This window comes from Streptomyces sp. NPDC090032 (genome assembly GCF_044748025.1).
Taxonomy (GTDB): Bacteria; Actinomycetota; Actinomycetes; order Streptomycetales; family Streptomycetaceae; genus Streptomyces.
In genome coordinates this window covers 559706-615781 of the sequence record NZ_JBIVFF010000003.1, presented here as the reverse complement: position 1 = coordinate 615781, position 56076 = coordinate 559706, and the positions used below count along the sequence as shown (strand labels likewise).

The 56076-nt window shown below is 71.0% G+C and carries 54 protein-coding genes and 1 riboswitch (1 of these 55 running past the window's edge); of the genes, 37 read left to right on the top strand and 17 right to left on the bottom strand.

Annotated features, from left to right (window positions below; all coding sequences use genetic code 11):
* The 6 genes from ACIPWY_RS09855 to ACIPWY_RS09830 form a co-directional block, all read left to right on the top strand.
* A protein-coding gene (locus ACIPWY_RS09855) for a type IIA DNA topoisomerase subunit B (protein WP_393700406.1) crosses the window boundary here: on the top strand, nt 1–1086 show its 3' portion. 1050 nt of this gene lie to the left of the window's left edge; only the last 1086 of its 2136 coding nucleotides appear in the window; its start codon lies beyond the left edge, outside the window; the stop codon is at nt 1084–1086.
* A 192-nt stretch (nt 1087–1278) separates the two neighbouring features.
* Entirely contained in the window at nt 1279–1803 is a 525-nt protein-coding gene (locus ACIPWY_RS09850; protein WP_362906982.1) for a DUF1453 domain-containing protein, read from the top strand.
* Nucleotides 1800–2954: a sensor histidine kinase gene (locus ACIPWY_RS09845; RefSeq protein WP_393700404.1), complete on the top strand. Its 1155-nt coding sequence runs from the start codon at nt 1800–1802 to the stop codon at nt 2952–2954. The genes ACIPWY_RS09850 and ACIPWY_RS09845 overlap by 4 nt, the downstream gene beginning before the upstream one ends.
* 164 nt (nt 2955–3118) lie before the next feature.
* Entirely contained in the window at nt 3119–3730 is a 612-nt protein-coding gene (locus ACIPWY_RS09840; RefSeq protein WP_362907051.1) for a response regulator transcription factor, read from the top strand.
* Nucleotides 3731–3825: 95 nt separating this feature from the next.
* The gene (locus ACIPWY_RS09835) at nt 3826–4323 is read left to right on the top strand and encodes a DUF485 domain-containing protein (protein WP_227297786.1); all 498 of its coding nucleotides are present in this window, start codon (nt 3826–3828) and stop codon (nt 4321–4323) included.
* Nucleotides 4320–5912 (top strand): cation acetate symporter, encoded by a 1593-nt coding sequence (locus ACIPWY_RS09830; RefSeq protein WP_393700401.1) that lies wholly within the window; start codon nt 4320–4322, stop codon nt 5910–5912. Before ACIPWY_RS09835 ends, ACIPWY_RS09830 begins: the two co-directional genes overlap by 4 nt.
* 102 nt (nt 5913–6014) lie before the next feature.
* Here the strand turns inward: ACIPWY_RS09830 and ACIPWY_RS09825 are convergent, their stop codons facing one another.
* Nucleotides 6015–6707: a response regulator gene (locus tag ACIPWY_RS09825; protein ID WP_362906976.1), complete on the bottom strand. Its 693-nt coding sequence runs from the start codon at nt 6705–6707 to the stop codon at nt 6015–6017.
* A gap of 160 nt (nt 6708–6867) precedes the next feature.
* Between ACIPWY_RS09825 and ACIPWY_RS09820 the strand changes: the two genes are divergently transcribed.
* The 3 genes from ACIPWY_RS09820 to ACIPWY_RS09810 all read left to right on the top strand — a co-directional run bounded on the left by ACIPWY_RS09820 (nt 6868) and on the right by ACIPWY_RS09810 (nt 9686).
* Complete coding sequence (locus ACIPWY_RS09820) at nt 6868–7683, top strand: ABC transporter ATP-binding protein (RefSeq protein WP_362906974.1); 816 nt, start codon at nt 6868–6870, stop codon at nt 7681–7683.
* Complete coding sequence (locus ACIPWY_RS09815) at nt 7673–8536, top strand: ABC transporter permease (protein ID WP_401532633.1); 864 nt, start codon at nt 7673–7675, stop codon at nt 8534–8536. Before ACIPWY_RS09820 ends, ACIPWY_RS09815 begins: the two co-directional genes overlap by 11 nt.
* Nucleotides 8537–8627: 91 nt before the next feature.
* Nucleotides 8628–9686 (top strand): ABC transporter substrate-binding protein, encoded by a 1059-nt coding sequence (locus tag ACIPWY_RS09810; RefSeq protein ID WP_351986464.1) that lies wholly within the window; start codon nt 8628–8630, stop codon nt 9684–9686.
* Nucleotides 9687–9710: 24 nt separating this feature from the next.
* Here ACIPWY_RS09810 and ACIPWY_RS09805 read toward each other — a convergent pair whose 3' ends face one another.
* From ACIPWY_RS09805 to ACIPWY_RS09790, 4 genes are all read right to left on the bottom strand, one after another.
* Nucleotides 9711–10391, bottom strand: coding sequence for a response regulator (locus ACIPWY_RS09805; protein ID WP_362906970.1), 681 nt, complete (start codon nt 10389–10391; stop codon nt 9711–9713).
* A complete protein-coding gene (locus ACIPWY_RS09800) occupies nt 10388–12085 on the bottom strand; it encodes an ATP-binding protein (RefSeq protein WP_401532630.1) in 1698 nt (565 codons plus the stop codon). The genes ACIPWY_RS09805 and ACIPWY_RS09800 overlap by 4 nt, the downstream gene beginning before the upstream one ends.
* Before the next feature lie 132 nt (nt 12086–12217).
* The gene (locus ACIPWY_RS09795) at nt 12218–13171 is read right to left on the bottom strand and encodes a sucrase ferredoxin (protein ID WP_401532628.1); all 954 of its coding nucleotides are present in this window, start codon (nt 13169–13171) and stop codon (nt 12218–12220) included.
* Between the two features lie 16 nt (nt 13172–13187).
* The gene (locus tag ACIPWY_RS09790; protein WP_362906964.1) at nt 13188–14468 is read right to left on the bottom strand and encodes a citrate synthase; all 1281 of its coding nucleotides are present in this window, start codon (nt 14466–14468) and stop codon (nt 13188–13190) included.
* A 96-nt stretch (nt 14469–14564) separates the two neighbouring features.
* Between ACIPWY_RS09790 and ACIPWY_RS09785 the strand changes: the two genes are divergently transcribed.
* The gene (locus ACIPWY_RS09785) at nt 14565–15731 is read left to right on the top strand and encodes a citrate synthase/methylcitrate synthase (protein WP_393700393.1); all 1167 of its coding nucleotides are present in this window, start codon (nt 14565–14567) and stop codon (nt 15729–15731) included.
* 51 nt (nt 15732–15782) lie between these two features.
* Here the strand turns inward: ACIPWY_RS09785 and ACIPWY_RS09780 are convergent, their stop codons facing one another.
* Together ACIPWY_RS09780 and ACIPWY_RS09775 are read right to left on the bottom strand one after the other, a co-directional pair.
* Nucleotides 15783–16019, bottom strand: a complete 237-nt coding sequence (locus tag ACIPWY_RS09780) for a hypothetical protein (RefSeq protein WP_362906960.1) — start codon at nt 16017–16019, stop codon at nt 15783–15785.
* A gap of 155 nt (nt 16020–16174) precedes the next feature.
* Nucleotides 16175–16729 (bottom strand): DUF6082 family protein, encoded by a 555-nt coding sequence (locus ACIPWY_RS09775; RefSeq protein ID WP_362906958.1) that lies wholly within the window; start codon nt 16727–16729, stop codon nt 16175–16177.
* Between the two features lie 332 nt (nt 16730–17061).
* Between ACIPWY_RS09775 and ACIPWY_RS09770 the strand changes: the two genes are divergently transcribed.
* Nucleotides 17062–18165, top strand: a complete 1104-nt coding sequence (locus tag ACIPWY_RS09770; RefSeq protein ID WP_362906956.1) for a GTP-binding protein — start codon at nt 17062–17064, stop codon at nt 18163–18165.
* On the opposite strand, the gene ACIPWY_RS09765 is transcribed toward ACIPWY_RS09770, so the two are convergent.
* Complete coding sequence (locus tag ACIPWY_RS09765; protein WP_383893493.1) at nt 18162–20618, bottom strand: DNA topoisomerase (ATP-hydrolyzing) subunit A; 2457 nt, start codon at nt 20616–20618, stop codon at nt 18162–18164. The two genes, ACIPWY_RS09770 and ACIPWY_RS09765, sit on opposite strands and share 4 nt — an antisense overlap.
* Before the next feature lie 250 nt (nt 20619–20868).
* Between ACIPWY_RS09765 and ACIPWY_RS09760 the strand changes: the two genes are divergently transcribed.
* The 4 genes from ACIPWY_RS09760 (at nt 20869) to ACIPWY_RS09745 (ending at nt 25725) form a co-directional block, all read left to right on the top strand.
* Complete coding sequence (locus ACIPWY_RS09760) at nt 20869–22257, top strand: pitrilysin family protein (RefSeq protein WP_362906952.1); 1389 nt, start codon at nt 20869–20871, stop codon at nt 22255–22257.
* A complete protein-coding gene (locus ACIPWY_RS09755) occupies nt 22254–23639 on the top strand; it encodes a pitrilysin family protein (RefSeq protein WP_362906950.1) in 1386 nt (461 codons plus the stop codon). Before ACIPWY_RS09760 ends, ACIPWY_RS09755 begins: the two co-directional genes overlap by 4 nt.
* Nucleotides 23640–23835: 196 nt before the next feature.
* Nucleotides 23836–23992, top strand: a riboswitch (cyclic di-AMP (ydaO/yuaA leader).
* Between the two features lie 12 nt (nt 23993–24004).
* The gene (locus ACIPWY_RS09750) at nt 24005–24793 is read left to right on the top strand and encodes a M23 family metallopeptidase (RefSeq protein ID WP_362906948.1); all 789 of its coding nucleotides are present in this window, start codon (nt 24005–24007) and stop codon (nt 24791–24793) included.
* Between the two features lie 245 nt (nt 24794–25038).
* The gene (locus ACIPWY_RS09745) at nt 25039–25725 is read left to right on the top strand and encodes a GntR family transcriptional regulator (protein WP_393700388.1); all 687 of its coding nucleotides are present in this window, start codon (nt 25039–25041) and stop codon (nt 25723–25725) included.
* A 193-nt stretch (nt 25726–25918) separates the two neighbouring features.
* On the opposite strand, the gene ACIPWY_RS09740 is transcribed toward ACIPWY_RS09745, so the two are convergent.
* Entirely contained in the window at nt 25919–26200 is a 282-nt protein-coding gene (locus ACIPWY_RS09740; protein ID WP_362906944.1) for an HPr family phosphocarrier protein, read from the bottom strand.
* A 221-nt stretch (nt 26201–26421) separates the two neighbouring features.
* Between ACIPWY_RS09740 and ACIPWY_RS09735 the strand changes: the two genes are divergently transcribed.
* The 11 genes from ACIPWY_RS09735 to ACIPWY_RS09685 all read left to right on the top strand — a co-directional run bounded on the left by ACIPWY_RS09735 (nt 26422) and on the right by ACIPWY_RS09685 (nt 37865).
* On the top strand, nt 26422–29244 hold the full coding sequence (locus tag ACIPWY_RS09735; protein WP_362906942.1) for a GNAT family N-acetyltransferase: 2823 nt from the start codon (nt 26422–26424) through the stop codon (nt 29242–29244).
* Between the two features lie 94 nt (nt 29245–29338).
* The gene (locus tag ACIPWY_RS09730; protein ID WP_362906941.1) at nt 29339–29926 is read left to right on the top strand and encodes a DUF5998 family protein; all 588 of its coding nucleotides are present in this window, start codon (nt 29339–29341) and stop codon (nt 29924–29926) included.
* Nucleotides 29926–31122, top strand: coding sequence for a nucleotide pyrophosphatase/phosphodiesterase family protein (locus tag ACIPWY_RS09725; protein ID WP_362906939.1), 1197 nt, complete (start codon nt 29926–29928; stop codon nt 31120–31122). The genes ACIPWY_RS09730 and ACIPWY_RS09725 overlap by 1 nt, the downstream gene beginning before the upstream one ends.
* 37 nt (nt 31123–31159) lie before the next feature.
* Nucleotides 31160–31810, top strand: coding sequence for a thymidine kinase (locus ACIPWY_RS09720; protein WP_362906937.1), 651 nt, complete (start codon nt 31160–31162; stop codon nt 31808–31810).
* Between the two features lie 139 nt (nt 31811–31949).
* The gene (locus tag ACIPWY_RS09715; protein ID WP_393700382.1) at nt 31950–32219 is read left to right on the top strand and encodes a hypothetical protein; all 270 of its coding nucleotides are present in this window, start codon (nt 31950–31952) and stop codon (nt 32217–32219) included.
* Nucleotides 32220–32513: 294 nt separating this feature from the next.
* A complete protein-coding gene (locus ACIPWY_RS09710; protein ID WP_362906933.1) occupies nt 32514–33659 on the top strand; it encodes an ABC transporter substrate-binding protein in 1146 nt (381 codons plus the stop codon).
* A gap of 8 nt (nt 33660–33667) precedes the next feature.
* Nucleotides 33668–34555, top strand: a complete 888-nt coding sequence (locus ACIPWY_RS09705) for an ABC transporter permease subunit (protein ID WP_362906931.1) — start codon at nt 33668–33670, stop codon at nt 34553–34555.
* Complete coding sequence (locus ACIPWY_RS09700) at nt 34543–35367, top strand: ABC transporter permease (protein WP_393700379.1); 825 nt, start codon at nt 34543–34545, stop codon at nt 35365–35367. The genes ACIPWY_RS09705 and ACIPWY_RS09700 overlap by 13 nt, the downstream gene beginning before the upstream one ends.
* The gene (locus ACIPWY_RS09695; protein WP_393700377.1) at nt 35364–36434 is read left to right on the top strand and encodes an ABC transporter ATP-binding protein; all 1071 of its coding nucleotides are present in this window, start codon (nt 35364–35366) and stop codon (nt 36432–36434) included. The genes ACIPWY_RS09700 and ACIPWY_RS09695 overlap by 4 nt, the downstream gene beginning before the upstream one ends.
* The gene (locus ACIPWY_RS09690; protein WP_362906925.1) at nt 36431–37084 is read left to right on the top strand and encodes an HAD family phosphatase; all 654 of its coding nucleotides are present in this window, start codon (nt 36431–36433) and stop codon (nt 37082–37084) included. The genes ACIPWY_RS09695 and ACIPWY_RS09690 overlap by 4 nt, the downstream gene beginning before the upstream one ends.
* Before the next feature lie 25 nt (nt 37085–37109).
* A complete protein-coding gene (locus ACIPWY_RS09685; protein WP_362906923.1) occupies nt 37110–37865 on the top strand; it encodes a GntR family transcriptional regulator in 756 nt (251 codons plus the stop codon).
* Nucleotides 37866–37928: 63 nt separating this feature from the next.
* On the opposite strand, the gene ACIPWY_RS09680 is transcribed toward ACIPWY_RS09685, so the two are convergent.
* From ACIPWY_RS09680 to ACIPWY_RS09670, 3 genes are all read right to left on the bottom strand, one after another.
* Nucleotides 37929–38504: a phosphonate degradation HD-domain oxygenase gene (locus ACIPWY_RS09680; RefSeq protein ID WP_401532618.1), complete on the bottom strand. Its 576-nt coding sequence runs from the start codon at nt 38502–38504 to the stop codon at nt 37929–37931.
* The gene (locus ACIPWY_RS09675; RefSeq protein WP_401532616.1) at nt 38501–39592 is read right to left on the bottom strand and encodes a TauD/TfdA family dioxygenase; all 1092 of its coding nucleotides are present in this window, start codon (nt 39590–39592) and stop codon (nt 38501–38503) included. Before ACIPWY_RS09675 ends, ACIPWY_RS09680 begins: the two co-directional genes overlap by 4 nt.
* 196 nt (nt 39593–39788) lie before the next feature.
* Entirely contained in the window at nt 39789–40574 is a 786-nt protein-coding gene (locus tag ACIPWY_RS09670) for a VOC family protein (RefSeq protein WP_362906916.1), read from the bottom strand.
* Between the two features lie 251 nt (nt 40575–40825).
* Between ACIPWY_RS09670 and ACIPWY_RS09665 the strand changes: the two genes are divergently transcribed.
* Nucleotides 40826–41680: a sulfurtransferase gene (locus ACIPWY_RS09665; protein ID WP_401532613.1), complete on the top strand. Its 855-nt coding sequence runs from the start codon at nt 40826–40828 to the stop codon at nt 41678–41680.
* A gap of 266 nt (nt 41681–41946) precedes the next feature.
* Here ACIPWY_RS09665 and sepH read toward each other — a convergent pair whose 3' ends face one another.
* Nucleotides 41947–43017 (bottom strand): septation protein SepH, encoded by a 1071-nt coding sequence (gene sepH / locus ACIPWY_RS09660; protein WP_362906912.1) that lies wholly within the window; start codon nt 43015–43017, stop codon nt 41947–41949.
* Between the two features lie 462 nt (nt 43018–43479).
* Between sepH and ACIPWY_RS09655 the strand changes: the two genes are divergently transcribed.
* Complete coding sequence (locus tag ACIPWY_RS09655; RefSeq protein ID WP_401532611.1) at nt 43480–44754, top strand: hypothetical protein; 1275 nt, start codon at nt 43480–43482, stop codon at nt 44752–44754.
* Between the two features lie 6 nt (nt 44755–44760).
* Here ACIPWY_RS09655 and ACIPWY_RS09650 read toward each other — a convergent pair whose 3' ends face one another.
* Complete coding sequence (locus ACIPWY_RS09650) at nt 44761–46113, bottom strand: D-arabinono-1,4-lactone oxidase (protein WP_401532609.1); 1353 nt, start codon at nt 46111–46113, stop codon at nt 44761–44763.
* Nucleotides 46040–47311: an MFS transporter gene (locus ACIPWY_RS09645; RefSeq protein ID WP_362906907.1), complete on the bottom strand. Its 1272-nt coding sequence runs from the start codon at nt 47309–47311 to the stop codon at nt 46040–46042. Before ACIPWY_RS09645 ends, ACIPWY_RS09650 begins: the two co-directional genes overlap by 74 nt.
* Nucleotides 47312–47417: 106 nt before the next feature.
* On the opposite strand from ACIPWY_RS09645, the gene ACIPWY_RS09640 reads away from it, so the two are divergent.
* On the top strand, nt 47418–48554 hold the full coding sequence (locus tag ACIPWY_RS09640; RefSeq protein ID WP_393700364.1) for a ferrochelatase: 1137 nt from the start codon (nt 47418–47420) through the stop codon (nt 48552–48554).
* Nucleotides 48555–48563: 9 nt separating this feature from the next.
* A complete protein-coding gene (locus ACIPWY_RS09635) occupies nt 48564–49361 on the top strand; it encodes an inositol monophosphatase family protein (RefSeq protein ID WP_362906903.1) in 798 nt (265 codons plus the stop codon).
* A gap of 100 nt (nt 49362–49461) precedes the next feature.
* Here the strand turns inward: ACIPWY_RS09635 and ACIPWY_RS09630 are convergent, their stop codons facing one another.
* The gene (locus ACIPWY_RS09630; protein ID WP_362906901.1) at nt 49462–49635 is read right to left on the bottom strand and encodes a hypothetical protein; all 174 of its coding nucleotides are present in this window, start codon (nt 49633–49635) and stop codon (nt 49462–49464) included.
* Nucleotides 49636–49958: 323 nt separating this feature from the next.
* Between ACIPWY_RS09630 and ACIPWY_RS09625 the strand changes: the two genes are divergently transcribed.
* The 4 genes from ACIPWY_RS09625 (at nt 49959) to ACIPWY_RS09610 (ending at nt 53600) form a co-directional block, all read left to right on the top strand.
* Complete coding sequence (locus ACIPWY_RS09625; RefSeq protein ID WP_401532679.1) at nt 49959–50612, top strand: response regulator transcription factor; 654 nt, start codon at nt 49959–49961, stop codon at nt 50610–50612.
* 6 nt (nt 50613–50618) lie between these two features.
* Nucleotides 50619–51863: a HAMP domain-containing sensor histidine kinase gene (locus ACIPWY_RS09620; protein WP_362906899.1), complete on the top strand. Its 1245-nt coding sequence runs from the start codon at nt 50619–50621 to the stop codon at nt 51861–51863.
* A gap of 461 nt (nt 51864–52324) precedes the next feature.
* Complete coding sequence (locus tag ACIPWY_RS09615) at nt 52325–52621, top strand: DUF4193 domain-containing protein (protein ID WP_030357326.1); 297 nt, start codon at nt 52325–52327, stop codon at nt 52619–52621.
* 13 nt (nt 52622–52634) lie between these two features.
* Nucleotides 52635–53600 (top strand): hypothetical protein, encoded by a 966-nt coding sequence (locus ACIPWY_RS09610; protein WP_362906897.1) that lies wholly within the window; start codon nt 52635–52637, stop codon nt 53598–53600.
* Between the two features lie 6 nt (nt 53601–53606).
* Here the strand turns inward: ACIPWY_RS09610 and ACIPWY_RS09605 are convergent, their stop codons facing one another.
* A complete protein-coding gene (locus tag ACIPWY_RS09605; RefSeq protein WP_362906896.1) occupies nt 53607–54053 on the bottom strand; it encodes a DUF3093 domain-containing protein in 447 nt (148 codons plus the stop codon).
* A 58-nt stretch (nt 54054–54111) separates the two neighbouring features.
* On the opposite strand from ACIPWY_RS09605, the gene ACIPWY_RS09600 reads away from it, so the two are divergent.
* The 3 genes from ACIPWY_RS09600 to ACIPWY_RS09590 are packed head-to-tail and all read left to right on the top strand — an operon-like array spanning nt 54112 to nt 55989.
* A complete protein-coding gene (locus ACIPWY_RS09600; protein WP_362906894.1) occupies nt 54112–54696 on the top strand; it encodes a PaaI family thioesterase in 585 nt (194 codons plus the stop codon).
* Complete coding sequence (gene dut, locus ACIPWY_RS09595) at nt 54693–55220, top strand: dUTP diphosphatase (protein WP_362906892.1); 528 nt, start codon at nt 54693–54695, stop codon at nt 55218–55220. Before ACIPWY_RS09600 ends, dut begins: the two co-directional genes overlap by 4 nt.
* A 1-nt stretch (nt 55221) precedes the next feature.
* Nucleotides 55222–55989 (top strand): DUF3710 domain-containing protein, encoded by a 768-nt coding sequence (locus ACIPWY_RS09590; protein WP_362906890.1) that lies wholly within the window; start codon nt 55222–55224, stop codon nt 55987–55989.
* The last annotated feature ends 87 nt before the right edge of the window (nt 55990–56076 follow it).

Sequence of the window (56076 nt, the reverse complement as noted above, 5' to 3'; positions counted from 1 at the left end):
CTCACCAAGACGATGAACGAGGTCCTGCGCTCCCAGAAGCTGCTGCGCGTCGCCGAGGACGACGTCGTCAAGGACGACGCCCTGGAGGGCCTGACGGCCGTCGTCACGGTGCGTCTCGCCGAGCCGCAGTTCGAGGGCCAGACCAAGGAGGTGCTCGGCACCTCGGCGGCCAACAGGATCGTCGCGAACGTCCTGGCCAAGGAACTCAAGGCGTTCCTGACCTCCACCAAGCGCGACGCGAAGGCCCAGGCCCGCGCCGTCATGGAGAAGGCCGTCGCCGCTGCCCGTACGCGGATCGCGGCCCGCCAGCACAAGGACGCGCAGCGCAGGAAGACGGCCCTCGAGTCCTCGTCACTGCCGGCCAAGCTCGCCGACTGCCGCAGCGACGACGTGGGCCGCAGCGAGCTCTTCATCGTCGAGGGGGACTCCGCGCTCGGCACCGCCAAGCTGGCCCGGAACTCCGAGTTCCAGGCGCTCCTGCCGATCCGCGGCAAGATCCTCAACGTTCAGAAGTCGTCCGTGTCGGACATGCTGAAGAACGCCGAGTGCGGCGCGATCATCCAGGTCATAGGAGCCGGGTCCGGGCGGACCTTCGACATCGACGCCGCTCGCTACGGGAAGATCATCCTGCTCGTCGACGCCGACGTCGACGGCGCGCACATCCGTACCCTGCTCCTGACCCTCTTCCAGCGCTACATGCGGCCGATGATCGAGGCCGGCCGCGTGTTCGCCGCGGTGCCGCCACTGCACCGCATCGAGCTCGTCCAGCCGAAGAAGGGCCAGGACAAGTACGTCTACACGTACTCGGACCGCGAGCTGCGCGAGACGCTCCTCGAGTACCAGCGCAAGGGCGTGCGCTACAAGGACTCGATCCAGCGTTACAAGGGCCTCGGTGAGATGGACGCCGATCAGCTGGCGGAGACCACCATGGACCCCCGCCACCGCACGCTGCGCCGGATCAACATCGGCGAGCTGGACGCCGCGGAGCAGGTCTTCGATCTGCTCATGGGCACGGACGTGGCGCCGCGCAAGGAGTTCATCAGCAGCTCGGCCGCGACGCTCGACCGCTCGCGCATCGACGCCTAGGGGCGACCCGGACGCCGGCTCCACCCGTGGGTGGAGCCGGCTGATCCACCCATGATCCACCCCAGCTCCGATCCCGTGAACCGGCCTTTTCCGTAACTTCGAAGACGTTGCTCGACGCCGCTGCCCGGCGTCGTCCGGCGAAGTTCTCGAACTGCTCGAAATCCTCGAAGTCACGGAAAATCGGAGGCCGCCATGTCCGGGCTCACCAATGTCCTGGTGATCATCGCCGTCGTCGTGCTGGTGGTCGTCCGTCAGTTCAAGGCGCAGCAGATCACCACGGACAAGCGCTTCTGGGTCGTGCCCGCCGTGCTCGTCTTCATGGCCTTGCGCAAGCCGGACCTCCTCGACTCCCACCACCAGACCCTCTCGGCCTCGCTCATAGGCGTTGAGCTGCTCGTCGGTCTCGCCCTCGGCGCCGGCTGGGCCTGGACCACCAGGATCTGGACCGCGCAGGACGGCACCGTGTGGAGCAAGAGCACCAAGGCCAGCGGCGCCGTCTGGGTCGTCGGGATCGCCGTACGGGCCGGTCTCTACGCCGCCGGCGCGGCCTTCGGTATCAAGCAGGGCAGCGCCGCGCTCATGCTCGCCCTCGCGGCCACACTGCTCGTCCGCTCCGGAGTCCTGATCTGGCGTGCGCAGTCCCTGCGGCCTGCACCCCAGGGGGCCGGGGCGTACGGTGACGGCGTGCCCGTGCCGTCGTGGAAGGACCGTGTGTGACGCCCGGAGCCTGGACCAGCTGGCCCTCGAGGGAGGCGCTCTCCCGCGAAGGGCTCACACGGGCGCGGCGGGTCCTGGCCCGCGTCGTGCGAGGGGTCACGCTCACGGCTCTCGTGTGGACCGCGGCAGCGGAGCGTGGCGTGCACGGCTGGGCCGTCGCCCTGGCGCCGGTCGTGCTCATCGCCTGCGGCGCCGCGGCCTGGGGGTTCTTCCGGACCACGCTGGAACACCTGCTGTGGCCCTCCGTGGGATTGCTGGCCCTCCTGCTGGGCGCCGCATTCGGGGCGGAGCAGGCGGGATTCAGAGGGCCGGCGCTCGTCCTCTGGTGCGGCTGCGCAATCACCGCCCTTGAGCGGCTGCCTCTGGTCGCGGCCATTCCTCTCACGGCCGGTGCGCTCACGGGGTTCGCGATCCTGAACCACGACGCATGGTTCACCACGGCGGTCACCACCATCGGGCTCTGCCTTGCGGGATACGTCCTGCGTCTCGACGCGGAGGCAAGAGGAAGCGCCCACCGGCTGCTCCGCCAGGAGCGGGCCGCGCGGGCCGCGGAGGCGGAATCCGCCGCACTGGCCGAGCGGGCCCGGATCGCGCGGGAGATCCATGACGTCCTGGCGCACAGCCTCTCCGCCCAGCTCGTCCACCTCGAAGCGGCCCGCCTGCTCATCGAGCGGGGCGCGGACCTCGACCAGATCCACGAGCGGGTGGTAGCCGCCAGGGCCATGGCACGCGACGGGCTCACCGAGACGCGCCAGGCACTCTCGGCGCTGCGCGGCGAGATGACGCCGCTGGAGGACTTCCTGCGCGAACTCGTCGCCACGGACGGCGCGACGGTCTCGGTGGAGGGTGTGCGGCGCCCGCTGTCCGTCGAGGCGTCACAGACCGTACGCAGGGTCGCCCAGGAGGCCCTGACGAACGTCCGCAAGCACGCGCCCGGCGCGAAGGCCCAGGTGAGACTGGAGTACGGCAGCGCCGAAGTGACCCTCGAGGTAAGGGATTCGGGCTCGTCCGCGCCGTCCGGGGAGCTCACTGTCAGTGGCTCCGGCTACGGTCTGTTGGGGATGAGAGAGCGTGCGGAGCTGCTCGGCGGCACGCTCGTGGCAGGGCCGTGCGAGGAGGGTTTCACAGTGAAGCTGAAGGTACCCACATGAGCGGGACGGACCCGGGGGCGGGCGGGGCGGATCGCGTTGCGGACGCGGCAGGTTCGCAGGCAGGCGCGGCGGATGCGGCGGGTTCGCAGAGAGGTGGTGCGGAGCGCAGGGACGCCCGAGTGGTGGTTGCCGATGACCAGACGGTCGTGCGTGAGGGCATCGTGATGCTGCTCGGGCTGCTGCCCGGCATCGAAGTCGTCGGAGCGGCCGGTGACGGCGACGAGGCCGTCGCGCTCGTCGCCCAACTCGCCCCGGACGTCGTCCTCATGGACTTGCGCATGCCGCGCTGTGACGGGGTGGAGGCGACGCGGCGCATCCGGTCGGAGTATCCCGGGACCCAGGTCGTCATCCTCACCACGTACGCGGACGACGAGTCGCTGTTCCCCGCTCTCAAGGCCGGAGCCCGCGGCTATCTGACCAAGGACGCGGGCGGCGACGAGATCGTGCGGGCCGTGGAGGACGTGCTCTCCGGTGACGCGGGGCTGTCACCGAAGATCCAGCGCCGGCTCCTGGAGCGTCTTTCGGAGCCCGCACCGGCCCCCGCGCCCGTGGAGCCGCCCGACGGAATCACCGCGCGTGAGGCCGAAGTTCTGAGGCTCATCGCCGAGGGGCTGACCAATCAGGAGATCGCCCGCGCCCTGCATGTCTCCACGGCGACAGTGAAGACACACATCAACAATCTCTTCGCCAAGACCGGCCTCAAGGACCGGGCCCAGGCGGTGCGGTATGCCTATCGGCACGGCCTGGTTCAGCCACCGGGGCCGGCCATCACCTAATGGGGTGAAGGGGGATGTGAGAAGAGTCCGGGATCTTCCCGATCTGCCCATCCTTGGGTTCGCGGCCTAAGTGGCCTGCGGACAAGGAGAGTTCGGTGGAGAAGCACGACGGGCGCGAGGTGGCGCAGACCCGGGCCGGTGATCGCGGTGTTCTCGGCGATCCCTGGTACGACGCGCTGGCCTCCGGGTGGGGCGAGTTGGACGGCACGGGGGCACCGGCCCCGGCCGTACCTCCCCAGGCCGCGCCCCCGGAGCGGAGCGCGGCAGCGATCTATCTGGAGGTGCAGCGCAGCGCCGCCTTCCAGGAAGTGCGCAGCCGTTACCGGAGGTTCGTCATTCCGGCCGCCGCCGCCTTCTTCGCCTGGTACCTGGCGTACATCCTGGCGGCGACGACGGCCCCCGGTCTGATGGGCAGGCCTGTCGCCGGAGCGGTGAACGTGGCAATGCTGGCGGGCCTCGGACAGTTCCTCAGCACCTTCCTCCTGACGTGGCTGTACTCGCGCCACGCGCGGCTGCGAAGGGACCGCGCGGCGCTAGAACTGCGCTGGGACACCCAGGAGATGACCCGAGTGATCGAGGGTGGCCAGCGGTGACCGGGAACCATCAGACGCTGGCGCTGTTGCTGTTCAGCGTGTTCGTCGCCGTCACACTGGCGATCACCACATGGGTGAGCCGTAACAGGCACGGATCGGCGGAGGAGTTCTACGCGGGCGGGCGGCTCTTCTCGCCCATGGAGAACGGTTTCGCCATCGCGGGCGACTACATGTCGGCCGCCTCCTTCCTCGGCATCTCGGGCCTGATCGCGCTCTTCGGCTACGACGGCCTGCTCTACTCGGTCGGGTTCCTCGTGGCCTGGCTCGTCGTGCTGCTGCTGGTCGCCGAACTCGTGCGCAACTGCGGGCGGTTCACGCTCGCCGACGTCATCGCCGCCAGGATGCGGGAGCGTCCCGTGCGGATCGCGGCGGGAACTTCTTCGGTCACGGTGTCCGTTCTCTACCTGGTGGCGCAGATGGTGGGCGCGGGCAGCCTGGTCGCGCTGCTGCTCGGCAGCAGCGGCGGAGCCGTACAGGCGTGGACCGTCGTCGGCGTCGGCGGGCTCATGGTCATCTATGTGTCGCTGGGAGGAATGCGGGCCACCACCTGGATCCAGATCGTCAAGGCGGTCCTGCTCATGGGCGGGGCGATCACCCTTACCGTGCTCGTCCTGGTGCGTTTCCACGGGGACTTCGACCAACTGCTGCGTACGGCGGCGCAGCGCAGCGGGCACGGAGCCGCCTTCCTGGCGCCCGGACTGAAGTACGGCGGCGACTGGACCGCGCGGCTCGACTTCATCAGCCTGGGTCTGGCACTCGTGCTCGGCACCGCCGGACTGCCGCACATCCTGTCGCGCTTCTACACAGTTCCGACCGCACGGGCCGCGCGCCGCTCGGTCATCTGGTCCATCGGACTCATCGGCAGCTTCTACCTGATGACCATCGTGCTCGGCTTCGGCGCGGCGGCGATCGTGGGCTCCGACGCCGTGCGCGGTTCGAACGCGGCGGGGAACACGGCGGTTCCGCTGCTCGCGCTCGATCTGGGCGGAGGCCCGGACTCCACGGGCGGAACGGTTCTGTTCGCGGTGGTCGCGGCCGTCGCCTTCGCCACGATCCTCGCCGTCGTCGCCGGGATCACGCTCGCATCCTCGGCGTCCGTGGCCCACGATCTGTACGCGTCCCTGCGCCGTCCCCGTGCCAAGCCGCGCAGTGAGGTCGCCGTGGCCCGCGTCGCCGCCGCCGGTATCGGCGTGGTGGCGATCGCCCTGGGGCTGCTTGCCCGTGACCTCAATGTGGCGTTCCTCGTGGGACTCGCCTTCGCCGTGGCGGCATCCGCGAACCTGCCCGTACTGCTCTACTCCCTGTTCTGGCGGAACTTCACCACCCGCGGCGCCGTGTGGTCCGTCTACGGGGGGCTCGTGCCCGCCCTCATCCTGGTGGTCCTCTCACCGGTGGTGTCCGGTAGCGAGACCTCGTTGTTCCCCGGCGTGGACTTCCAGTTCTTCCCGCTGGAGAACCCCGGCCTCGTCTCGATCCCCCTCGGATTCCTGGCGGGCTGGCTCGGCACGGTCACCTCGGCCGAACCACCGGACGAGGCCAAGCACGCGGAGACCGAGGTGCGTGCGCTGACCGGAGCGGGAGCGGTCTGAGGACCGAGCCCCATGTGTGGCTGCCCCACATGGGGCCGTGCCCATGTGGGGCCGTGCCCCCCTGCGAGGCGCCCCGGAGCGCTCAGGTCACCTCACGGAACCTCAGGGCGCCACCCACACGTAACGGTGCTCCGGACGCCCCGTGTCCCCGTACTTGAGCGAGAGGTGGAGTCGGCCCGACTGTTCCATGTGGCGCAGATACCGCTGCGCCGTGGAGCGGCTCAGGCCGGTCTCCGCCGCCACCTCGTGGGCGGACAGCGGATGGTCGGCGCGGTGCAGCACGTCGCAGATCAGGTCCGTGGTCGGCTCCGACTGCCCGCTCGGGAGGCCGGGCGACGCGGGCAGGGGCAGCGCCCGTAGCGCACCGAAGATCCGGTCGACCTGCTCCTGGCCCGCCGCGCCACGGCCGCTGACACGGTCCACGGTGCGGCGCAGCGCCGCGTAGGAGTCGAGCCGCGAACGCAGCGCGGCGAAGGTGAACGGCTTGACGAGGTAGTGCAGGGCTCCCTGGCGCATCGCAGCCTGCACCGTCAGGACGTCGCTCGCCGCCGTGATCATGATGACGTCGGTGTTGTGGCCGTTCTCCCGCATCCGGTGGGCGAGTTCGAGGCCCGTCATGTCCGGCAGGTAGTGGTCGAGCAGCACGAGGTCGATGCGCTGGCGCTGCACGGCCGCCAGGGCCTGCGCGGCGTTGTGGGCGCGGGCCGCCACCCGGAAGCCGGGAACCTTTCCCACGTACTTCGCGTTGATCTCGGCGACACGGAAGTCGTCATCCACGACCAGGACGTCAATCATCGGGCCTCTCTCCCTCAAGCCCAGGCGAGCTGTTAAGCCCGTGTTTCGGCTCAGCAGTTGTAGCGCGAGCAAAATGAGCACAACAGCCTCTTGCAAGCAGAAGTCCGCCTTGCGCCCAGAAGACTGATGCGGTGTCCCAGGTCACATCTACCTTCCGGCCATGAGCACAGACACCGGCCCCGCCATCGAACTGCGGGGCGCGAGCAAAACCTTCAGGACGCCGTCGGGCGGCCTGCACACGGCAGTCCGGGAGCTCGATCTGACCGTCGGCCGCGGCGAGTTCGTGGCCGTCGTCGGCCCCACGGGCTGCGGCAAGTCGACCACCCTCACGCTCGTCAGCGGCCTGGAGGAACCCACCGACGGCGAGGTGCTGGTGGCCGGCGAACCCGTCGAGGGAGTCGGCGACAAGGTCGGATTCGTGTTCCAGCAGGACGCGACGTTCCCCTGGCGAACGGTGCTGTCCAACGTCATGGCCGGCCCCCGCTTCCGCGGCGTACCGAAGGCCGAGGCCAAGGCCAAGGCTCGCGAGTGGCTCGCCCGCGTCGGCCTCTCGTCCTTCGAGGACCGCTACCCGCACCAGCTCTCCGGAGGCCAGCGCAAGCGCGTCGCGCTCGCCGCCACGTTCGTCAACGACCCCGAGATCCTGCTCATGGACGAGCCGTTCTCGGCGCTTGACGTGCAGACCAGGGCGCTGATGTCGGACGAGCTCCTGGAGCTGTGGGAGGGCACGGGCGCCTCGGTCGTGTTCGTCACCCACGACCTCGAGGAGTCCATCGCGCTGGCCGACAAGGTCGTCGTCATGACCGCGGGCCCGGCCACCGTGAAGCAGGTCTTCGACATCGGCCTGCCGCGCCCCCGCAAGGTCGAATCGGTGCGCCTGCTGCCCGAGTTCATCGACATCTACCGCGAGATCTGGGAGTCCCTGGGCGAAGAGGTCCGCATCACGCGCGAGAGAGGTGCCGCCGATGTCGCCTGATGCCGCCACCGCCCTGCCCGTCACCGATGCCGCCAAGCCGGGACGCGCCGTCACCAAGGCCCGCGCCGCCCGCCGGCGCAAGGTCCTGATCGGCGGTGCCCGGGTCCTGCTTCTGGTCGCCGTCCTCGGCCTCTGGGAGGTGCTCTCGCGCGCCGCGGTCATCGACCCGTTCAACTTCTCCATGCCGTCGAAGATCTGGGACCAGATCTGGACGTGGACCACCCATGGCACAGCGCTCGGCTCCCTGGGCGAACAGGTCTGGTTCACGCTCTACGAGGCGCTGGTCGGCTGGATCATCGGCGTGATCGCCGGTGTCGTCTTCGGTATCGCGCTCGGGCGCATCACCTTCCTCGCCGACATCCTCGGCCCGTACATCAAGGTCCTCAACTCGATCCCGAGGATCGTGCTCGCCCCGATCTTCGTGATCTGGTTCGGCCTCGGCCCGGCCTCCAAGGTCGCCTCCGCCGTGGTCCTCGTGTTCTTCCCGGTGTTCTTCAACGCCTTCCAGGGAGCCCGCGAGGTCGACCGGAACCTGGTCGCCAACGCCCGCATCCTCGGGGCCAGTGACCGCCGCGTGACGCTTCAGGTCGTCATCCCGTCCGCCACGTCATGGATCTTCACCAGCCTCCATGTGAGCTTCGGCTTCGCGCTGATCGGCGCCATCGTCGGCGAGTACATCGGTGCGACCAAGGGCGTCGGTCTGCTCGTCGCGCAGTCGCAGGGCACGTTCAACGCGGCGGGTGTGTACGCGGCGATGGTCATCCTCGCCGTCGTGGCCCTGCTGGCCGAGGGGCTGCTCACCTTCGCCGAGCGTCGCATCTTCCGCTGGAAGCCCGCGGATTCGGACAGCTGACAGCCGTCCCCGACGCGACGGCGCCCCCGCCATGCACTGCCAACGCTTTCCCACCGCTTTCTCAGCTCTCTTCACAAGGACGTGAACCACCATGCGCAATTCCGCTCGGCTCTGTGCCCTCGCAGCGACCGGCCTGCTCGCCCTCTCCACGCTCACGGCATGCGCCAACGACGCCGCGAGCACCAGCACCGGCTCCGGCAAGAAGGCGGACGGCAAGGGCGAGCACGTCAAGATCATGGTCGGCGGCCTGGACAAGGTCATCTACATGCCGGCGATGCTCACGGACCGGCTCGGCTACTTCCAGGACGAGGGTTTGAATGTCCAACTCCTGAGTGAACCCGCGGGTGTTCAGGCCGAGACAGCGCTCGTCTCCGGCCAGGTCCAGGGCGCCGTCGGCTTCTACGACCACACGCTCGACCTACAGGTCAAGGGCAAGGCCGTCGAGTCCGTGGTGCAGTTCTCGCGGGCCCCTGGAGAGGTGGAGCTCGTCTCCAACAAGGCGTCCGGGGCCATCTCCTCGCCCAAGGACTTCAAGGGCAAGAAGCTCGGCATCACGGGCCTCGGCTCCTCGACGGACTTCCTCACGAAGTACCTGGCGGTCAAGAACGGTGTCCAGCCGAGCCAGTTCTCGCCGGTGGCCGTCGGCGCCGGCCCGACGTTCGTCTCCGCGCTCCAGAAGGGCGCCATCGACGGTGGCATGACGACGGACCCCACCGTCGCCACGATCCTCGACAAGAAGCTCGGCAAGGTCCTCATCGACATGCGGACCCCGGAGGGCTCCCAGGAAGCGCTCGGCGGCCCGTACCCGTCGTCGAGCCTCTACATGCAGACCGACTGGGTCAACAGCCACAAGCCGACGGTCCAGAAGCTCGCCAACGCCTTCGTGAAGACGCTCAAGTGGATGTCCACGCACAGCGCCGACGAGATCGCGGCCAAGATGCCGGCCGACTACTCGCAGGGTGACAAGAAGCTGTACGCCGAGGCGATCAAGGCCACGCTGCCGATGTTCACGACGGACGGCGTGATGCCCAAGAACGGCCCCGAGACTGTTGAGCGTGTACTCAAGGCGTTCAACCCGAACATCAAGAACGCCAAGGTCGACCTGAGCAAGACGTTCACCACCGAGTTCGTGGACAAGGCCGCCGGCTGACCACGTCAACTCGATGCACGTGGCTCAGGTGCGGGTCGCCCAGACATAACGGTGTTCCGGGCGGCCCGCATCGCCGTACTTGAGAGTCAGGCCGGCCCGGCCGGTGCGTTCCAGGAGCTTCAGATACCGCTGGGCCGTCTGCCGGCTCAGCCCCGTACGGTCCGCGACCTCCTGTGCCGAGAGAGGGCCCTCCGCGTCCACGAGCGCCCTGCGGACGAGCTCCGCCGTGCTGAGGGAGTGCCCCTTGGGGAGGTCCGGCTCGGTGTCGGCCGAGAGGGCGCCGAAGATCCGGTCGACCTGGGCCTGTTCGGCCTCGCCGCCGCCGTCCAGGGTGCGGCGCAGCCCCGCGTACGCCTCCAGCTTGGCGCGCAGCCCCGCGAACGCGAAGGGCTTGACCAGGTACTGCAGCGCCCCGAGCCGCATGGCGGCCTGCACGGTGGACACGTCACGGGCCGCCGTCACCATGATCACGTCGGTCTGGTGGCCACGGCGCCTGATCTCCTGAACGGTCGCCAGACCCGTCTCGTCCGGCAGGTAGTGGTCCATGAGGATCAGGTCGATCTGCGGCCGGGCCTCCACCTCGCGCAGGGCGTCGGCCGCGCTGTGCGCCTCGGCCACCACGCGGAAGCCCGCCACCTTCTGCACGTAGGCCGCGTTCACGCGCGCGACGCGGATGTCGTCGTCCACGACCAGCACTTCGATCATCGCGGGTCCTCCTTCGTGGGGGTGGTGGTCATGACCGATGGGGCGGTCGCGGCCGCTTCGCTGGCGTCCTGCGCCAGGCCAGGGTCCGTGAGCGCCTCGGGCAGGACGACGGTGAACTCGGCGCCTCCGCCGTCCGGTTCGCCGACCTGGACGCTGCCGCCCTGCCGTTCCGCGAGCCGGCGCACGAGGGGCAGACCGATGCCGCGCTTCCCGTGGGAGGGCAGCTTCTTGGTGGACCACCCTTCCGTGAAGATCAACTCCCGTCGGGCGGCGGGGATGCCGGGACCCGTGTCGCGTACCCGCAACTCCACTGTGTGGTCGTCGGCCGCCCGTACATCGACCTCCACGCGCGCGTGGGGAGTGCCCGCGACCGCGTCCACGGCGTTGTCGACCAGATTCCCGACGATCGTGACGAGCCCCCTCGGGTCGATCAACCGGTCGGGCAGAAGCGTCCTGTCGGAGATCCACAGGGCGACCCCACGCTCCGCCGCCACCGTCGCCTTGCCGACCAGGAGAGCCGCGAGCAGGGGATCGTGCACCTTCTCGGTCACCTGCTCCGCTGTCGCCCGGTGGTCGCCGACCACCTCTCCGACGAACTCCACGGCGTCGTCGAACATCTCCAGTTCGAGCAGGCCGAGCAGTGTGTGCATGCGGTTGGCGTGTTCGTGGTCCTGGGCGCGCAGGGCGTCGATGAGGCCGCGCGTCGAGTCGAGTTCCCGGCCCAGCTGTTCCAGCTCGGTGCGGTCCCGCAGTGTCGCGACGGCGCCGCCGTCGTCCGTGGGCATGCGGTTGGCGATGAGGACGCGCTGGCCGCGCACGGTCAGGAGGTCAGTGCCGGTGGCCCGGCCCGACAGCACATCGGTCGTACGGCCCGGGCCGAGCGCGTCGTCGAGCGACTGCCCGATCACCTCGTCGCCGATGCCGAGGAGCCGGTGGGCCTCGTCGTTGAGCAGCCGGATCCGGCCGCTCCGGTCGAGCGCGACGACCCCTTCGCGAATGCCGTGCAGCATGGCCTCACGCTCCGAGAGCAGCGCCGAGATATCGGAGAAGGCCAGGTCGCGGGTCTGTCGCTGCACCCGGCGCGAGATCAGGTAGGCGGCCAGCGCGCCGACCGCGAGGGCACCGCCCGCGTAGGCGAACAGGCCCGGAATGGCGTGGATGAGCCGCGCCCTGACGCTGTCGTACTCGATCCCCACGGAGACGGCCCCCACGATGTCGCCCTGCGCGTCGCGCAGAGGCACCTTCCCGCGTGCCGAGCGGCCCAGGGTGCCGCTGTCGATCTCCATGACCTCGTGGCCCGCGAGCGCCTCACTGGGGTCCGTGGAGACGGTCCTGCCGACCTCGCCGGGGTCCGTGTGGGACCAGCGGACGCCTTCCTTGTTCATGATCACTACGTACTCGGCGCCACTGGCCCGGCGGATCCGCTCGGCCTCCCGCTGGACGGGGCCGGCGACCGTGGGACGTGAACGCCGCAGGTCCTCGGCGATGCTCGGCTGGGCCGCGGTGGTCTGTGCGATCGCGAGCGCGCGGCGCATCGCCTGGTCGTCGAGCTGTTCGCTGAGCGGTGCGAGGAAGAGCCCCGTCGCGAGCACGGCCACCCCGGCGGCGATCGCGATCTGCATGAGCAGTACCTGCGCGAAGACGCGTCGCGGCAGACCGAAGCGCAGTCGGCGCGTGGGGGGAGTGGGGCTCATACGAAGAACGGTACGGGGGCGAGCGGGGTACCCCGTAGCGGATGTGGTGGGGATCTCGCGGGCCCGAGCGCGCGTCGTAGCCGATGGCGGGGGCGTGTACGCCGTTGTGGGGGACGGCGCGAGCCCGTCGGGTCAGGCGCTCGTGCCGAGTGCCCCTGTGACGGCGGGTGCGATCTCGTCCACCGCGAGTACGTCCATGCGCGCGGGACAGCCCAGCGCGGCACCGCAGCTCTCGGGGCGGGGCGGCTGCGCAGCGCTCTGCGCGACCGCTACGCGCCAGCGGCGGCCGTCCGTGTGGACGACAGTCACCTCCCAGAGCGGAGCCACAAGCCCCGGAGCCGTGCCCTTGGTGCCGACCACGCTCAGCACCCCGGCGTCATCGATCCCGGCCGACGTGCGCACGGCCAGTTCGGCGGCCTGGCCGGGCCGCTCCCACGCGGAGTTCCCACGGCACCCCTCGGTGGTGATCCGGCCGGCCCGGACCGCGTCGAGGGTGTCCTTGACGTGGGAGACGTCGGCACGGCCGTACGCGTACCCGTAGGGCAGGACGAGCAGCGTGGGGGAGAAGCGGTGGCCGCCGAGGTGGGTGACCTCCCAGATACCGTCCTGCCCGGACGCGGCGAGGTCGGCGGCGAGCGGCCGGCCCAGGAGTGCGCAGCAGCGGTCGCGCTTGCCGTTGGTGCAGACGAGCGCGAGGGGCGCGCCTTCGTGCGGGGTGCCGAAACCGCCGTGATCACCCGCTCCCAGGGCGGCGAAGTCGAGGGCGAGCAGATCCTTCGGGGACTCGGTCATGGTGCTGCGCAGCCACGTGTTTCCCGGGACGGTGTGGGCCACATACACATGGCGCCGGGTGGCGGCGTGGAAGTCGGCGTGCCGGCCCGGGCGCCTGATGAGGGCGACGCGCACGCCGGTCCCCTCGGCGGCCGCCTCCAGGGCCCTGCCGAGCTCCGGGTCCAGATGGCTGGACACCAGCGCCTTCGCGCCCCAGGGGCCCGGCTGCTCGATCAGCAGCCAGGTACTCGCGGTGGCGGCGGTTCCCGCGAGAGGCTCGTTCAGATCCTGCGAGGCGGACGTACACGTACTCACATAGGGGAGCCTAACCTCACTTGGTCGACAGTGGGGCGTCGGGCACGGGCAACGGCTGCGGCGGGCGCAGTCCCACGTACTGGCCGCTCGGCCGCATCCGCAGCGGGCGCTCGCCGTACTCCTCCAGGGCATGCGCGATCCAGCCCGCCGTCCGGGCCACCGCGAAGACGGTCTCGCCGGCCTCCGCGGGCATCCCGCACGACACGGTGAAGACCGCGAGGGCGAGGTCCACATTGGCGTGCAGGTCTGTGTGGCGGGCGGTCGTCGTCACGACGTCGTGGGCCGCGGCGAGCGCCGAGTGGGCCTGCGGGATCTCTTCGAGGAGGGCGAACAGGGCCTGGGCCCGCGGGTCCTCGCCCCGGTAGAGGCGGTGACCGAGGCCCGGGACACGCCGCCCGGCGCGCAGTTCGTCCGCCACCACGGGGGTCGCGCTGCCGCGGTCGAGGACTTCGAGGAGCATGCGGTGCGCGAGACCGCTGGCGGCGCCGTGGAGCGGTCCCTCCAGCACGCCGAGGCCCGCGGACACGGCCGCGTACGCGTGCGCGCGCGCCGAAGCGGCGACCCTGACGGCGAGCGTCGAGGCGGCGAGGTCGTGGTCGACCAGGAGCGCAAGTGCCGTGTCCAGGAGGCGCAGTGACGGCTCGTCGGGTTCGCGTCCGGTGAGTCGTCCCCAGAGGCGCTGGGCGAGCGGCCCGCCGTCGCGGTGAGTGTGCCGCGCCGGTGGCAGGGCGGCCACGAGGGTGGGGATGAGGGTGCGGGCCGTACCGAGAACGGCCTCTTCGGAGAGGTCGAAGCGCAGTGGGTCGGCGACCGCGGCGGCGACCGCAGCGACCCGCAGACGGTCGATCGGGCCGCTGTGCTCCGGCAGGGCCCCCACGGCGCGCCGTGCCGCGGTGAGGGACTGCCGGGGCGCCGTGAAGTGGATGCCCGGCCGCAGCTCCCCGGTCCACAGCCACTCGGCGACTTCTTCGTAGGTGTGGTGCGCGGCGAGCTCGGCCGCGTCGACCCCGCGGAAGTAGTAGCGATCCTTGTCGATCAACGTAAGCCGGGTGCGCACCGACAACTCGCCCGGCGCCGAACCGGCCGCGGGCTCCCGCTTGTTGCGCTGAGCGAGCGCCGCCACCTCGGCCGCGTCGAACGTGCTGCCGCGCGAACCGGGCGCCGCCCGACGGCTGCTGAGCTGACCGCGACTCACGTACGCGTACACGGTCTCGGGCTTCACGCCCAGAAGTTCGGCCGCCTCTTTGGTACTGAGCCGCCGGGCCTCTCGTGCGGGTGCGGGTTCGTGATCCGTCATGCGCGCCACCGTATCCACATCGCTTGTATTGATTCAATCAATATTGACACGCATTGAGTCAAGCATGGACAGTCGAATCAAGTCCAGGGAGGAAACATGCCGATCAACGGGACCACGGCCGCCTCTGTTGACGTACCGCGGGGACTCGCGGGCGTCGTCGTCACCGACACCGAATTGGGTGATGTCAGAGGGCGTGAGGGCTTTTACCACTACCGCCAGTATTCGGCCGTCGAGCTCGCGCAGACCCGCAGCTTCGAGGACGTATGGCACCTGATGATCCACGGCGAGCTGCCCGACGCAGCCGGGTCCGCGGCCTTCGCCGCGCGTACGGCCGCCCTGCGCCGGCTGCCCGACGGCGTGCGGGCCGCCCTGCCCGGGATCGCCCGCGCCGGATCCCTGTCCGGCCCGCTCGCCGGCCTGCGCAGCGCCCTGTCGCTCTTCGGTGCCTCACAGGGCTTCCGCCCCGTGTACGACATCGACGACGAGCGGCGGCGCGACGACACCCTGGCCGCCGCGGCGGTCGTGCCGACGCTGCTCACGGCGCTGCACCGGCTCGGCGACGGCCTCGAACCGGTCGAGCCCCGCGACGACCTGTCGTACGCGGCCAACTACCTCTACATGCTGACGGGTTCGGAGCCGGAGCCCGCTCACGCCCGCGCCATCGAGCAGTACCTGATCTCAACCATTGACCACGGATTCAATGCATCAACATTCACGGCGAGAGTCATCACATCGACGGGCGCAGACGTCGCGGCCTGTCTCGTCGGCGCCGTCGGGGCGCTCTCCGGGCCGCTGCACGGCGGCGCCCCGAGCCGCGCACTCGACACCCTCGACGCGATCGGCACACCGGACCGGATCGACGGATGGATTCGCGAGCGGGTCCTCGCGGGCGACCGGATCATGGGCTTCGGTCATCCCGTCTACCGCACGGAGGACCCGCGCTCGCGGATGCTGCGGGGCATAGCCGAGAGGTTCGGCGGGCCGACGGTGGAGTTCGCGGTCGAGGTCGAGCGCCACGTGGAGGCGATCCTCGCCGAGCTGAAGCCGGGACGGGAACTTCACACGAACGTGGAGTTCTACGCGGGCGTGGTCATGGAGCTGTGCGGGCTGCCGCGCGCGATGTTCACCCCCACGTTCGCCGCTGCGCGGGTGGTGGGGTGGAGCGCCAACGTCCTTGAGCAGGCGCGGGATTCGAAGATCATCCGCCCGGCGGCGCGATATGTGGGACCCGCGGCGCCGGCGCCGGTGCCGGTCATGTCCTGAACGGGCCGGAGCCCGGCCCTTCGTGGGGGCCGGGCTCCGGTGACGAGAGGGCTACGCGTCCGGGATGTCGGCCTTGGCGCGCACCAGCGTCTCGCGGCTGACGATCACGATGCGCTCGTAGTCGGCTCGTGAGGCGTCGGCAGGGAGCTCGTTGTCGAGTTCCGCGGTGGCCTCTTTGCCGATGACGGCGAAGTTGCCGTCGCTCAGCTCGAATACATCTGGGCAGTTCGCGCCCGAGGTACTGCCACGGGCGTGCGGGGGCACACCGATGCGGCGCACGATCTTCAAGGGGTACCGGTCCTTAGGGGAGGCTTGCTTCCAGCAGGATGCCGACAGGCTAATGCGGCCCTCGAGGCCCGTGTGTCACGACGCCTGGGTTTCTTGGGGGAGCTGGAAGATGGCTCGCCCGTGTGAAAGGCGTCGCCGTGTTGACGGCCGCAAGATCAGGATGTCGACGGATCGCCGACCACCCACCACTCGTCGGTGTCCGCTTCCTCGAGCTCTTCGAGGAGACGGTCCGCGAGATGGCCGAGCCGAACTTCGTCGGACGAGTCGGCCAGGGTGGCGCGGTTGGGCCCGCTGGCCCGCCAGTATTCGCGAAAGACCGGACTCTGGAACAGATCGCGGAGGGGGCCGTGCACCTGTTCCTGGTCGATGAGGCCGGACTGCTCCAGGTGGAACAGGTTGACGTACCAGGCATTCGCATAGAAATACTGGCGCAGCTTGTCGAGCGGGACATCCGCGCCGTACGTGTTGATCACGGCCGCGAGGGACGGGTCGTCGATGGCCTTGACCAGAAGTGCCCAGTGCATGCGTTGTTGATGGGCCCGGGCGCGGCGACGCTGGGCCACCTCGTCCCGCTCCAGCTGCTCGGCACGCAGTCGCGCCTCCTCGCGGCGCTGCTGCTGCCTGGTGAGGGCCGAAGTGGCCCCGCCGAGAGCGAACCCCGCCAGCGCGGCGGCACTCAACGCCCATATCCCATTAGTCTGTGTGGCCATGTCAACCCCCGGTTCAGGCGACCGTGCGCCGGTCGTCGGGTGCGGGGCGACGGGAAAGGACCGGCGAGCGGTGGGCGGCGCGCTTGCCGCCCCCCAGGGTGCCGAGCGGCGCTGGTCGGCGGGGAGGCGGAGAGGAGGCGTACGGAAGTGAGCAGGGGTCGCTCGACCGGGCGCCATGCCTGTCGTGTGCCCAGCCCGCGACGCTAACAATCGTTCACTTCGCGGTGTTTCTACGCGCTCGTATCCTGGGGCGGCATTCATTCGTCGTAAGAACACCGGTATGCACGTCGGTACGAGACCGGCGTGCGCGTCGGTGTGAGAGAGGTCGCGCGTTGAGTCAGCCGAGGCAGGAGCTTCTGCAGCAGATCCCGGTCGTCGTCCTCGCCGGGTTCCTGGGCTCCGGCAAGACGACCCTGCTGAACCATCTGCTGCACCACGGCGGCGGCACGCGGATCGGTGCCATCGTCAATGACTTCGGTTCCATCGAGATCGACGCCATGGCCGTCGCCGGACAGCTCGGCGACTCCACCGTCTCCCTCGGTAACGGGTGCCTGTGCTGCGCCGTCGACGCGAGCGAGCTCGACGAGTACCTGGACCGCCTCACCCGGCCGTCGTCCCGCAACGGCATCGATGTGATCGTGATCGAGGCGAGCGGGCTCGCCGAGCCGCAGGAACTCGTACGCATGGTGCTGGCCAGCGAGAATCCGCGGATCGTGTACGGCGGTCTGGTGGAGGTCGTCGACGCCGTCGAGTTCGACGCGACGAGGGAACAGCACCCGGAGCTCGACCGTCACGTGGCCATCGCCGACCTCGTGGTGGTCAACAAGGCGGACCGGATCCCGGACGGTGACCTGGAGCGCGTCCTGGGGCGCGTACGCGGACTGTCGGGGCAAGCGGCGGTCGTTCCCGCGACGTACGCGCGCGTGGACCCCGAGTTCCTCTTCGACTGCCGGCCGACGCGCGAGCGGATCGGCCAGTTGTCCTTCGACGACCTGCCCCGGCACGACGGCGACAGTGCAGACGGAGACGAGCACGACGTGCACGACGGGCATCTGCACTCCGCATACGACAGTGTCTCCGTCGAGTCCGAAGTGCCCCTCGATCCGCGCCGGTTGATGGCTTTCCTCGACAGCAGGCCCGAAGGGCTCTACCGCATCAAGGGATACGTCGACTTCGGCGCGGCCGACGCGCGCAACAAGTACACCGTGCACGCCGTCGGGCGGTTCCTGAGGTTCTCGCCGGAGCCCTGGGCTCCAGGGGAGCCGCGCCTCAGCCGGCTCGTCCTCATCGGCGCCGGGATCGACGCCCCACGGCTGAGCAAGGAACTGACCGCCTGCGCCCAGGACGCCCCGCACACCTATGCCGACGAGCACGGCATGTGGGGCGTCCTGAGATACGTACAGGAGCCGAGCGACGTGGAAGGCGACGCGGGCTAGACCGGCCCCGCCACCACCGAGACCGTCTTCGCGAGGGAGACACCCGAGCCGTCGCGGCGCGGGTCGACCTCGGGCAGCTCGACCGGGGTGCCGTTCTTCTGTGCCGCGCGGGCCGGTGTCGGGCCCGCCCAGCCCAGGCTCAGGCAGTCCTCGCCCTTCAGGAAACGCTGGCAGCGCACGCCGCCCGTGGCCCGCCCCTTGCGCGGGTACTGGTCGAACGGGGTGAGCTTCGCGGTCGTCTGGACGGAGTCGTCGAGCGTGCCGCGCGACCCGGCCACCGTGAAGACGATCGCGTCGACAGCCGGATCGACGGCGGTGAACGAGATCACCTTGGCGCCGTCGGCCAGCTTGATGCCCGCCATACCGCCCGCGGCCCGGCCCTGCGGACGTACCTGCGACGCCTGGTAGCGCAGGAGCTGGGCGTCGTCCGTGATGAAGACGAGGTCCTCCTCGCCGGTGCGCAGCTCCACGGCGCCGACGATGCGGTCACCGTCCTTGAGGCCGATGACCTCCAACTCGTCCTTGTTGGTCGGGTAGTCGGGCACGACGCGCTTGACCACGCCCTGCTCGGTGCCGATCGCCAGGCCGGGCGACGACTCGTCGAGGGTGGTCAGACAGACCACCTTCTCGTCCGCCTCCAGGGACGACAGGAACTCCGTGACGGGCGCGCCCCCGGAGAGGTTCGGCGCCGAGGCCGTCTCCGGGAGCCGCGGCAGATCGATGACATTGAGCCGGAGCAGGCGCCCCGTGGACGTGATCGCACCGATCTCGCCGCGCGCCGTCGCCGGGACCGCGGAGACGATGACGTCGTGCTTGGTGCGGCGGGCGTCCTCGTCGTCCCCGAACGGGTCGGCGTTCGCCGTGCGCGCCAGGAGGCCCGTCGACGACAGGAGCACGCGGCACGGGTCGTCGGCGACCTGGAGGGGCACAGCGGCGACGGTCGTGCCCGCCGACTCCAGGAGCACCGTGCGGCGCTCGGTGCCGAACTTCTTCGCCACCGTGGCCAGTTCGGCGGAGACGAGCTTGCGCAGCTCGGCGTCGGAGTCGAGGATCCCGGTCAGCTCGTCGATCTCGCCGTTGAGCCGGTCGCGCTCCGTCTCCAGCTCGATGCGGTCGAACTTGGTGAGGCGGCGCAGCGGGGTGTCCAGGATGTACTGCGTCTGGATCTCGCTCAGCGAGAAGCGCTCCATCAGGCGCTCCTTCGCCTGTGCGGAGTTGTCGCTGGAGCGGATGAGGCGGATGACCTCGTCGATGTCCACCAGCGCGACGAGGAGGCCCTCGACCAGGTGCAGGCGATCCCGCTTCTTCGTACGGCGGAACTCGCTGCGGCGGCGTACGACCTCGAAGCGGTGGTCGAGATAGACCTCCAGGAGCTCCTTGAGGCCGAGCGTCAGGGGCTGGCCGTCGACCAGCGCCACGTTGTTGATGCCGAAGGACTCCTCCATCGGCGTCAGCTTGTAGAGCTGCTCCAGGACGGCCTCCGGTACGAAGCCGTTCTTGATCTCGATGACCAGGCGCAGGCCGTGCTGGCGGTCGGTGAGGTCCTTGACGTCCGCGATGCCCTGGAGCTTCTTCGAGCCGACCAGGTCCTTGATCTTCGAGATGACCTTCTCGGGGCCGACCGCGAAGGGCAGTTCGGTGACGACGATGCCCTTGCGGCGCGCCGTCACGTCCTCCACGGAGACCGTGGCGCGGATCTTGAAGGTGCCGCGGCCCGACTCGTAGGCGTCCTTGATGCCGGACAGGCCGACGATCCGGCCGCCGGTCGGCAGGTCGGGGCCCGGGACGAACTTCATCAGCGTCTCGAGGTCGGCACCCGGGTGCCTGATCAGGTGGCGGGCGGCCGCGATGACCTCGCCGAGATTGTGCGGCGGCATGTTCGTCGCCATGCCGACGGCGATGCCGGACGCGCCGTTGACCAGGAGGTTCGGGTAGGCAGCCGGCAGGACGGCGGGCTCCTGCTCCTGGCCGTCGTAGTTCGGTCCGAAGTCGACGGTGTTCTCGTCGATCGACTCCGTCATCAGTGATGTCGCGGGGGCCATCCGGCACTCGGTGTACCGCATGGCGGCCGGCGGGTCGTCGTTCCCCAGGGAGCCGAAGTTCCCGTGGCCGTCGACCAGCGGGAGGCGCATGGAGAAGGGCTGGGCGAGCCGCACCAGGGCGTCGTAGATCGACGAGTCTCCGTGCGGGTGCAACTTACCCATGACTTCGCCGACGACGCGGGCGCACTTCACGTACCCGCGGTCGGGGCGCAGGCCCATCTCGTTCATCTGGTAGACGATGCGCCGGTGTACGGGCTTCATGCCGTCACGGGCGTCCGGCAGGGCCCGGGAGTAGATCACCGAGTAGGCGTACTCGAGGAAGGAGCCCTGCATTTCGTCGACAACGTCAATGTCGAGGATCCGCTCCTCGAAGTCGTCGGGAGGCGGGGTCTTCGTGCTGCGGCGGGCCATCGCTGCTGCGGCTCCTTCACAGATGCTGCCGGGGCATGTACGAGAATCTGACGCGCACCATTGTGGACCGCCCCACTGACAACGCCGACCGCGACCCGTCCGTAGGGCGTTCGGTGCTCGCTCTCGGCGTACCCGGTGCGGGAACTTCGCCAGGCGTCAGAACGCTTGCATACAGTGGCAGAACTGGCAGCACATCTGCAGTTTCCGCAGTTTCCGCGATAGTTCCGCGATCGAAGGGACGTACATGCCCATGGGTCACACGGCCACCGCCGAGGCCGGCTCCGGCGGCCTGACAGCGACCGAGCACCGCCTCGCCAACGGCCTGCGCGTGGTGCTCTCCGAGGACCACCTCACCCCGGTCGCAGCCGTCTGCCTCTGGTACGACGTCGGCTCGCGGCACGAGGTCAAGGGCCGCACGGGCCTGGCTCACCTCTTCGAGCACCTGATGTTCCAGGGCTCGAAGCAGGTCCACGGGAACGGGCACTTCGAGCTGGTGCAGGGCGCCGGCGGCTCGCTGAACGGGACGACGAGCTTCGAGCGCACCAACTACTTCGAGACCATGCCCACGCACCAGCTGGAGCTCGCGCTCTGGCTGGAGGCGGACCGGATGGGATCCCTCCTCGCCGCGCTCGACGAGGAGTCGATGGAGAACCAGCGCGACGTCGTCAAGAACGAGCGCCGCCAGCGCTACGACAACGTTCCGTACGGGACCGCGTTCGAGAAGCTCACCGCCCTCGTGTACCCGGAGGGCCACCCGTACCACCACACGCCGATCGGCTCCATGGCCGACCTGGACGCGGCCACCCTGGAGGACGCGCGGACCTTCTTCCGCACGTACTACGCGCCGAACAACGCCGTGCTTTCGGTCGTCGGGGACATCGACCCCGAGCAGACGCTGGCCTGGGTCGAGAAGTATTTCGGCTCGATCCCGCGCCACGACGGCAAGCAGCCCCCGCGCGACGGCGCCCTGCCCGACCGGATCGGTGAGGGAGTGCGCGAGGTCGTCGAGGAGGAGGTCCCGGCCCGCGCGCTGATGGCCGCCTACCGTCTGCCGCAGGACGGCACGCGTGCGTGCGACGCGGCCGACCTGGCCCTGACGGTCCTCGGCGGCGGCGAGTCGTCCCGGATCTACAACCGCCTCGTCCGCCGTGACCGGACCGCCGTCGCCGCCGGGTTCGGACTCCTGCGGCTCGCGGGGGCGCCCTCCGTGGGGTGGCTGGACGTGAAGACGTCCGGCGACGTCGAGGTCCCTGTCATCGAGAAGGCCGTCGACGAGGAGCTCGCACGGTTCGCCGCCGACGGGCCCACTCCGGAGGAAATGGAGCGCGCCCAGGCCCAGTTGGAGCGCGAGTGGCTCGACCGGCTCGGCACGGTCGCGGGCCGCGCCGACGAACTGTGCAGGTTCGCCGTCCTGTTCGGCGACCCGCAGCTCGCTCTGACCGCCGTCCAGCGCGTCCTCGACGTCACCGCCGAGGAGGTCCAGGAGGTGGCCAAGGCCCATCTGCGCCCCGACAACCGCGCGGTGCTCGTCTACGAGCCGACGGACTCCGAAGAGGGCGACGAGACGGCCGGTGAAACGGCCGCCGAGACGACGAGCGAGACCGTCAACGAGACCGCAGACAAGGAGGCCGGCAAGTGACCGAGCTCGCGACCATGGACTTCCACCCGCAGCCCCAGGCCGGCACGGCCCGGCCGTGGGCCTTCCCCGCGCCCCAGCGAAGCACCCTCGACAACGGCCTGACGGTGCTGCGCTGCCACCGCCCGGGCCAGCAGGTCGTCGCGGTCGAGATCAACCTCGAAGCGCCCCTGGAGGCCGAGCCGGCCGGGCTCGACGGCGTCGCCACCATCATGGCGAGGGCCTTCTCCGAAGGCACCGACAAGCTCGCCGCCGAGGAGTTCGCCGCCGAGCTGGAGCGCTGCGGCGCGACGTTCGACGCGCACGCCGACCACCCCGGAGTACGGGTCTCCCTGGAGGTGCCCGTCTCCCGCCTGCCGAAGGCGCTCGGCCTGCTCGCCGACGCCCTCAGGTCGCCCGCGTTCGCGGACAGTGAGATCGAACGCCTCGTGCGCAACCGCCTCGACGAGATCCCGCACGAGACGGCGAACCCGGGCCGCCGCGCCGCCAAGGAGCTGTCGAAGCAGCTCTTCCCGGCCACCGCGCGCATGTCCCGCCCGCGCCAGGGCACCGAGGAGACGGTCGCGGCCATCGACACGGCGGCCGTACGCGCCTTCTACGACCGGCACGTGCGTCCCGCCACGGCCACCGCGGTCGTCGTGGGCGACCTCACGGGCCTCGACCTCGACGCGCTCCTGGCGGACACGCTGGGCGCCTGGACGGGGAACACGGCGGAGCCGCGCCCCGTGCCGCCCGTGACGGCCGACGACACCGGCCGGGTCGTCATCGTCGACCGGCCGGGCGCGGTGCAGACGCAGATCCTGATCGGCCGCGTCGGCGCGGACAAGCACGACCGGGTGTGGCCCGCGCAGGTGCTCGGCACGTACTGCCTGGGCGGCACTCTCACCTCCCGCCTGGACCGCGTCCTGCGCGAGGAGAAGGGATACACCTACGGCGTGCGGGCGTTCGCCCAGGTGCTGCGGTCGGCGCCGGACGGCACGGGCGTCGCGATGCTCGCCATCAGCGGCTCCGTGGACACCCCGAACACGGGTCCGGCGCTCGACGACCTCTGGAAGGTGCTGCGCACCCTCGCCGCCGAGGGCCTCACCGACGCCGAACGGGACGTGGCCGTACAGAACTTGGTGGGCGTCGCCCCGCTCAAGTTCGAGACCGCCGCGGCCGTCGCGGGGACGCTGGCCGACCAGGTCGAGCAGCACCTGCCGGACGACTTCCAGGCGGAGGTGTACCGGCGGCTCGCCGCGACGGGCACCGTGGAGGCCACCGCGGCCGTCGTGAACGCCTTCCCGACGGACCGTCTGGTGACGGTGCTCGTCGGTGACGCCGCGCAGATCGAGGAGCCCGTCAGGGCCCTCGGCATCGGCGAGGTGACCGTCGTCACGGGCTGACCGTGACCGGTGTGCAACGAGGGGCCCCGGTGGGCGAGATGACCACCGGGGCCCCTGTATGTCTGATTTGAACCGGTGGTTGCCTGTCTGCCCTGTGGCATGCGCTACAAAAGCCCGGTTCCGTTTGTTGATTGAAAGTTGCCCCGCTTAGCGTCGGTCCGGCTGTCCGCCAGATGTACGCCGCGCCCGTGGCACCGGACAGTCATCGCCGAGTCCCCCAAGGCGCGAGCCGGGGGAGCCGGGGACCCACCGTCCCTGGGGTGAATCGGACGCCCTTCCCTGAAGGGGGTCCGTAGGAGACCTTCCTGCTCCGAACCCGTCAGCTAACCCGGTAGGCGAGAAGGAAGGAAAGGATCAGCCACCCCATGGCGTTCACCCGTGCCACCGGGAAGCACCGTCGCCCTAGCCGTCTCACGCGCACCACGGCGCAGGTCGCCGGCGTCGCCGCGCTCACCACGACCGGTGTCCTCGGAGGCCTCGCCGCCCCCGCCCTCGCCGCCGACGACGCGGCTCTGGAGCAGACCGGCCTGACCAAGGCCATCTCCATCGGTGACTCCCTCGCGGAGCAGATCGACGCGCAGGCCGCCGCCCAGCAGCAGGCCGCCGACGAGGCCGCCGCGAAGAGGAAGGCCGAGGCCGCGGCCAAGAAGAAGGCCGAGGAGGAGCGGCGCAAGGCCGTCGCCAAGGCCAAGGCCGAGCGCGAGGCCAAGGAGCGTGCCGCCCGTGCGGCCGAGCGCAAGCGCCTGAACGCCTTCGTCCTGCCGGTCACCGGCTCGTACGTGTCCACCGCGTACAAGGCCAGCAGCGGCCTGTGGTCCTCCGGCAGCCACACCGGCATCGACTTCCACGCCGCCAGCGGCACCTCGGTCCACGCCGTGGGCGCGGGCACGGTCGTGGAGGCCGGCTGGGGCGGCGCCTACGGCAACAACATCGTCATCAAGATGAACGACGGCACGTACACGCAGTACGGCCACCTGTCGTCCATCGGTGTCTCCGTCGGCCAGACGGTCACTCCGGGCCGGCAGATAGGCCTCTCGGGAGCGACCGGCAACGTCACGGGCCCGCACCTCCACTTCGAGGCGCGCACCAGCCCCGAGTACGGCTCGGACATCGACCCCGTCGCGTACCTGCGCTCGCACGGCGTGAACGTCTGACCTTCGCCGCGTACCTCGCGAAAACGCACCGAAAGCCCCGGCTCAGTGAGCCGGGGCTTTCGTCGTTCGCGGCCCGCTCGTTCCCCGTGGCGCTGTCCAAAAAATATCCATGGATTGCGGCCTGACGTCGGAAATTCACGTCCCCTGGAATAGAGTCGCTGAACAAGCGAGCTGAACAGACGTCAATCGTGCTGTACGAGCGACTATCGACCGCGTTTCGCGGGGATTAAGGCGGAGGTCGGGTCATGCGTATTCCGGCGCACTCGGTATGCACGGCGATCCGCGACGACATCGTCTCCGGTGTCTACGAGCGCGGCGGCAGACTCACCGAGGAGGTGCTCGCCCGCCGCTACGGCGTCTCGCGCGTCCCCGTGCGCGAGGCGCTGCGGACCCTGGAGGCCGAGGGCTTCGTCGTCACCCGCAGGCACGCGGGCGCGTGCGTCGCCGAACCCACCACGCAGGAGGCGGCGGACCAGCTGGAGATCCGGATGCTCCTCGAACCGCTCGCCGCGGCGCGTGCCGCGCAGCGCCGCACCGAGGCGCATCTGAAGGTCCTGCGGGGCCTGGTCAGGCTGGGCCAGGAGCGCTCCCGGCAGGGCCGGAGCGAGGATCTGCGCTCGCTGGGCAGCTGGTTCCACGAGACGCTGGCACAGGCGTCCGGCAGTCCGGGGCTGACGGCGATGCTCACCCAGCTCCGCCACAAGATCGCGTGGATGTACACCGTCGAGCAGCCCGCGCAGCCGGCCGAGTCCTGGGCCGAACACGGAGCGATCGTCGACGCCGTGGCGCGCGGTGACGTGGAGCGCGCGCGGTCGCTCACGGCGCAGCACACGGAGCGCGCCGCGGCCGCTCACCGCCTGCGCGCCCCCCGCCCGGGTGACCGTGTGAGGACTTCGCAACATCCCGTCAACACAGTGGGGCTTCAGCATTAACAGGGGCGCCGTATACAAAGAGGACGGCCAATTTCGAGGGGTCCTATTTCCGCTGCCCCGGAATTCTGAGAACAGAACCTCGGAAAGCAAAAGGGTCTGCTCGGAAAATCCGAACAGACCCTTTATGTGGCGCCGTCTTCTGTGGGCAGGAGGCGGCCCGGAAGAATCGAGAGACCCGGTGCAGGGACCCTGACTAGACGGTCTCGGGAAGCTCCTCGAGCCCTTCCGAGACCAGCTTGGCCAGGCGGTCGAGCGCGGCGTCCGCACCCTCGGTGTCGGAGGCCAGGACGATCTCCTCGCCGCCGCCGGCGCCCAGGCCGAGCACCGCGAGCATGGAGGCGGCGTTGACCGGGTTGCCGTCGGCCTTGGCGATCGTCACGGGGACGCCGGTCGCCGTGGCCGCGCGGACGAAGATGGAAGCGGGGCGGGCGTGAAGGCCCTCGGCCCAGCCGACGTTGACGCGGCGCTCAGCCATGTGATGCTGCCCTTCAGGATTCTCAAGGTTGTCTAGACCAGTCTCCCACACCGGTGGACGTGCCCGATGTGAGCCCTGCATACCGCTGACATGAGCCCTGCGTACCGCTCATGTGGGCCCTGCCTGCCGCCCGCGCACGCCCGTCGGCCCTCATAGCCTGCCTTCGGCCCGCTCGCGCCGCGACCCGTACGACTGTCGTCGGCGCGCCGTACGCTGGGCCCATGCAGACCCCGTCGGACCGGCACGCATACCCCGCCCACTGGGAAGCAGACGTGGTGCTGCGCGACGGCGGCACCGCCCGCGTCAGGCCCATCACCGTCGACGACGCCGAGCGGCTCACGAGCTACTACGAGCAGGTCTCCGACGAGTCGAAGTACTACCGCTTCTTCGCGCCCTACCCGCGCCTGTCCGCCAAGGACGTCCACCGCTTCACCCATCACGACTACGTGGACCGGGTGGGCCTCGCCGCCACCGTGGGCGGTGAGTTCATCGCGACCGTCCGCTACGACCGCATCAACGCCCAGGGCATGCCCGCCTCAGCTCCCGCCGACGAGGCCGAGGTCGCCTTCCTCGTGCAGGACGCCCATCAGGGCCGGGGCGTCGCGTCCGCGCTCCTGGAGCACATCGCCGCCGTGGCCCGCGAGCGCGGGATCCGGCGCTTCGCCGCCGAGGTGCTGCCCGCCAACACCAAGATGATCAAGGTGTTCACGGACGCCGGATACACCCAGAAGCGTCACTTCGAGGACGGCGTCGTCCGCCTGGAGTTCGACCTCGAACCCACCGAGGCCTCGCTCGCCGTGCAGCGCGCCCGTGAGCAGCGCGCCGAGTCCCGCTCGGTGCACCGCCTCCTCGCCCCCGGATCCGTCGCCGTCATCGGCGCGGGCCGCACGCCCGGCGGAGTCGGCCGCAGCGTCCTCGACAACCTCCGCGACGCGGGCTTCACCGGGCGCCTCCACGCCGTGAACAAGGCGTTCCCCGATGGCATGCGGGACCTGGACGGCGTCCCCGCGTACCGCTCCGTCCACGACATCGACGCCGCCGAGGCCGTCGACCTCGCCGTCGTCGCCGTCCCCGCGCGGCACGTCCCCGAAGTCGTCGCCGAATGCGGCGAGCGGGGTGTCCAGGGGATCGTCGTCGTCTCCGCCGGATACGCCGAGTCCGGCAGCGAGGGCCGCGCCCGCCAGCGCGAACTGGTGCGCCAGGCCCGCTCGTACGGCATGCGCCTCATCGGGCCGAACGCCTTCGGCGTCATCAACACCTCGCCCGAGGTGCGGCTCAACGCGTCGCTCGCGCCCGAGATGCCGCGCGCGGGCCGCATCGGCCTGTTCGCCCAGTCCGGAGCCATCGGCATCGCCCTGCTCGCCCGCCTCCAGCGGCGCGGCGGCGGCGTGACGGGAGTGACAGGTGTGTCGACGTTCGTCTCCGCCGGCAACCGCGCGGACGTGTCCGGGAACGACGTACTCCAGTACTGGTACGACGACCCGGACACCGACGTCGCCCTGATGTACCTCGAATCCATCGGCAACCCGCGCAAGTTCACCCGCCTCGCCCGCCGCACGGCCGCCGCGAAGCCCCTCGTCGTGGTGCAGGGCGCCCGGCACAGCGGGATCGCCCCCCTCGGTCACGCCGTCCGCGCCACGCGCCTGCCGTACGCCACCGTCTCCGCACTGCTGCGCCAGGCGGGTGTCATCCGCGTCGACACCATCACCGAACTCGTCGACACCGGCCTGCTGCTGGCCCGCCAGCCCCTCCCGCGGGGCCCCCGCGTGGCGATCCTCGGGAACTCGGAGTCCCTCGGCCTCCTCACGTACGACGTCTGCCTGGCCGAGGGCCTGCGGCCGAAGCCGCCGCGGGACCTGACGACCGCGGCGTCCGCCGAGGACTTCCACGCGGCACTCACCGAGGCGCTCGCGGACGACAAGTGCGACGCCGTCGTCGTCACGGCGATGCCGGCGCTGGGGGAGTCGTCCGCCGAGGACGCGGCGCTCGCCGAGGCGCTCAGCTCGGCCGCCGCCGGCACCCCCACCAAGCCCGTCCTGGTGGTGCACGTGGAGCTCGGCGGCCTCGCGGAGGCGCTCTCCGCGGCCACCAGCACCGGCCCGCGCGCGCCCGCCAAGACCACGGGCGGCTCCCCGGCCGGACGCCCGCCCACGGACGAGCCCGCCCCCACGCCCGCGCTCATCCCCGCCTACCCCGCGGCCGAGCGCGCCGTCCGCGCCCTCGCCGAAGCCGTCAAGTACGCCCAGTGGCGGCGCGACGCGGCGGAGCCCGGCAAGGTCCCCGAGTACGACGGCATCGACGAGACGGGCGCCGCCGAGCTCATCGCGGCGTTCCTCGCGAAGGAAGACGACCCGCGCGGCGCCGAGCTCGCCCCCGAGGACGCCCGCGCCCTCCTCGCCCGCTACGGCGTCGACGTACGGCAGACCCTGCCCGCCCCCGGAAGCGACGAGGCCGCCGCCGCCGCCCGCACCCTCGGCTACCCGGTCGCCCTCAAGACGACCGCCCCGCACCTGCGCCACCGCGCCGACCTCGGGGGAGTGCGCCTCGACCTGGCGAACGAGGAGGAGCTGCGCCGCGCCTACGAAGAGCTGTCCGAGACGCTGGGCAAGCCCGAGGAGCTGCGGCCCGTCGTCCAGTCCATGGCACCCCGCGGCGTCGACACCGTCGTCCGCGCGGTCATCGACCCGGCCGCCGGCGCGGTGCTCTCCTTCGGGCTCGCGGGTGCCGCCTCCGAGCTGCTCGGCGACACCGCGCACCGGCTGATTCCGGTCACCGACCGGGACGCCCAGTCGATCGTCAGGGGCATCAAGACCGCGCCCCTGCTCTTCGGCTGGCGCGGCTCCGCGCCCGTCGACACGGCCGCGCTCGAAGAGGTGCTGCAGCGGGTCTCACGGCTCGTGGACGACCATCCCGAGGTCGTCGCCGTCGCCCTGGAGCCCGTCGTCGTCGCCCAGAACGGCCTGTCGGTCCTCGGCGCCTCGATACGGCTCGCCCCGCCGCCCGCCCGCGACGACCTCGGCCCCCGCACCCTGCCCGCGTACTGAGCGGGCCGGGTGAGACGAGCCCCACATACGGGTGATTTCCGCACCCGTCCACAGGCGCACCGCGAGCCCCCCGCCGGGCTTTAGGATGGGTCTCATGGCCAAGACCAGTACGACGACCCAAGGGCTCCGCGCGGCGATCGAGCGCAGCGGCTACTACCCGGCCCTCGTGGCCGAGGCGGTGGAGGCCGCGGTCGGCGGCGAACCCATCGGGTCGTACCTGGTCCACCAGGAGACCACCTTCGACTCGAACGAGGTGCGCAGGCACGTCACCGTGCTCGTCCTCACCGACACCCGCTTCATCGTCAGCCACACCGACGAGCAGGCCGCCGACACGACGTCGCCGACGCCGTACGCCACGACGTCCACCGAGTCCGTGAAGCTCGACCGGATCTCGTCGGTCGTGCTCAGCCGCGTCGTCGCCAACCCGGAGAAGTACGTCCCGGGCACCCTGCCGCGCGAGGTGGTCCTGACCATCGGCTGGGGCGCCGTCGCCCGCATCGACCTGGAGCCCGCGGCCTGCGGCGACCCCAACTGCGAGGCGGACCACGGGTACACGGGCAGCTCGACCGCCGACGACCTGAGCCTGCGCGTCAGCGAGACCGGGGACGGCCCCGACACCGTCCGCGAGACGCTCGCCTTCGCCCAGTCCCTGTCCGAGGCCACCGCGGCGACAGCGCGCTGATGGCCGTGCCTGCCTGGGAAGACTGGCAAGAAGTAGAGCCTCTCGCCGTCCGGTCCGCCCCCGTGCCCGAGTACGGCGCCGGCTCCCTCGCCGATCTGCTGCCCACCCTCGGCTCCCACCTGGGCGTCCCCGACTGCGCTCCGGCGATCCCCGAGCTCGCGCCCGCCGACCGCGCGTGCGTGTTCCTGATCGACGGGCTCGGCTGGCAGCAGCTCCAGGCCCACCCCGACGAGGCGCCGTTCCTGACCTCGCTGCTCGCGTCCTCGCGCGGCGGCACGGGCCGCCCGATCACCGCGGGTTACCCGGCGACCACCGCGACCTCCCTCGCCTCCGTCGGTACGGGCCTGCCGCCCGGCGCGCACGGCCTGCCCGGCTACACGGTCCGCAATCCGGACACCGGCCTGCTGATGAACCAGCTCCGCTGGATCCCCTGGACCCAGCCGCACGTCTGGCAGCCGTACCCGACGATCTTCCAGCGCGCCCACGAGGCCGGTGTGCACACCGCGCAGGTCTCCGCCCCCGCGTTCGAGTCGACGCCTCTCACGAAGGTGGCCCTCAGCGGCGGCACCTTCCGCGGGCGCCTCTCCGGCGAGGACCGCATGGACCTGGCCGCCGAGCAACTGGCGGCGGGCGACCGGTCGTTGGTGTACACGTACTACAGCGAGGTCGACGGCAAGGGCCACCGGTTCGGCGTCGACTCCGACCCGTGGCGCGGCCAGCTCATGTACGTCGACCGGCTCGCACAGCGCCTCGCCGAGCAGCTCCCGCCGCGCAGCGCGCTGTACATCACGGCCGACCACGGCATGATCGACATCCCGTTCGACGAGCAGTCCCGCATCGACTTCGACGAGGACTGGGAGCTGCGCGCCGGCGTCGCCCTCCTCGGCGGCGAGGGCCGCGCCCGCCACGTCTACGCGGTGCCGGGCGCCGAGTCCGACGTCCTGACCGTCTGGCGCGAGGTGCTCGGCGAGCAGTTCTGGATCGCGAGCCGGGACGAGGCGATCGAGGCGGGCTGGTTCGGCCCGCACATCGACGAGCGGGTCTACGCGCGCCTGGGTGACGTCATCGCGGCCGCCCACGACGACGTGGTGATCATCGCCTCCGAGCGGGAGCCCAAGGAGTCGGCCATGGTCGGCAACCACGGCTCGATGACCCCCGCCGAGCAGCTCGTACCGCTGCTCGAAGTACGCTCCTGATCGTCCCCCACCACCGCGGAAAGGCCCTCAACTCCCCATGCCCGAGCTCGTGTTCTTCTCCGGAACGATGGACTGCGGAAAGAGCACCCTGGCTCTCCAAATCGCGCACAACCGGTCGGCGAGGGGGCTGCAGGGTCTGAACTTCAGCCGGGACGACCGGGCGGGGGAGGGGAAGCTCTCCTCACGGCTGGGACTGGTGACGGAGGCGGTCGAGGCGGTGGAGGGCATGAATCTGTACGGCTATGTCATCGACCGGGTGTCGCAGGGCGGCAGGGTCGACTACGTGATTGTCGACGAGGCGCAGTTCCTCGCCCCCGCGCAGATCGACCAACTCGCCCGCGTCGTCGACGACCTGAACATGGACGTCTTCGCCTTCGGTATCACCACCGACTTCCGCACGAAGCTCTTCCCCGGCTCGCAGCGGCTGATCGAGCTGGCGGACCGCCTTGAGACGCTGCAGGTGGAGGCGATGTGCTGGTGCGGGGCGCGTGCCACGCACAATGCCCGCACGGTGGGTGGCGAGATGGTGGTGGAAGGTGAGCAGGTCGTCGTCGGTGACGTGAGCAGCCCCGCCGCGGAGGTCGGCTACGAGGTGTTGTGCCGGCGCCATCACCGTCGCCGTATGACGAGCGGTGCCGTCCGCGCCGGGGTGCTCTCGCCGGACGTTCTGCCCGTGGCCTCCGACTGACGATCGTCGGCCGGACAGGCCCTGGGCTCCGGCTTCGCGAGAGCGTGTCGACTCGCTCGAAGGCCGGCATGACTTCCTTGACGAACATCTCCCGCGACCTGCGCTTCTCCTCGCGGCGGCGGCGGGCGTCCTGACCTCGGTGCCGTTATGGCAGTCCTCGCTGTACGCCGGGCCGCCGGCGGACGACTTCGGCGGTGCCGACTGGAGCATGCTCGTCAGCTTCGGGGTGGCGGCGGTGGGCTGCTCCGCCACGTACCGGCTTCCCCCGCTGTGGTGGACCGGCCGCCGAGTGACGGTGGTGGCCGATGCCTGCGCGGGCGCGACAGCGGCCCTCCACGAGCAGGCGCTGGAGCTGCTCGGTCAACTGGCGCCCCTCGTCACGGTGGTCACCTCCGACCAGCTGCTGTGACGAGCCGCGGCCGTGTCCGGGCGGATGCGGGGATGACGGCGTGCGCACGGCTGAAGCGCAACGCCTTTGCCATGGCGTCGAGTTGGCGCAGCTTCCGGCTGGAGGCATCTGCCGCCAGGGGTGTGAGCCGCGTTTCGAGACACTGCGCAGGATCCTGATCCGCCGGTGAATCGAAGGGTGTGGGATGCCTTGTGTTCACCGGGGCGACATGGTGGTCCCCCGTAATACTGAAGTTGTCTGGACAACAATTGTTCATACATCTTGGCCCCGCTCCCCTTTTCCCATGGAGTACGCGTGACCACCCCTGCCCGCGCCCTCACCCTGCTCGGCGCCCTCGGACTGACCGCCCTGACGCTCACCGCCTGCGGCGCCGCCCCCACCCAGAGCGCCGCCACCGACGGGAAGAACATCGCCGCCGCGGCCTCCGCCGCCGACGCCGGCGGAATGGACGCCCTGGTCGCCGCCGCGAAGAAGGAGGGCACGCTCAACGCGATCGCCCTCCCGCGCGACTGGGCGAACTACGGCGCGATCATCGACGGCTTCACCGCGAAGTACGGCATCAAGGTGAACGACGAGAACCCCGACGCCGCCAGCCAGGACGAGATCAACGCGGTCAAGTCCCGCAAGGGCCAGGACCGTGCTCCCGACGTGCTCGACCTCGGCGCCTCCTTCGCGCAGGCCGCGGCCGAGCAGGGGCTGACCGCGCCGTACAAGGTCGTCGCCTTCGACAAGATCCCCCAGACGCAGCGTGACGCGAAGGGCCGCTGGTTCAACGACTACGGCGGTTACGTCTCCATCGGCTGTGACGCCAAGCGCGTCAAGGTCTGCCCGAAGACCTTCGCCGATCTGCTGAAGCCCGAGTACAAGGGCAAGGTCGCCCTCAACGGCAACCCGACCAAGTCCGGCTCCGCCTTCGGCGGCGTCTACGCGGCGGCGCTCGCGAACGGCGGCTCGTTCGACGACATCAAGCCGGGCATCGACTTCTTCGGCAAGCTGAAGAAGAACGGCAACTTCAACCCGGTCGAGTCGACGCCCGCCACGATCGAGAAGGGCGAGACGCCCATCTCCATCGACTGGGACTACCTGAACTCGGGCTACGCCGATCAGTTCGCGTCCAAGGGCATCGACTGGAAGGTCGCCGTGCCCAGCGACGGCGTCTACGCCCAGTTCTACTCGCAGGCGATCAACAAGGACGCCCCGCACCCGGCTGCCGCCCGGCTGTGGCAGGAGTACCTGTACAGCGCCGAGGGCCAGAACCTGTGGCTCAAGGGTCACGCCCGGCCCGTGCTGATGCCGGCCATGGAGGCCGCCGGCACCCTCGACAAGGCGGCCGCCGCGCTGCCCAAGGTCGACGGCACGCCGACGTTCCCGACCGAGCCCCAGACGTCCAAGGCCAAGGAGTCCCTGGCGCAGGGCTGGGCCGCGGCCGTCTCCGGGTGACACCTGCCATGACCCCACATTCCGTCACCGCCCCGGCTCGTCCGGCGCGCGCGGCCCGGCGTCCGCGCCGCGCGCGCCGGGTGGGCTGGCTCGCCGCCCTGCCGCTCTTCCTCGTGGTCGCGCTCGCCTTCGGGCTGCCCGCACTCGCCATGGCCGACGGCGCCCTCACGGTCGCCGGCGGCGGCTACGGCCTCGACAACCTGACCCGGTCCGTCGACGGCGCGTACCGCACCGCCCTGCTCGGCAGCGTGAAGCTCGCCGCGCTCACGGCCGCCGCGGGCACGCTCTTCGGGCTGCTCCTCGCCCACGCCGTCATCACCTCGCGGAGCCGGGCGCTGCGCGAGGCGGTGCTCACCGCTTCCGGGGTGCTCGCCAACTTCGGCGGCGTCCCGCTCGCCTTCGCCTTCGTCGCCACCCTCGGCAACGCGGGCGTGCTGACCACCCGCCTCGGTCTCGCCGACCACGGCTGGTCGCTGTACGGCTTCTGGGGCCTCGCCCTGACCTACGTCTACTTCCTGGTGCCGCTGATGGTGCTGACCGTGGCGCCCGCGCTCGACGGGCTGCGCGTCCAGTGGCGCGAGGCCGCCCACGACAACGGCGCGACGACCTGGCAGTACTGGCGCCATGTCGGCATTCCGGTGCTGCTGCCTTCCCTGCTCGGCGGCTTCGTGCTGCTCTTCGGCAGCGCGTTCGCCGCGTACGCGACGGCGGCGGCGATGGTCGGCAGCTCCGTCCCGCTCGTCACTCTCCAGATCGCCGACGCGCTGTCCGGGAACGTGCTGGTCGGCCAGGAGAACGTGGCGCTCGCGCTCAGCCTCGACATGGTCGTCGTCGCGGCTCTGGTGATGGCCGTCCATCTTCCCCTCCAGCGAAGGAGCACGCGATGGCTCGCCTGAACCGGAGCCTGGTCCTGCTGGTGGCCGGGGTCTACTTCCTCGTGCCGCTGCTGGCCTCCGCCGTCTTCACCGTGGACATCCCGGGGGAGGGGCTGACCCTCTCCTCGTACACGCGGATCTTCGCCGCGCCCGGCTTCACCGGCAGCCTGCTGCTCTCGCTCGGGCTCGCCGTGGCCGCGGTCGCGCTCGTGCTGCTGATCACCATCCCGGCGGCGGTCGCCGCCCGGCTCGGGGCTCCGCGGCTGCGGCCCGTCCTGGAGGTGGTGTGCACGCTGCCTCTGGTCGTGCCGCCGGTGGCGCTGACCGCGGGGATCGGGACCGTACTGCGCTGGGGCCCCGAGAAGCTGTCCACGACCCCGCTGTTCCAGACGTTCGTGGCCGTGCAGAACCCCGAATTCCCCTTCGTCCTCGTCCTCGCGTACGCCGTGATGGCGCTGCCCCTGGTGTACCGGGCGCTGGACGCGGGCCTGCGCTCCGTCGACGTCCGCACGCTGATGGAGGCCGCCCGCGACTGCGGCGCGTCCTGGCCGCGGGCGCTCGTCTCGGCCGTGCTGCCCAACCTGCGGGGCGCGCTGCTGAACGCCTCGTTCCTGACGCTTGCTCTGGTGCTCGGCGAGTTCACGGTCGCCTCGCTGCTGGGCTTCCAGCCGTTCGCGGTGTGGATCGTGCAGGCGTCCGGTGCGGACGCCCGGCTGTCCGTGGCCGTGTCGCTGCTGAGCCTGCTGCTGACCTGGGTGCTGCTGCTCGCGCTGACCACGCTGGGCAACCGCCGCCGCACACCTCGTACTTCACAAGGAAAGACGTCCCGATGACCCTGACCGACGCTCCGGCCCGTACCGGGGCCGCGCTCCGCCTGCGCGGACTGCGCCGTGCCTTCGGCTCCGCCGTCGCGCTCGACGGCCTCGACCTGGAGGTCGCCCCGGGCGAACTCCTCAGCCTGCTCGGCCCGTCCGGCTGCGGCAAGACCACCGCGCTGCGGGTCCTGGCCGGTTTCGATCAGCCGGACGAGGGCCAGGTGCTGCTCGACGGCGAGGACATCGTGCCGGTGCCGGCCAACCGCCGCGACACGGCGATGGTGTTCCAGTCGTACAGCCTCTTCCCGCACCTCACCGCCGCCGACAACGTGGCCTTCGGGCTGCGCATGCGGAAGGTGGGCGGCGCCGAGCGGCGGGCGCGCGCCGCCGAACTGCTCGACCTGATCGGGCTGGCCGGCCACGGCGACCGCTTCCCGCACCAGCTCTCCGGGGGCCAGCAGCAGCGCGTCGCGCTGGCCCGCGCGCTGGCGCTTCGGCCCCGCCTGCTGCTGCTCGACGAGCCGCTGTCGGCGCTCGACGCGCAGGTGCGGGTGACGCTGCGGGAGGAGATCCGCCGGCTCCAGCTGGAGCTGGGCATCACCACGGTGTTCGTCACGCACGACCAGGAGGAGGCGCTGTCGATGGCCGACCGGGTCGCGGTGATGAACAAGGGGCGGCTCGAACAGTGCGCCACCCCCACCGAGTTGTACGCGCGGCCCACGACCGATTTCGTCGCGGAGTTCATCGGTGTCATGAACCGGCTTCAGGGGCACGCCGGCGGCGACGGCACGGTGGAGGTGCTCGGGGTGCGGCTGCCGGTCGACGGCCCCGACGCCCGGGGCGAGGTACGGGCCCTGGTCCGGCCGGAGGCCCTGGAGGTGGAGCCGGGCGGCTCCGCGCAGGTCACCGGTACGGCCTTCCACGGCCCCACCATCCGCCTCCGGATCGCCCTGCACGACGGCACGGAGGTCAAGGTGGACCTGCCCACGCACGCCGCCACAGCCCTGACGCCGGGCACGGCCGTCACCGTTCGGCCCCAGCGGCGCCCGGTCCTGCTCGCCGGCGCGCGGGGCGGTGCGGCATGAGCGGCATGCAAGCAGTCCTCTTCGACATGGACGGGACCCTCGTCGACAGCGAGGGCGTCTGGCTGGACGTGGTGGAGGCGGCGGCCGTCCGGCGTGGCCGCACCCTGGACCCGGAGCGCCGCCGCGCCGTGACGGGCCGCTCGGTGGAGGACACCGCGGCCCTGGTGCACGAATATCTGGACGTCCCGGAGGCGGAGCTCGCCGCCGAGCTGGGCGACGACTTCGCCGCCCGGCTCTCCGCGGCCGTCGTCCCCCGGCCGGGAGCGCTGCGGCTGCTCGCCGCGCTGCGGGCCCGGAAGGTGCCCACGGCGCTGGTGTCGGCCTCGCCGCGGGCGGTCGTGGAGCAGGTCGCGGCCACGCTCGACGGGCACCTCTTCGACACGCTGTTCGGCGCGGAGGACACCCGGCGGACGAAGCCGGAGCCCGATCCGTATCTGGCGGCGGCCGTGGCGCTGGGCGCCGAGCCGGCGCGGTGCGTCGCGGTCGAGGACAGCCCGGCGGGGGTCACCTCCGCGCTCGCCGCGGGCTGCCAGGTGCTAGCCGTGCCGTCGACCGAGCCTCTGGTCCGCTTCGCACAGACCGAGGCGGTCACCCTGGCCGGCTCGCTGACCGAGGTGGATCCCGAACTGCTGGCCTCCTTGGTCCGCTGAACCGGGGACGTGACAGGGTGGGCGTGTGAGTGAGGGCCAGGGCAGGACGCCGCTGTATCTGAAGGTCGCCGCCGATCTGCGGACCGCCATCACGGCGGGCGAGTACGGCTCCGGGGCGAAACTGCCCACGGAGGATGAACTGGCCCGCCGTTACGGCGTGTCCAGGGGGACGGTCCGCCAGGCCCTGGCGGCGCTGCGCGCCGATGGGCTGATCACCTCGCGGCGCGGCACGCGCCGGGTGGTGCTCGGCGGGCCCCGCCTGCACGGCTTCGGCGAACTGCGCTCGTTCACGCGCTGGGCGCGCTCGCTGGGCGAGGCGCCGGGCGGCCGGATCGTGGCGGTGGACCGGGTGCGGGCGAACGAGGAGGAGGCGGAGCAACTTCGGCTCGCCGAGGGCGCGTTCGTGTACCGGGTGCGGCGGCTGCGGACGCTGTCCGGGGTCCCCGTGATGGTGGAGCGCACGACGTATCCGGAGCGCATCGGGGAGCTGGTGGCGGCTATGCCGCTGGACACGGTCTCGCACTCCGAGGAACTGGAGCTGCACGGAGTCCTGTTCGCCGATGCCCGGCACACCATCGACCTCGTGCCGGCCGACGCGGACGACGCGGAACTGCTCGGCTGCCGGGCCGGGGAGTCGCTGCTGCGGGAGCGCCGGCACTCCACCGACCCGACGGGGGCCCCGGTGGAGTGGTCGCAGGACCGCTATCTGCCGGGGACGGTGGCGTTCACGATGCAGAGTTCGACGGCGACGAGCGCGCTGGGACGCCGCCTCGGATCGTGAGCCGGGACGCGTTGAACCCGGGGTCCTCGACCCCGGGTTCAACGCGTCCCCGTCGTTGTGCCATCAGGCGCCTTGCCCGGCCTCGGGGCGGAGCAGCCCCTCCAGCAGCGGACGGAAGTGCCCGAAGCCGGGGGTGTCCATGTCCGGGTCCTTCGCCTGCTCGTCCCAGCGGCGTACCGCGACGGCGTCGGCGGCCCCCGGGTGCGCCTCGAAGGCGCGTACCTGCTCCTCGGTCATCGGCCCGCCCTGCACGCCGAGCGTGTGCACGGAGGCTTCGGAGAGCAGGTCGAAGTAGCCGGGCTCGACCGCGCAGAGGTACCGCTTGGCGGCGACGTGCAGCCGTACGGGCTCGGTGACTTCGAGGCCGAAGCACTGGCCGAGCCAGTCGGCTCCGGTGTGGCTGTGCCGGTTGTCGGTGCTGTGCTCCATCAGGTCGCGGCCGCTCACCGCGCCCTGGAAGTGACCGACGTCGTGCAGCAGCGCGGCGGCGACGAGGTGCGGCGGTGCGCCCGCGGCCTCGGCGAGGGCGCCGGCCTGGAGCATGTGCTCGGCCTGGGTGACCGCCTCGCCCAAGTATTCGGCGCTGCCCTCGCCTTCGAAGAGCGCGGCGAGCGTGTCGAGCGTGTCGCGCGGCTTCACATCGTCTCCCGGCGCAGGACGGCGAGGGTGGAGGCCAGCCCGTCGATGTCGGCGTAGGCGCCCTGGAGGTGGCGGGCGCCGGACTCGGCGAAGGCGGTCCGGGCGTGCAGCAGCCGCGTGTTGTCGAAGATCAGGCAGTCGCCGGGCATGAGCCGGAAGTCCAGCTGGAGCTCCGGTCGCAGCAGCAGTTCGCCGAAGCGCCGGTAGGCGGCGTAGAAGGCGTCGAGGAGGTCGACGGGCAGGCGCACGGCGCCGATGGAGCGGTTGTTGAAGCGGATCTCGCGGATCCGGCCGTCGCGGTCGGCCCCGATCAGCGGCCGGTGGGCGCGCAGTTCGGTGTGCTCGTCGGCGAAGGCGAACGGGACGGGGACGCGGGTGAGGATCTCGTACGCCTCCGGGGCCTCGGCGCGCAGCAGCGCGGCGGCGTGGAACCCGTCGACGAGACCGGAATCGCCGCCCTGTGCCGCATTGGTGAGGCAGTGCAGCAGCTGGAGGGTGGGGACCGGGTCGCGGTAGGGATTGTCGGTGTGCGGGGTGATCCGGGCGCGGGTGAACGCGAGGTTGTTGGGGTCGGCCTCGACGCGGACCTCGAAGAGCTCGCCGTAGTTGGTCTCGCGGACGTAGCCGAAGGTGCGGGCCACGTCGAGGACCTGGCGGTCGCGCACGGGGACATTGCGCAGCAGGACGAAGCCGAGGCGCAGGACGGATTCGAGCGCGGTGGCGCGGACGGCCGGGTCGGTGAGGTACGCGTCCCAGTCGGCCTCGGGAAGTCGGCCGGCGAGGCCGGGGGCGTCCCACAACTCCTTGTCGTCCTCGGTGCGGCCGTCGCCGGATGCGGCGGTCGTGCCGAGGAGGTGGTCCTGCAGCCAGGTCTCGGCGTAGACGGAGCGGTGTCCGTCCGGGGCCCAGACGACCTCGAGAGCGGCGGCGCCGTCGGGGGTGTGGGCATCGTGGACGCTGTCGACGGTGAGCGCGGCGGGAAGCTCCGTGATCTGGAACAGCTTCTGCCCGTTGCGCGGGTCGCGGCAGGCGGGGCAAGGGCAGTTGTCGCGCAGCCAGAACGGCGGTGCGGAGGCGAGAGACTCCATGAACAAAACTCCAAGTTGTACAAACAACTTATGACGACCGGAGCGTGGCAGGCGCGAGTGACCCCCCGGTTACGGGCGGGTGGACAGGCGTCACGATTCGGACAGTGGCCCGCGGTGGCGACGCAGGCGGGCGCCGCCCCCCGCGCACGCCGACCTGCCCGGCCCGCGGTGACCCGTACGGTGAGCGGCTCGGCGCCTAGTCCTCCCCGCGCGGCGCCGACCGTACGAGCGTGAACACCGCGCCCTCCAAGTCGGCGACGGTCGCGAGACGGCCCTGGGAGCTGTCCCGCGCGGGCTTCAGGACATGCCCGCCGAGCTCCTCGACGAGGGCCACGGACTCGTCGACGTCCGCCACCTCGAAGTGCGTCATCCAGTGCGCGCCCCGGTCGCGCGGGAGCGCCTGGCCCACGCCGTGCACCGCGGCCACCGGGACGCCGTTCAGGTGCAGCGTCAGATAGTCGAAGTCGGCGGAGACGACGGCCACTTCCTCGTAGCCGAACGTCGCCTCGTAGAACTTGGCGACGCTCGCCGTCTCCTGGGTCACCAGCTCGTTCCACGCGGGCGCGCCCGGCACCCCGGTGAGCGCCATCCCCAGATGCTCGGCCGCCTGCCAGATCCCGAACACGGCGCCCGCCGGGTCCGACGCGATGGCCATCCGGCCCGCCTCCCCGGCGTCGAGCGGGCCGACGCCGACGGTGCCGCCGCAACTGCGCACGCTCTCGGCCGTGGCGTCCACGTCGTCCGAGGCGAGGTACGGGGTCCAGGCGACGGGGAGGTGGCGGTCGGGCGGCATCTGTCCGATCCCGGCCACCTCATGACCGTCGAGCAGCGCCCGCACATAGGGGCCGAGTTGTTGTGGTCCGGGCCGGAACTCCCAGCCGAACAACGCCGCGTAGAACTCCTGGGTCGCCGCCATGCCGTGCACCATGAGACTCACCCAGCAGGGGGTGCCCGGCGCGCGCCTGGCTGCTGCCTCGGTCATCGTCACTCTCTCCTCGGAACAAAATCACGTGTCGCAACGCGCCCGAGCTGATGGTGGCACTCCGTGCAGCGCGACGCTCATCGGCCGCGCCGCCACGACAGGACTCCTCGCACGAGGATGTCCGGTGAGATGTCCGCACCCATTGCCGCGCCATGACCTCGCGATGTCCGGTCGGTCAACGCTCGGTAGTCGATCGTGCACGCTAGCCGACCAAGGGCGCTCGGGCCAGAGCATGAGCAAGGATGGCCCTCATGAATGCCATCATCTCCGCAACCGAACTCGCGAGCGAGTCGGCGGGCGGGACCCCGCCCGTCCTCCTCGACGTCCGCTGGCAGCTGAGCGTGGCCAAGGCGGCGGGCGCCGCGGCCTTCGACGGACGGGCCGAATACGAGGCCGGACACATCCCCGGCGCGGTCTTCGTCGACCTCGACGCCGACCTCGCGGGACCGGCAGGCGCCGCCGGCCGGCACCCCCTGCCGGACGTCGACTCCTTCGGCGCAGTGATGCGGCAGGCCGGTGTGTCGGCCGACCGTGACGTGGTCGTGTACGACGGCGGGCAGGGCTGGGCGGCCGCGCGCACCTGGTGGATGCTGCGCTGGACGGGTCACCCGTCCGTGCGCGTGCTCGACGGCGGCCTCGGCGCTTGGGAGGGCCCGCTGGAGACCGCGGTGCCGTCGCCCGAGCCGGGCACCTTCGAGCCCGCGCCGGGTGCCGTGGGGCTCCTGGACGCCGACGGGGCGGCCGCGCTGGCCCGCTCGGGGATCCTCCTCGACGCCCGCGCCGCCGAGCGCTACCGGGGCGACGTGGAGCCGATCGACCGCGTCGGCGGCCACATCCCTGGCGCGGTGTCGGCGCCGACGACTGAGAACGTGGCGCAGGACGGCCGTTTCCTGCCCGCCGACGCGCTCGCCTCCCGCTTCAAGTCCCTTGGCGCGTCCGGGGGTTCGGCCGAGGTCGGTGTGTACTGCGGCTCCGGCGTCTCCGGCGCCCACGAGGTCCTCGCCCTCGCGGTGGCGGGGATCGACGCGGCCCTGTACGTCGGTTCGTGGTCCGCGTGGTCCTCGGACGAGTCACGCCCCGTGGCGACCGGCCCCGATCCTCAGTAGGGCCTAGGGCCTGTCCGGCGGATCTTGTCGCCGTCGCGGGGTCTGGCACGCCCATCTGCGGCGTTGTCCTCCATCACCATCGCTCCGCGACGCCTCAATCGACCGCCTCGCAGCTGCACGCGCCAGACCCGCTCACCAGCACAGAACGGCGCGCGCCAACCAGACGCGACCTGATCCGCCGGACAGGCCCTAGGCAGCCGAGCACGCGAGAAGCCCGCGCCGATATGGCGCGGGCCTCTCGTGCGTACGACTCGTGGCTGGTCCGGCTAGTCCTGCTTCTTGCGGCGGGTGCCGAACACGATCTCGTCCCAACTGGGCACGGCGGCGCGCCGTCCCGGACGGACCCCGTCGGCCTCGGCCTGGCGGTCGGTGGTGCCGGTGAGGCGGTCCCTGTGTCCCGCGACGCTGCGCGGCATCAGGACGTCCGCGTAGGCGGAACCCGCTCCCGCGGACGCGGCGGGCGCCGGGGGCTCCTCCGCCTCGGCGGACTCCGGCTGCTCGGTGACGGGCTCGGGCGCGGGCACCGCGGGGCGCTCGGGGACCACGATGTCGCCGCGGTAGCTGGGTACGGCCTCCAGGAGGCTGGTCAGCGAGTCGCGCTCGGCGGCGGAGACCGCCGTCGGGCTCTCCTCGCTGATCTCCGGTGCGGGGGCCGGCGGCGCGGGGCGCTCCAGCTGCCGGTCGAGTGCCCGGTCGAGCGGGCGGTCGCGGGGCAGCCTCGCGATGCGCGGCACGAACGGAAAGCTGGGTTCCGGGGCGGCGATGTCGTCGGTCTCGCCGATGAGCGAGCGCGCCTCGTCGTCGACGGCCTGGACGAGCCGCCGGGGCGGGTCGTACGTCCAGCTCGCCGAGTGCGGTTCGCCCGCGACCAGGTAGACGAGCAGAACCTCCCAGGTGCCGTCGTCACGGCGCCAGGAGTCCCACTGGACGGTCTCCTTGTCGGCGCCGCGCAGCAGCAGGCGCTCCTGCACCGCCTCGCCGAGCTGGGGGCCCGCGTTCTCGCCGGGGCGGCGTACGGGGGTCTTCCTGGCCCGCTCGGCCATGAAGGCGCGCTCCGCGAGGACAGGGCCCTCGAAGCGGCGGACGCGGTCGACGGGGATGCCGGCGAGCTGGGCCACCTCCTCGGCGGAGGCACCGGCACGTATACGCGCCTGGATGTCGCGGGGGCGGAGATGGCTCTCCACCTCGATCTCGATCTGGCCGAGGCGCGGACGGTCGCCGCGCACGGCGGCCCGGAGGCGCTCATCGATCGGAAGCGTGTACTCCGTGCTGTCCGCAGCCTTCAGCACCAGCCGTGTGCCGTCGTTAGAGACGGCCACGACACGCAGTTCGGGCATGGGGACCTCCCGGGTGGTGCCTGCCGACGTCACGTGCGTCGCTGCTTCCGCTAGTCGAGTGTGGCCTGCCCGGGTGCAGCCTGCCACAACCTTGCCGAGTTGCCCGGCGTGTCGGGCATGGGCCCTGGATCGCCGTTATGGCACGGTTACCTGTTCGCAACGCTAAGTGACCGAGCCCGTCACCCTGTGCAACGAACCCCCTCCCGGCGGTCCTGGAAGGCCCCGGGCACCCTGACGGGAGACCGGACCCAGGGCTCGCAACGGTACTCCATTCGGGCCACTCGGGTGGACCGGCACGCCATCGAAGTTCTCATGGGGGACGGGAGTTGGGTATGGGGCGTCCCCCGTTCGGGGTCCGTGGACGTGGCGTGCTTCACGGAATCCCTAGAAACGGAACTAATCACTTCGTCCATCCGTCCCCCTCTAGTGAAGTAAGTCGAGAAAGGCAGGCAAGGTTCGGAGATGGGCGAGAAGCCGGAAACCTCCCAAGACACACAGGAAAAGCCCAAGAAGAAGCGGGTCGACCTGAATGTGCCGCAGGTGGCGGGCAGCGCCGTGGCCGCTGTGGTGGCGGCCAAGCTGGCCTCCGGGCTCGGTGTGTACGGGACGATCGTGGGCGCGGGTGTGGTGAGCGCGCTGGCCACCTGTGGCGGCTCGCTCTTCCAGCACTTCTTCCGGCGCACCGGCGAGCAGATACGTGACGTCGCGGGCCAGGCGATCCCCAAGGGCAGGCAGGTCCCCGTGACCGACGACGGGCGGCCGGTGCCGGACACCTTCCGGTCCGACGTGAGCGCCGCCTCGGTGACGCCGCCCGCGGCCGCGACGGTGATGCGGACGAAGGACGTCGTGCCGAGGACGACGACCTGGGGGATGGGCGCGCCGGCGCAGGGTGCCGACCGGACGACGGTCCTCCCGGCGCTGGGCGCCGAGCGGACGCAGCTCCTCAAGGTGGACGCCGGGGATCAGGGGCGGACACAGCTTCTGACGTCCGGCGGCGTCGATCCGGACAGGACCCAGTTGCTCAGGACTGATGCCGGAGCCGGAGCAGGTGCCGGGTCCGGTGTCGTGGATGACGCCACGCGCGCGCTGCACGCCGCGTCGCCGGCGGGCGGGGTCGGCGCCGGTGGGCCGGAACTGCCGCCTCCGCCTGGCGACTTGGGCGACGGATTCCCCGACGGGTCCGGGTTCGGGTTCGTGCCCGAGTCCGGGTCCGAGTTCAGCGGCGAGTTCACCGAAGGGACCACGCATCGCGCGCGTGTGCGGAGCTGGAAGCGGCCTCTCGTCGCCGCTGCCCTGGTCTTCGGAGTGACCATGGGCGGCATCACGACCTACGAACTCGCCTCGGGGCAGAGTTTCAGCGGTGACGGTGAGCGGACGACGCTCCGCGAGGCGTTCACCGGCGGAGGCGTCCACTCGCCCCGTAACGACCGCACCCCTGTGCCGAGCACCTCGCAGGAGCCGTCGGACAGCGGCAGTTCCGGGACGCGGAGCGGCACCCCGCAGGACGGGGGCGGGAGGCAGAACGGCGGCACAGAGGAGCCCACGCCCACGCCCAGCGCGAGCGAGGACTCCCACACCGGTAAGGCCCCCGGGTCCGGCAGTGGTTCCGGCAGTGGTTCCGGGACCGGCGGGGACAAGTCCACGCCCACGCCGACCCCGACGCCCACTCCGAGCGCCTCGGAGAGCGGCGACGGAACCGACGCGCCGCAGCAGCAGGGCGAGACGCCCGCCGGGTGAGCGCGGTCAGTCGCCGATGACCCGGCGCAGATAGTCGTTGGCGAAGAGGCGGTCCGGGTCGAGGCGGTCGCGCAGGTCCGTGAACTCGCCGAAGCGCGGATAGACCGTCGAGAAGTAGTCCGCGTCGCGCGTGTGCACCTTGCCCCAGTGCGGCCGGCCCTCGTGCGCGGTGAAGATGCGCTCGGCCGCCGTGAAGTAGGCCTGGTACGGGGTTCCCTTGTACATGTGGACGGCGATGTACGCGCTGTCCCGGCCGGACGCCGTGGAGAGCGCGATGTCGTCCGCGGGGGCCGTGCGGACCTCGATCGGGAAGCTGATGCGCAGGTTCGAGCGCTCGACCATGGTCTTCAGCTCGCGCAGCGTCTCGACGAGGGCCGCGCGCGGAACGGCGAACTCCATCTCCACGAAGCGCACGCGGCGCGGGGACGTGAAGACCTTGTAAGGGATGTCCGTGTAGGTGCGGGCGGAGAGCGCGCGGCTGGAGATCTTCGCGATCGACGGGATCGTCGCGGGGACCGCGCGGCCGAGTGAATTGACCGCCTGGAAAAGGCCGTTCGACAGGAGCTCGTCCTCGAGGAAGCTGCTGAACCTGCCGACAGGGGCCTCCGGGCCGGCGCTTCGGTTGTTGCGCTTGGTGTTGCAGTTGCCCGTGTGCGGGAACCAGTAGAACTCGAAGTGCTCGTTCTCCGCGTACAGGGCGTCGAAGTCGCTGACGACCCTGTCGAAGGTCATCGGCTCCTCGCGGGCGGTGAGCAGGAAGATCGGTTCCACGGCGAACGTGATCGCCGTGATGATGCCGAGGGCGCCGAGGCCGATCCGCGCCGCCGCGAAGACCTCGGGATTCTGCTTTTCGGAGCAGGTGAGGACCGAGCCGTCGGCGGTGACCAGTTCGAGGCCCTTGATCTGCGCGGATATCGACGCCGATTCGCGGCCCGTGCCGTGCGTGCCGGTGCTGGTGGCCCCCGACACCGTCTGCTCCATGATGTCGCCCATGTTCGTGAGCGACAGGCCCTCACGGGCCAGGGCGAGATTGAGTCGCTTGAGCGGGGTACCGGCCTCGACCGTGACGGTGCCGGCCTCCCGGTCAATATTGCGGATACCGGTCAACAGTTGAGGGCGTATCGAGACGCCGTCGGTGGCCGCCACCGCGGTGAACGAGTGCCCCGTGCCGACGGCCTTCACCTTGAGGCCGTCGTCGGCGGCCGCGCGGACGGCCGCCGAGAGCTCCTCCACCGACGCGGGCGTCACCTCGCGGACCGGCCGTGCGGTGACGTTCCCGGCCCAGTTACGCCACGGTTCGTTCCGTGTCCTGGCCTGCCGGGCTTTCGTCGTGTCGCTGCCCGCGTTCCCCGTGCTCATTGGTTCCTCCCCGCTGCGGCACCGGCTGCTTCAGCCGGCGGTACCCCAGGAACCCGACCGCCACCGCGACGGCGCCGGCCACGGCCGGAACCCCGTACCCGGCCTTCGCTCCGGCGGCGTCGATCACCCAGCCGGCCGCGGAGGAGCCGAGCGCGACACCGACCGCGAGTCCGGTGCTCACCCAGGTCATGCCCTCGGTCAGTTTCGCGCGTGGTACGTGCTGCTCGACGAGAGCCATCGTCGTGATCATCGTCGGTGCGATGGACAGGCCCGCGACAAAGAGCGCCACGGCCAGAAACGGAAGGTTCCCGACCAGTAGGAGGGGGATCATACTCACGGCCGTCGTGCAGACACCGACCAGCCACCGGCGCGCGGGCGCCCCCTTGAAGTGCAGCAGGCCGAAGACCGCTCCGGCCACGCAGGAACCCGCCGCGTACACCGCGAGCACGAGACTGGCCGCCGCCTTGTGGCCCTCCTCCTCGGCGAACGCGACGGTCACCACGTCCACCGCGCCGAAGATCGTGCCCGTCGCGACGAACGTGGCCACCAGGACCTGAAGGCCCCGCGCCCGCAGGGCGGATCCCCCGGAGTGCTGCCCGCGCGGATGCGGCACCGGCTCCGTCGCGCGCTGCGCGGTCAGCCAGAAGACACCGGCCGCGAGGAAACAGCCCGCGAGAAGAGGCCCTGCCTCCGGGAACCAGGCCGTCGACAGACCGATCGAGATGATCGGCCCGAAGATGAAGCACACCTCGTCGATGACGGACTCGAAGGAGTACGCGGTGTGCAGCTGAGGCGTGTCCCTGTAGAGAGCCGCCCAGCGTGCCCGGACCATCGAGCCGACGCTCGGCACACAGCCGATCAGGGCGCTGAAGGTGAACAGCGTCCAGTCCGGTGCCTCGAACTTCGCGCACAGCAGCAGACCGGCCACCGCGACGAGCGAGACCAGGGCGGCGGGCCGCAGCACACGGCGCTGTCCGTGCCGGTCCACGAGGCGGGAGATCTGCGGGCCGATGGCCGCCGCCGAGAGCGCCACGGTGGCGGACAGGCCACCCGCGAGCCCGTATCGGCCGGTCAGCTGGGAGACCATCGTGACGATCCCGATGCCCATCATCGACAGGGGCATCCGGCCCAGGAACCCGGCGACCGAGAAGCTCTTGGTGCCGGGCAGGGCGAATATGGCGCGGTAGGGGCTGGGCAAGTCGACTCCGGTAAGGCGCGTAGGTGGCCAAGACAGCTTACGGGTCCCGGGGCTTGCGGGCATGCCCGTTTTCCGCCTGTCAGTGACGGATGGCAGGATCAAAGGCATGTCCGATGCGCTCGATCCCACGCCCTTCGACGGCTACGACGCCCTGCTGCTGCTCTCGTTCGGAGGCCCCGAAGGCCCGGACGACGTGGTCCCGTTCCTGGAGAACGTGACGCGCGGCCGGGGAATCCCCAAGGAGCGGCTCAAGGAGGTGGGGCAGCACTACTTCCTGTTCGGCGGGGTCAGCCCCATCAACGAGCAGAACCGCGCGCTGCTGGACGCCCTCCGCAAGGACTTCGCCGACCACGGCCTCGACCTGCCCGTCCACTGGGGCAACCGGAACTGGGCGCCATATCTGACGGACACCCTCCGAGAGATGGTCACCGACGGCCACCGGCGCATCGCCGTCCTCGCGACCAGCGCGTACGCGTCGTACTCGGGCTGCCGCCAGTACCGCGAAAATCTCGCGGACTCCCTCGCCGCCCTCGAAGCGGAGGGGCTCGAAGTGCCGCGCGTCGACAAGCTGCGGCACTACTTCAACCACCCCGGCTTCGTGCGCCCCATGATCGACGGTGTCCTGAAGTCGCTCGCCGACCTCCCCGACGACGTACGGGACGGTGCCCACATCGCCTTCACGACGCACTCCATCCCGACCGCGGCCGCCGACGTCTCCGGGCCCGTCGACGACCACGGCGACGGCGGTGCCTACGTGAAGGAGCACCTGGACGTCGCGCGCGTGATCGCCGACGCGGTCCGCGAGGAGACCGGGATCGACCACCCCTGGCAGCTCGTCTACCAGTCGCGTTCCGGCGCCCCGCACATCCCGTGGCTCGAGCCCGACATCTGCGACCACCTCGAGGAGCGGCAGGGCGCCGGTGCGCCGGCCGTCGTGATGGCGCCCATCGGGTTCGTCTCCGACCACATGGAGGTCCTCTACGACCTCGACACGGAGGCCACGGCCAAGGCCGCCGAGCTGGGCCTCCCGGTGCGCCGCTCCGCCACGGTCGGCGCGGACCCCCGCTTCGCCGCCGCCGTCCGCGACCTCGTCCTCGAGCGGTCCGCCGCGGAGAGCGGCCGCGCGGTCACGCCGTGCGCTCTGGGTGCCCTCGGCGCGAGCCACAACCTGTGCCCGGTGGGCTGCTGCCCCTCCCGTGCGCCCAAGCCCGCGGCCGCGGGCGCCGACAGCCCGTACGCGTAAGGACTCGACGTGACAGACCTGAAGGCCGAACTCCTCGAGGTCGCCCTGGAGGCCGCCGCCCGCGCGGGAAGCTTCCTGCGCGACAGCCGCCCCGCCGACCTCGGCGTCGCCGCCACCAAGACCAGCGCCGTGGACGTCGTCACGGAGATGGACATCGCCTCCGAGAAGCTGATCACCGACTTCTTCGCCGAGCGCCGGCCGGACGACGGCGTCCTGGGCGAGGAGGGCGCGAGCACCGAGGGAAGCAGCGGGATCACCTGGGTGATCGACCCCATCGACGGAACGGTCAACTACCTGTACGGACGCCCCGATTGGTCGGTCTCGATCGCCGCCCGTCAGGGCGAGGAGACCCTCGTCGGGGTCGTCGCGGCGCCCGTGCGCGGCGAGACCTACCGCGCGGTCCTCGGCCAGGGCGCGTACGTGAACGACCGCCCGGCACGCGCGCGCGTGGCGCCCCCCTTCGAGCAGGCGCTGGTCGGCACGGGGTTCGGTTACCTCGCCGCCCGCCGGGCCCACCAGGCCGATGTCGTACGGGAGTTGGTGCCCCACGTGCGTGACATCCGGCGCGGCGGTTCGGCCGCCATCGACCTCTGCGACGTCGCCGTCGGGCGCCTCGACGCGTACTACGAACGCGGCCTGAACCCCTGGGACCTGGCGGCCGGCGACCTCATCGCCCGGGAGGCGGGCGCGCTCACCGGCGGCCGTCCGGGCGAGGTGCCGTCCGGCGAGCTGACGATCGCGGCGCCGCCCGGCCTCTTCGAGCAGCTCCAGAACCGCCTGGAGGAGCTCGGGGCCTGGCACGACTGACGGACGCCGCACGCCCGAGCGCGAGAAGCACGGGAACGGCACGAGAAAGGGCCCCGGCGCCTGCCTGGATCACCAGGCGCCGGGGCCCTTCCGTACTGCGTCAGACGTGCGAGACGCCGAGCTCCACGCCGTGTTCGGCGGCGAGCCGATGCAGGTCGTGCAGCTCGTCCTGCTCGATCTCGACGAGGAATTCGTCGCCCGTCTCGCGAGCCCGGCTCAGGTCGGACTCGGTCGCCTTGATGCGCTGCAGAAGTCCTGCGGTGAATGCGTCCATGGTTGCGCCCCCTCGTCCTGGGTCATGGGTCGGTGGCACGGGGGTGTGCCCTCGGAAGGGGCGATCACGTCTCGAACCGCCCTGCGGCAAGCGGGTCGTGGCACGCCACATACAAAGCGTGATCGCGGGTGTAAATCCGTCCTCCCCGCGCTCACTTCCGCAGAAACCTCGACCGGCGAGAAAATCCCGCGTTCCCGGGGCGCCCCACCGCCTTACAGCCGGTTTATGGCCGAAAGGGGCAGGATGGAGGCCACACTCCACGACCCGGACCTGCTCACAGGTGCTCAGAACCTGTGAGCAGGTCACACAGGAAGGACAGCGACGTGCGCGTACTCGTCGTCGAGGACGAGCAGCTGCTCGCCGATGCGGTGGCCACCGGACTGCGCCGGGAGGCCATGGCCGTCGACGTCGTGTACGACGGCGCGGCCGCCCTCGAGCGCATCGGCGTGAACGACTACGACGTGGTCGTCCTCGACCGGGACCTCCCGCTCGTGCACGGCGACGACGTCTGCCGCAAGATCGTCGAACTCGGCATGCCGACCCGCGTGCTGATGCTGACCGCCTCCGGCGACGTCAGCGACCGCGTCGAGGGCCTCGAGATCGGTGCCGACGACTACCTGCCCAAGCCGTTCGCGTTCAGCGAGCTGACAGCCCGCGTGCGGGCGCTCGGACGCCGTACGAGCTTGCCGCTGCCGCCCGTACTCGAGCGCGCGGGCATCAAGCTCGACCCGAACCGCCGCGAGGTGTTCCGCGACGGCAAGGAGATCCAGCTCGCGCCCAAGGAGTTCGCCGTCCTCGAGGTGCTCCTGCGCAGCGAGGGCGCCGTCGTCTCGGCCGAGCAGCTCCTGGAGAAGGCCTGGGACGAGAACACGGACCCCTTCACGAACGTCGTACGGGTCACCGTCATGACCCTGCGCCGTAAGCTCGGAGAGCCCGCCGTCATCGTGACGGTGCCCGGCTCCGGATACCGGATCTGATCCCCTGTGGCCTCGTCACCGGCGCCACCGGCCGCGCCTCCGAAACCCACGTGGGACCCCAGGAAAGCCGAACCGCCCTATCCGTGGCTGCGCCCCACCATCCGTATACGCCTCACCCTGCTGTACGGCGGCATGTTCCTGATCGCCGGCATCCTGCTGCTGTCGATCATCTATCTGCTGGCCGCGCAGGCGCTGAACGTCGGCAGTGACCTGCCGTTCACCGTCACGAACGGTTCGGTGAGCAGCGGGACCTGCCGCAACTTCTCGGGTCTTCCCGAGCACCCGACGACGGGCCAGCTCAACTCCGCGCTGAACGAGTGCGTCAACGAGATGCGTCAGCACGCACTCGACAATCTCCTCAGCCGCTCGCTCCTCGCCCTGCTCGGTCTCGCCGTGATCGCGTTCGCCTTCGGGTACGCGATGGCGGGCCGCGTCCTGTCCCCGCTGGGCCGCATCACGCGCACCGCGCGCCGGGTGGCCGGCACGGACCTGTCGCGGCGCATCGAGCTGGACGGCCCGGACGACGAGCTCAAGGAGCTGTCCGACACCTTCGACGACATGCTCGACCGGCTGGAGAGAGCCTTCACCGCGCAGCAGCGGTTCGTCGGCAACGCGTCGCACGAGCTGCGCACGCCGCTCGCGATCAACCGCACGCTCCTTGAGGTCCACCTCTCCGACCCCGGGGCGCCGGTGGAGCTCCAGCAGCTCGGCAAGACGCTGCTGGCGACGAACGAGCGCAGCGAGCAGCTCGTCGAGGGCCTGCTCCTGCTCGCCCGCAGCGACAACCAGATCGTGGAGCGCAAACCGGTCGACCTCGCCGAGGTCGCCTCGCAGGCCATCGACCAGGCCCGCTCGGAGGCCGACGCGAAGGGCGTCGAGATCCGCGGCGAGCGCAAGGAGGCCGTCGTCCAGGGCAACGGCGTGCTCCTGGAGCGCATCGCCCTGAACCTCGTCCAGAACGCCGTCCGGTACAACGTCCCGGAGGGCGGCTGGGTCGAGGTGACCACCGAGGCCCAGCACGGCCAGGCCGTCCTCGTGGTGTCCAACACGGGGCCCGTGGTGCCCGCGTACGAGATCGACAACCTCTTCGAACCGTTCCGGCGGCTGCGCACCGAGCGCACGGGGAGTGACAAGGGAGTGGGGCTCGGTCTGTCGATCGCCCGGTCGGTGGCGCGGGCTCATGGGGGCCGTATCATCGCGGAGCCGCGTGAGGGGGGTGGGCTCGTCATGAGGGTCACCCTGCCGATCTGAGACCTCCGAGACGCGGGTCACCTGCCGATCCGGGCCTTTCGAGATGCGGGTCGGCGACCGATCTGAGATGCTTCCGCCGACGTGCCGGAGGAGTTCGCTTTTAGCGGAATTTTCGGGACCTGATCCCGCGAAGGCCGTGTGTGATCGATCACAAGGGCGAATTTCCGGCCATCTACTCTCCGTGATCGCAAAAGCCCCCGGAAAGCCTGGAAAATCCGGGTTTTCAGGGGTCCTGATCACGGGAAGTACACGGGGTGGCGCCCGTGGAGCGCGACCTGCGGACCGTGTACGGTCCCGATCGCCATCCAACCCGATCACTCATGGGGGATCCGGTTGGGTGTCGATTGAGTAACAGACCTTGATGTGAGGCAAAATCTCCGCCTCAGGTCGGGCACAAAGTCCGGCCTCCCGCGCGTTGTGCGCTGGAGACACCGCATACACCCAGAGGGGGAGAGCGACACATGGCAACGGATTACGACACCCCACGCAAGACCGACGATGACGTCAATGAGGACAGCATCGAGGAGCTCAAGGCTCGTCGGAACGACAAGTCGACCTCGTCGGTCGACGTCGACGAGTTCGAGGCCGCAGAAGGCCTGGAGCTTCCCGGCGCCGACCTCTCGAACGAGGAGCTGGCCGTCCGGGTCCTGCCCAAGCAGCAGGACGAGTTCACCTGCATGAGCTGCTTCCTGGTGCACCACAGGAGCCAGCTGGCCCGCGAGAAGAACGGCCAGCCGATCTGCCGCGACTGCGACTGAGGCAGGGTCGGCCGTGACTGGCTCGACCCCGCCCTGGAAGCGCCGCTTCCGGAAGGACCGGGAAGCGGACGGTGGCCCGTCCGACGACGGCGTGCGTGACGACGAGCGAGGCTCTTCCCCCACTGGAGCAGCCTCGCTCGAGGACGCGGACGACCAAGAGGTGGCGGGCGACCTCGCGGCGGCGGGATACAGCGATCTTCCCGTGGTGCCCACCACGGGTGACCAAGCGCCGATCGGCGGCCGTGTACAGGTCGCCAGGCGCGGTGTGGCCGCCGTCAGGGACGGCGTCCGTAAAAGCGGCACCGCCGCGAAAACAGGACTCGGCTACCTCGCCGACCGGATCATCGAGAACGCACCGCGTGTGCCGGTGCGCGATCTGGCGACCCTGCGCAAACAATTCCCCGGCCTGAGCGCCGAACAGCTCGCGGACAAACTCATCGCGGGCGCGGCCAACGCCACCTCCACCGTGGGTGCGGGGATCGGCGCCGCCGCGATGATGCCCGTACCTCCCGCGATGCCCGCCGAACTCGCGGCCGAGATCACCGGCGTCGCGGCCATCGAGATGAAGCTCGTCGCCGAGCTGCACGAGGTCTACGGCGTGCGTCCGCCCGGCTCCCTCAAGGACCGCACCGCCGCCTATCTGGCCTCGTGGACCGAGGAGCGCGGCATCGACGTGACGAAGCCCTTGACGATCAACGCGGCGCTCGGCGGCCAGATGAAGCGCGAGCTGCGCCAGCAGATCATGAAGCGCATGGTCCGCAATCTGCCGAACCTGATGCCGTTCATGGTCGGCGCCGCGGTCGGAGCGGTCATGAACCGCCGCGACACCAAGAAGCTCGCGGAGCGGATCCGCAAGGACCTGCGCAAGATCCAGGTCCCCTGGGACGCCCTGCCGGAGCTGCCGCCCCTGGAGCGCCCCGACGACCCGCACCCGGCGATTCCGGGTGACGCGCACCCGCCCAGGGAGCTCGGGGACTGACCGGCGCTACTTGCCCAGCGCCTTCGCCAGCGCCTTCGGGTCGCGCGTCGACAGATACACGTACGGGGTCGGGTCCTGCGGGTCGACGACCTCCACGCGCAGCGCCGTCGGTACATAGCTGCGCAGCAGCATGAAGGCGCGCGGGTCGGCCTTGTGCATGCGCCAGGCGCGCGCCTGCTCGGCGTCCAGGATCTCCGCGTCGCCCAGCGCCGACAGCGGGATCTTCGCGTCCCCGGCGACCAGCGAGTCCGCCACGACGCGGATGCGCACGGAGCCGTACGAACTCGTCACGACCGCTGCCGCCGCCGTCCCGCCGACGAGCCCCCCGAGCAGCGGCAGCGTGCCGAACGGCAGCAGGATCAGCGCGCAGGCGACGCCGAGCAGAAGTGAGACGAGCCACCACGAGCGGGGGGCGGTGAGGCGTTCTTCGAACGGTGTGGTGGAGAGCTCCATGCAGCCAAGCTTGGCACGGTGCGCTTTCTCCCAGGACGCGCGGGTAAGGTCTGCGCCTGTGAGTGGTACTTCTGCAGCTCTGACGCCCCCCGCCGACGCCATAGCGCCCGTCCGGCACCCCGACGCCCCCGCACCCGGCGAGCTTCTCGGCGCGCACTACGGACACTGTTTCGGCTGCGGCGACGAGCAGCCGCACGGCCTGCATCTCGCGGCGCGTGCGCAGGACGGCGTCCGCGTCACCGCCGAGTTCATGGTGCGCCCCGCCCACCAGGGTGCCCCCGGACTCGCGCACGGCGGAATCCTGGCCACCGCCCTCGACGAGACGCTCGGTTCGCTGAACTGGCTGCTGCGCGTCATCGCGGTGACCGGCCGGCTCGAGACGGACTTCGTGCGCCCCGTGCCCGTGGACACCGTCCTGTACCTCGACGCCGAGGTCACCGCCGTCGCGGGCCGCAAGATCTACTCGACCGCCACCGGCCGGATCGGCGGCCCCGACGGGCCCGTCGCGGTCCGCGCCGACGCCCTCTTCATCGAGGTGAAGGTCGACCACTTCATCGACAACGGCCGCCCGGAGGAGATCCAGGCGGCGATGAGCGACCCGGACCAGATCCGGCGCACCCGCGCCTTCGAGGTGAACCCGTGACCCGAGCCCCACTCGACGTGCTGATCAGGCGCGTCGACCCCGACGTGCCGCTGCCGTCGTACGAGCACCCCGGTGACGCGGGCGCGGATCTGCGGACCACCGAGGCGTGCGAGCTCGCGCCCGGCGAGCGGGTCGTACTTCCCACGGGGGTGTCGATCGCGCTGCCCGAGGGGTACGCGGCCTTCGTGCACCCGCGATCCGGCCTCGCCGCCCGCTGCGGTGTCGCCCTGGTGAATGCCCCAGGGACGGTGGATGCCGGGTACCGTGGAGAGATCAAGGTGATCGTGGTGAATCTCGACCCGCGCGACAGCGTGCGGTTCGAGCGCTTCGACCGGATTGCCCAACTGGTCGTCCAGCAGGTCGAGAAGGTGCGCTTCCAGGAGGTGGCGGAGCTTCCCGACTCGGCGCGGGCCGAGGGGGGCTTCGGGTCCACCGGTGGTCATGCCGCCGTGGGGCCGGGCCCGGGTGGGCATCAGGGCGGGAATCGATACGCATCGGTCGTATCCGACCGGGAAGGACAGTGACGTGTTCGGACGTCGCAAGAAGAACGGCGCCGCCGATGACGCGGCGGGCGAGGCCGAGCAGGTCGTCGACGGCGTAGCCGGCGACAGCGACGCGGACGAGGACGAGCCGCAGCGCGCGCGGCTCGAGCCCGAGCCGCGTCCCGACGGCCCCTGGGACTCCTCCGAGGTCCGTGAGCCCGGCGAGGGCCGCGTGGACCTGGGCGGACTCTTCGTGCCCGGAGTCGAGGGCATGGAGCTGCGGGTCGAGGTCGCGGGCGACGCGATCGTCGCCGCCACCGTCGTCCTCCAGGACAGTGCCGTGCAGCTCCAGGGCTTCGCCGCCCCCAAGAAGGAGGGCATCTGGGGCGAGGTCCGTGAGGAGATCGCCTCGGGCATCACTCAGCAGGGTGGCGTGATCGACGAGGTCGAGGGTCCGCTCGGCTGGGAGCTGCGGGCCCAGGTGCCGGTGCAGCTGCCGGACGGCACGGGCGGCTTCCAGGTCGTCCGGTTCATCGGCGTCGACGGCCCCCGCTGGTTCCTGCGCGGAGTGATCTCCGGGCAGGGCGCGGTGCAGCCGCAGGCCGCCGGGCTTCTCGAGCAGATCTTCCGGGACACCGTCGTGGTCCGTGGTGACGGCCCGATGGCTCCGCGCGACCCGATCGTCCTGAAGCTGCCGGACGACGCGCAGATGGTCGCCGAGGGCGTCCAGCAGGAGCAGCAGGAAGGCTCGCGGTTCGCGGGCGGCATGGGGCAGCTGGCGCGCGGCCCCGAGATCACCGAGGTGCGCTGAGCCGCACCAGTAGTACGGCCATCGATGGGCCGCGCACTCCATGGGAGTGTGCGGCCCATCGGCGTTGTATGGCCGGCGGTGAACCGT

Excerpts from the sequence above, each read along its gene's own strand:
- ACIPWY_RS09750 (WP_362906948.1), top strand. The coding sequence starts at position 24,005 with ATGGCGTTCACCCGTGCCACCGGGAAGCACCGTCGCCCTAGCCGTCTC.
- ACIPWY_RS09760 (WP_362906952.1), top strand. The coding sequence starts at position 20,869 with ATGGGTCACACGGCCACCGCCGAGGCCGGCTCCGGCGGCCTGACAGCG.
- ACIPWY_RS09640 (WP_393700364.1), top strand. The coding sequence starts at position 47,418 with ATGTCCGATGCGCTCGATCCCACGCCCTTCGACGGCTACGACGCCCTG.
- ACIPWY_RS09690 (WP_362906925.1), top strand. The coding sequence starts at position 36,431 with ATGAGCGGCATGCAAGCAGTCCTCTTCGACATGGACGGGACCCTCGTC.
- ACIPWY_RS09695 (WP_393700377.1), top strand. The coding sequence starts at position 35,364 with ATGACCCTGACCGACGCTCCGGCCCGTACCGGGGCCGCGCTCCGCCTG.
- ACIPWY_RS09650 (WP_401532609.1), bottom strand. The coding sequence starts at position 46,113 with ATGAGCACGGGGAACGCGGGCAGCGACACGACGAAAGCCCGGCAGGCC.
- ACIPWY_RS09775 (WP_362906958.1), bottom strand. The coding sequence starts at position 16,729 with ATGGCCACACAGACTAATGGGATATGGGCGTTGAGTGCCGCCGCGCTG.
- ACIPWY_RS09720 (WP_362906937.1), top strand. The coding sequence starts at position 31,160 with ATGCCCGAGCTCGTGTTCTTCTCCGGAACGATGGACTGCGGAAAGAGC.
- ACIPWY_RS09850 (WP_362906982.1), top strand. The coding sequence starts at position 1,279 with ATGTCCGGGCTCACCAATGTCCTGGTGATCATCGCCGTCGTCGTGCTG.
- ACIPWY_RS09790 (WP_362906964.1), bottom strand. The coding sequence starts at position 14,468 with ATGACGGATCACGAACCCGCACCCGCACGAGAGGCCCGGCGGCTCAGT.
- ACIPWY_RS09730 (WP_362906941.1), top strand. The coding sequence starts at position 29,339 with ATGGCCAAGACCAGTACGACGACCCAAGGGCTCCGCGCGGCGATCGAG.
- ACIPWY_RS09675 (WP_401532616.1), bottom strand. The coding sequence starts at position 39,592 with ATGGAGTCTCTCGCCTCCGCACCGCCGTTCTGGCTGCGCGACAACTGC.
- ACIPWY_RS09705 (WP_362906931.1), top strand. The coding sequence starts at position 33,668 with ATGACCCCACATTCCGTCACCGCCCCGGCTCGTCCGGCGCGCGCGGCC.
- ACIPWY_RS09700 (WP_393700379.1), top strand. The coding sequence starts at position 34,543 with ATGGCTCGCCTGAACCGGAGCCTGGTCCTGCTGGTGGCCGGGGTCTAC.
- ACIPWY_RS09725 (WP_362906939.1), top strand. The coding sequence starts at position 29,926 with ATGGCCGTGCCTGCCTGGGAAGACTGGCAAGAAGTAGAGCCTCTCGCC.
- ACIPWY_RS09765 (WP_383893493.1), bottom strand. The coding sequence starts at position 20,618 with ATGGCCCGCCGCAGCACGAAGACCCCGCCTCCCGACGACTTCGAGGAG.
- ACIPWY_RS09655 (WP_401532611.1), top strand. The coding sequence starts at position 43,480 with ATGGGCGAGAAGCCGGAAACCTCCCAAGACACACAGGAAAAGCCCAAG.
- ACIPWY_RS09735 (WP_362906942.1), top strand. The coding sequence starts at position 26,422 with ATGCAGACCCCGTCGGACCGGCACGCATACCCCGCCCACTGGGAAGCA.
- ACIPWY_RS09840 (WP_362907051.1), top strand. The coding sequence starts at position 3,119 with ATGCTGCTCGGGCTGCTGCCCGGCATCGAAGTCGTCGGAGCGGCCGGT.
- ACIPWY_RS09805 (WP_362906970.1), bottom strand. The coding sequence starts at position 10,391 with ATGATCGAAGTGCTGGTCGTGGACGACGACATCCGCGTCGCGCGCGTG.
- ACIPWY_RS09785 (WP_393700393.1), top strand. The coding sequence starts at position 14,565 with ATGCCGATCAACGGGACCACGGCCGCCTCTGTTGACGTACCGCGGGGA.
- sepH (WP_362906912.1), bottom strand. The coding sequence starts at position 43,017 with ATGCCCGAACTGCGTGTCGTGGCCGTCTCTAACGACGGCACACGGCTG.
- ACIPWY_RS09665 (WP_401532613.1), top strand. The coding sequence starts at position 40,826 with ATGAATGCCATCATCTCCGCAACCGAACTCGCGAGCGAGTCGGCGGGC.
- ACIPWY_RS09800 (WP_401532630.1), bottom strand. The coding sequence starts at position 12,085 with ATGAGCCCCACTCCCCCCACGCGCCGACTGCGCTTCGGTCTGCCGCGA.
- ACIPWY_RS09740 (WP_362906944.1), bottom strand. The coding sequence starts at position 26,200 with ATGGCTGAGCGCCGCGTCAACGTCGGCTGGGCCGAGGGCCTTCACGCC.
- ACIPWY_RS09605 (WP_362906896.1), bottom strand. The coding sequence starts at position 54,053 with ATGGAGCTCTCCACCACACCGTTCGAAGAACGCCTCACCGCCCCCCGC.
- ACIPWY_RS09630 (WP_362906901.1), bottom strand. The coding sequence starts at position 49,635 with ATGGACGCATTCACCGCAGGACTTCTGCAGCGCATCAAGGCGACCGAG.
- ACIPWY_RS09745 (WP_393700388.1), top strand. The coding sequence starts at position 25,039 with ATGCGTATTCCGGCGCACTCGGTATGCACGGCGATCCGCGACGACATC.
- ACIPWY_RS09815 (WP_401532633.1), top strand. The coding sequence starts at position 7,673 with ATGTCGCCTGATGCCGCCACCGCCCTGCCCGTCACCGATGCCGCCAAG.
- ACIPWY_RS09670 (WP_362906916.1), bottom strand. The coding sequence starts at position 40,574 with ATGACCGAGGCAGCAGCCAGGCGCGCGCCGGGCACCCCCTGCTGGGTG.
- ACIPWY_RS09825 (WP_362906976.1), bottom strand. The coding sequence starts at position 6,707 with ATGATTGACGTCCTGGTCGTGGATGACGACTTCCGTGTCGCCGAGATC.
- ACIPWY_RS09810 (WP_351986464.1), top strand. The coding sequence starts at position 8,628 with ATGCGCAATTCCGCTCGGCTCTGTGCCCTCGCAGCGACCGGCCTGCTC.
- ACIPWY_RS09820 (WP_362906974.1), top strand. The coding sequence starts at position 6,868 with ATGAGCACAGACACCGGCCCCGCCATCGAACTGCGGGGCGCGAGCAAA.
- ACIPWY_RS09615 (WP_030357326.1), top strand. The coding sequence starts at position 52,325 with ATGGCAACGGATTACGACACCCCACGCAAGACCGACGATGACGTCAAT.